55 protein-coding genes and 2 pseudogenes (1 of these 57 only partly in view) are annotated in these 56,781 nt (G+C 58.8%); 46 read left to right on the forward strand and 11 right to left on the reverse strand.

Annotation, left to right across the window (positions count from 1 at the left end):
* The coding region (gene putA / locus ACIPIN_RS23135) for a bifunctional proline dehydrogenase/L-glutamate gamma-semialdehyde dehydrogenase PutA (RefSeq protein ID WP_401122592.1) at positions 1 to 2,705 on the forward strand (2,705 nt) is incomplete at its 5' end.
* Between the two features lie 255 nt (positions 2,706 to 2,960).
* Entirely contained in the window at positions 2,961 to 4,763 is a 1,803-nt protein-coding gene (locus ACIPIN_RS23140; protein WP_401122594.1) for an acyl-CoA dehydrogenase, read from the forward strand.
* A gap of 143 nt (positions 4,764 to 4,906) precedes the next feature.
* On the opposite strand, the gene ACIPIN_RS23145 is transcribed toward ACIPIN_RS23140, so the two are convergent.
* The 4 genes and pseudogenes from ACIPIN_RS23145 to ACIPIN_RS23160 all read right to left on the reverse strand — a co-directional run bounded on the left by ACIPIN_RS23145 (position 4,907) and on the right by ACIPIN_RS23160 (position 7,473).
* Positions 4,907 to 5,752, reverse strand: coding sequence for a methyl-accepting chemotaxis protein (locus ACIPIN_RS23145; RefSeq protein ID WP_401122728.1), 846 nt, complete (start codon positions 5,750 to 5,752; stop codon positions 4,907 to 4,909).
* A 21-nt stretch (positions 5,753 to 5,773) separates the two neighbouring features.
* Positions 5,774 to 6,844 (reverse strand): annotated as a pseudogene (locus ACIPIN_RS23150) (cache domain-containing protein); the annotation flags it as partial.
* A 99-nt stretch (positions 6,845 to 6,943) separates the two neighbouring features.
* On the reverse strand, positions 6,944 to 7,246 hold the full coding sequence (locus ACIPIN_RS23155) for a cell division protein ZapA (protein ID WP_401122597.1): 303 nt from the start codon (positions 7,244 to 7,246) through the stop codon (positions 6,944 to 6,946).
* Complete coding sequence (locus ACIPIN_RS23160) at positions 7,243 to 7,473, reverse strand: hypothetical protein (RefSeq protein ID WP_401122600.1); 231 nt, start codon at positions 7,471 to 7,473, stop codon at positions 7,243 to 7,245. The genes ACIPIN_RS23155 and ACIPIN_RS23160 overlap by 4 nt, the downstream gene beginning before the upstream one ends.
* Positions 7,474 to 7,763: 290 nt before the next feature.
* Between ACIPIN_RS23160 and ACIPIN_RS23165 the strand changes: the two are divergent.
* From ACIPIN_RS23165 to selO, 5 genes and pseudogenes are all read left to right on the forward strand, one after another.
* Positions 7,764 to 8,519, forward strand: a pseudogene (locus tag ACIPIN_RS23165) (MCP four helix bundle domain-containing protein); the annotation flags it as partial.
* On the forward strand, positions 8,511 to 9,374 hold the full coding sequence (locus tag ACIPIN_RS23170; protein ID WP_375538996.1) for a methyl-accepting chemotaxis protein: 864 nt from the start codon (positions 8,511 to 8,513) through the stop codon (positions 9,372 to 9,374). The pseudogene ACIPIN_RS23165 and the gene ACIPIN_RS23170, both read left to right, overlap by 9 nt.
* Positions 9,375 to 9,563: 189 nt before the next feature.
* A complete protein-coding gene (locus tag ACIPIN_RS23175; RefSeq protein WP_401122603.1) occupies positions 9,564 to 11,306 on the forward strand; it encodes a potassium/proton antiporter in 1,743 nt (580 codons plus the stop codon).
* A gap of 34 nt (positions 11,307 to 11,340) precedes the next feature.
* Positions 11,341 to 14,688, forward strand: a complete 3,348-nt coding sequence (gene mscK / locus ACIPIN_RS23180; RefSeq protein ID WP_401122606.1) for a mechanosensitive channel MscK — start codon at positions 11,341 to 11,343, stop codon at positions 14,686 to 14,688.
* 58 nt (positions 14,689 to 14,746) lie between these two features.
* Entirely contained in the window at positions 14,747 to 16,210 is a 1,464-nt protein-coding gene (gene selO, locus ACIPIN_RS23185; protein ID WP_401122609.1) for a protein adenylyltransferase SelO, read from the forward strand.
* A 6-nt stretch (positions 16,211 to 16,216) separates the two neighbouring features.
* Here the strand turns inward: selO and ACIPIN_RS23190 are convergent, their stop codons facing one another.
* A complete protein-coding gene (locus ACIPIN_RS23190; RefSeq protein ID WP_401122612.1) occupies positions 16,217 to 16,618 on the reverse strand; it encodes a type II toxin-antitoxin system HigA family antitoxin in 402 nt (133 codons plus the stop codon).
* Positions 16,615 to 16,911, reverse strand: a complete 297-nt coding sequence (locus tag ACIPIN_RS23195; protein ID WP_401122615.1) for a type II toxin-antitoxin system HigB family toxin — start codon at positions 16,909 to 16,911, stop codon at positions 16,615 to 16,617. The genes ACIPIN_RS23190 and ACIPIN_RS23195 overlap by 4 nt, the downstream gene beginning before the upstream one ends.
* A gap of 514 nt (positions 16,912 to 17,425) precedes the next feature.
* On the opposite strand from ACIPIN_RS23195, the gene ACIPIN_RS23200 reads away from it, so the two are divergent.
* The 12 genes from ACIPIN_RS23200 (at position 17,426) to trxC (ending at position 30,409) form a co-directional block, all read left to right on the forward strand.
* Positions 17,426 to 17,944, forward strand: coding sequence for an Hcp family type VI secretion system effector (locus ACIPIN_RS23200; protein WP_123423869.1), 519 nt, complete (start codon positions 17,426 to 17,428; stop codon positions 17,942 to 17,944).
* Between the two features lie 133 nt (positions 17,945 to 18,077).
* Complete coding sequence (gene tssI / locus ACIPIN_RS23205; protein ID WP_401122618.1) at positions 18,078 to 20,120, forward strand: type VI secretion system tip protein TssI/VgrG; 2,043 nt, start codon at positions 18,078 to 18,080, stop codon at positions 20,118 to 20,120.
* On the forward strand, positions 20,110 to 20,847 hold the full coding sequence (locus ACIPIN_RS23210) for a DUF4123 domain-containing protein (protein WP_401122621.1): 738 nt from the start codon (positions 20,110 to 20,112) through the stop codon (positions 20,845 to 20,847). Before tssI ends, ACIPIN_RS23210 begins: the two co-directional genes overlap by 11 nt.
* On the forward strand, positions 20,847 to 25,544 hold the full coding sequence (locus ACIPIN_RS23215) for an RHS repeat-associated core domain-containing protein (protein WP_401122623.1): 4,698 nt from the start codon (positions 20,847 to 20,849) through the stop codon (positions 25,542 to 25,544). Before ACIPIN_RS23210 ends, ACIPIN_RS23215 begins: the two co-directional genes overlap by 1 nt.
* Entirely contained in the window at positions 25,541 to 25,879 is a 339-nt protein-coding gene (locus ACIPIN_RS23220) for a hypothetical protein (protein ID WP_401122626.1), read from the forward strand. Before ACIPIN_RS23215 ends, ACIPIN_RS23220 begins: the two co-directional genes overlap by 4 nt.
* Before the next feature lie 149 nt (positions 25,880 to 26,028).
* Entirely contained in the window at positions 26,029 to 26,475 is a 447-nt protein-coding gene (locus tag ACIPIN_RS23225; RefSeq protein WP_401122629.1) for an SMI1/KNR4 family protein, read from the forward strand.
* A 459-nt stretch (positions 26,476 to 26,934) separates the two neighbouring features.
* Positions 26,935 to 27,210 carry a hypothetical protein gene (locus ACIPIN_RS23230; protein ID WP_401122632.1) on the forward strand — a complete coding sequence of 92 codons (276 nt, stop codon included), beginning with the start codon at positions 26,935 to 26,937 and terminating at the stop codon, positions 27,208 to 27,210.
* A 192-nt stretch (positions 27,211 to 27,402) separates the two neighbouring features.
* On the forward strand, positions 27,403 to 27,729 hold the full coding sequence (locus tag ACIPIN_RS23235; protein WP_401122634.1) for a DUF6124 family protein: 327 nt from the start codon (positions 27,403 to 27,405) through the stop codon (positions 27,727 to 27,729).
* A 35-nt stretch (positions 27,730 to 27,764) separates the two neighbouring features.
* Positions 27,765 to 28,037: a hypothetical protein gene (locus tag ACIPIN_RS23240; RefSeq protein ID WP_401122637.1), complete on the forward strand. Its 273-nt coding sequence runs from the start codon at positions 27,765 to 27,767 to the stop codon at positions 28,035 to 28,037.
* Positions 28,038 to 28,372: 335 nt separating this feature from the next.
* Positions 28,373 to 28,678: a helix-turn-helix transcriptional regulator gene (locus tag ACIPIN_RS23245; protein WP_123581963.1), complete on the forward strand. Its 306-nt coding sequence runs from the start codon at positions 28,373 to 28,375 to the stop codon at positions 28,676 to 28,678.
* Entirely contained in the window at positions 28,678 to 29,892 is a 1,215-nt protein-coding gene (locus ACIPIN_RS23250; protein WP_401122641.1) for a type II toxin-antitoxin system HipA family toxin, read from the forward strand. The genes ACIPIN_RS23245 and ACIPIN_RS23250 overlap by 1 nt, the downstream gene beginning before the upstream one ends.
* A gap of 82 nt (positions 29,893 to 29,974) precedes the next feature.
* A complete protein-coding gene (gene trxC / locus ACIPIN_RS23255) occupies positions 29,975 to 30,409 on the forward strand; it encodes a thioredoxin TrxC (protein ID WP_401122644.1) in 435 nt (144 codons plus the stop codon).
* Positions 30,410 to 30,552: 143 nt separating this feature from the next.
* Here the strand turns inward: trxC and ACIPIN_RS23260 are convergent, their stop codons facing one another.
* Complete coding sequence (locus ACIPIN_RS23260; RefSeq protein WP_401122647.1) at positions 30,553 to 31,323, reverse strand: ParA family protein; 771 nt, start codon at positions 31,321 to 31,323, stop codon at positions 30,553 to 30,555.
* Between the two features lie 356 nt (positions 31,324 to 31,679).
* Between ACIPIN_RS23260 and ACIPIN_RS23265 the strand changes: the two genes are divergently transcribed.
* The 25 genes from ACIPIN_RS23265 to queC all read left to right on the forward strand — a co-directional run bounded on the left by ACIPIN_RS23265 (position 31,680) and on the right by queC (position 52,653).
* Positions 31,680 to 32,405 carry a beta-ketoacyl synthase chain length factor gene (locus tag ACIPIN_RS23265; protein ID WP_401122731.1) on the forward strand — a complete coding sequence of 242 codons (726 nt, stop codon included), beginning with the start codon at positions 31,680 to 31,682 and terminating at the stop codon, positions 32,403 to 32,405.
* A complete protein-coding gene (locus ACIPIN_RS23270; RefSeq protein ID WP_401122650.1) occupies positions 32,381 to 33,190 on the forward strand; it encodes a lysophospholipid acyltransferase family protein in 810 nt (269 codons plus the stop codon). Before ACIPIN_RS23265 ends, ACIPIN_RS23270 begins: the two co-directional genes overlap by 25 nt.
* Positions 33,171 to 33,431: a phosphopantetheine-binding protein gene (locus tag ACIPIN_RS23275; RefSeq protein WP_401122653.1), complete on the forward strand. Its 261-nt coding sequence runs from the start codon at positions 33,171 to 33,173 to the stop codon at positions 33,429 to 33,431. Before ACIPIN_RS23270 ends, ACIPIN_RS23275 begins: the two co-directional genes overlap by 20 nt.
* A gap of 9 nt (positions 33,432 to 33,440) precedes the next feature.
* A complete protein-coding gene (locus tag ACIPIN_RS23280) occupies positions 33,441 to 33,695 on the forward strand; it encodes an acyl carrier protein (protein WP_216742922.1) in 255 nt (84 codons plus the stop codon).
* Positions 33,692 to 34,237: a hypothetical protein gene (locus ACIPIN_RS23285; RefSeq protein WP_401122656.1), complete on the forward strand. Its 546-nt coding sequence runs from the start codon at positions 33,692 to 33,694 to the stop codon at positions 34,235 to 34,237. The genes ACIPIN_RS23280 and ACIPIN_RS23285 overlap by 4 nt, the downstream gene beginning before the upstream one ends.
* Positions 34,234 to 35,913 (forward strand): AMP-binding protein, encoded by a 1,680-nt coding sequence (locus ACIPIN_RS23290; RefSeq protein ID WP_401122659.1) that lies wholly within the window; start codon positions 34,234 to 34,236, stop codon positions 35,911 to 35,913. The genes ACIPIN_RS23285 and ACIPIN_RS23290 overlap by 4 nt, the downstream gene beginning before the upstream one ends.
* Complete coding sequence (locus ACIPIN_RS23295) at positions 35,906 to 36,640, forward strand: glycosyltransferase family 2 protein (protein WP_401122662.1); 735 nt, start codon at positions 35,906 to 35,908, stop codon at positions 36,638 to 36,640. Before ACIPIN_RS23290 ends, ACIPIN_RS23295 begins: the two co-directional genes overlap by 8 nt.
* On the forward strand, positions 36,637 to 37,584 hold the full coding sequence (locus ACIPIN_RS23300) for a glycosyl transferase (RefSeq protein ID WP_401122665.1): 948 nt from the start codon (positions 36,637 to 36,639) through the stop codon (positions 37,582 to 37,584). Before ACIPIN_RS23295 ends, ACIPIN_RS23300 begins: the two co-directional genes overlap by 4 nt.
* Positions 37,565 to 39,109, forward strand: a complete 1,545-nt coding sequence (hutH, locus tag ACIPIN_RS23305) for a histidine ammonia-lyase (RefSeq protein WP_262112615.1) — start codon at positions 37,565 to 37,567, stop codon at positions 39,107 to 39,109. The genes ACIPIN_RS23300 and hutH overlap by 20 nt, the downstream gene beginning before the upstream one ends.
* Entirely contained in the window at positions 39,102 to 39,527 is a 426-nt protein-coding gene (locus tag ACIPIN_RS23310) for an acyl-CoA thioesterase (RefSeq protein WP_401122668.1), read from the forward strand. The genes hutH and ACIPIN_RS23310 overlap by 8 nt, the downstream gene beginning before the upstream one ends.
* Positions 39,524 to 40,123 (forward strand): outer membrane lipoprotein carrier protein LolA, encoded by a 600-nt coding sequence (locus ACIPIN_RS23315; RefSeq protein ID WP_401122671.1) that lies wholly within the window; start codon positions 39,524 to 39,526, stop codon positions 40,121 to 40,123. The genes ACIPIN_RS23310 and ACIPIN_RS23315 overlap by 4 nt, the downstream gene beginning before the upstream one ends.
* Complete coding sequence (locus ACIPIN_RS23320; RefSeq protein WP_401122674.1) at positions 40,107 to 42,446, forward strand: MMPL family transporter; 2,340 nt, start codon at positions 40,107 to 40,109, stop codon at positions 42,444 to 42,446. Before ACIPIN_RS23315 ends, ACIPIN_RS23320 begins: the two co-directional genes overlap by 17 nt.
* A complete protein-coding gene (locus ACIPIN_RS23325; protein WP_401122677.1) occupies positions 42,443 to 43,603 on the forward strand; it encodes a sodium:proton antiporter in 1,161 nt (386 codons plus the stop codon). The genes ACIPIN_RS23320 and ACIPIN_RS23325 overlap by 4 nt, the downstream gene beginning before the upstream one ends.
* Positions 43,590 to 44,837 (forward strand): NAD(P)/FAD-dependent oxidoreductase, encoded by a 1,248-nt coding sequence (locus ACIPIN_RS23330; protein ID WP_401122680.1) that lies wholly within the window; start codon positions 43,590 to 43,592, stop codon positions 44,835 to 44,837. Before ACIPIN_RS23325 ends, ACIPIN_RS23330 begins: the two co-directional genes overlap by 14 nt.
* Positions 44,834 to 45,574, forward strand: a complete 741-nt coding sequence (locus tag ACIPIN_RS23335) for a class I SAM-dependent methyltransferase (RefSeq protein ID WP_401122683.1) — start codon at positions 44,834 to 44,836, stop codon at positions 45,572 to 45,574. Before ACIPIN_RS23330 ends, ACIPIN_RS23335 begins: the two co-directional genes overlap by 4 nt.
* Positions 45,574 to 46,059 (forward strand): DUF3261 domain-containing protein, encoded by a 486-nt coding sequence (locus ACIPIN_RS23340; RefSeq protein WP_401122685.1) that lies wholly within the window; start codon positions 45,574 to 45,576, stop codon positions 46,057 to 46,059. The genes ACIPIN_RS23335 and ACIPIN_RS23340 overlap by 1 nt, the downstream gene beginning before the upstream one ends.
* Positions 46,056 to 47,252: a beta-ketoacyl-[acyl-carrier-protein] synthase family protein gene (locus ACIPIN_RS23345; RefSeq protein ID WP_401122688.1), complete on the forward strand. Its 1,197-nt coding sequence runs from the start codon at positions 46,056 to 46,058 to the stop codon at positions 47,250 to 47,252. Before ACIPIN_RS23340 ends, ACIPIN_RS23345 begins: the two co-directional genes overlap by 4 nt.
* Complete coding sequence (locus ACIPIN_RS23350) at positions 47,249 to 47,740, forward strand: hotdog family protein (protein ID WP_401122690.1); 492 nt, start codon at positions 47,249 to 47,251, stop codon at positions 47,738 to 47,740. The genes ACIPIN_RS23345 and ACIPIN_RS23350 overlap by 4 nt, the downstream gene beginning before the upstream one ends.
* Positions 47,737 to 48,465 (forward strand): 3-oxoacyl-ACP reductase FabG, encoded by a 729-nt coding sequence (gene fabG / locus ACIPIN_RS23355; RefSeq protein ID WP_401122693.1) that lies wholly within the window; start codon positions 47,737 to 47,739, stop codon positions 48,463 to 48,465. Before ACIPIN_RS23350 ends, fabG begins: the two co-directional genes overlap by 4 nt.
* Entirely contained in the window at positions 48,465 to 49,691 is a 1,227-nt protein-coding gene (locus ACIPIN_RS23360) for a beta-ketoacyl-ACP synthase (RefSeq protein ID WP_401122696.1), read from the forward strand. The genes fabG and ACIPIN_RS23360 overlap by 1 nt, the downstream gene beginning before the upstream one ends.
* 249 nt (positions 49,692 to 49,940) lie before the next feature.
* On the forward strand, positions 49,941 to 50,186 hold the full coding sequence (locus ACIPIN_RS23365) for a hypothetical protein (protein WP_401122699.1): 246 nt from the start codon (positions 49,941 to 49,943) through the stop codon (positions 50,184 to 50,186).
* Positions 50,158 to 51,267 carry an S-type pyocin domain-containing protein gene (locus ACIPIN_RS23370; protein ID WP_401122702.1) on the forward strand — a complete coding sequence of 370 codons (1,110 nt, stop codon included), beginning with the start codon at positions 50,158 to 50,160 and terminating at the stop codon, positions 51,265 to 51,267. Before ACIPIN_RS23365 ends, ACIPIN_RS23370 begins: the two co-directional genes overlap by 29 nt.
* A 7-nt stretch (positions 51,268 to 51,274) precedes the next feature.
* The gene (locus tag ACIPIN_RS23375) at positions 51,275 to 51,550 is read left to right on the forward strand and encodes a bacteriocin immunity protein (RefSeq protein WP_401122705.1); all 276 of its coding nucleotides are present in this window, start codon (positions 51,275 to 51,277) and stop codon (positions 51,548 to 51,550) included.
* The gene (locus ACIPIN_RS23380) at positions 51,547 to 51,711 is read left to right on the forward strand and encodes a hypothetical protein (protein WP_401122736.1); all 165 of its coding nucleotides are present in this window, start codon (positions 51,547 to 51,549) and stop codon (positions 51,709 to 51,711) included. The genes ACIPIN_RS23375 and ACIPIN_RS23380 overlap by 4 nt, the downstream gene beginning before the upstream one ends.
* Positions 51,712 to 51,924: 213 nt before the next feature.
* Positions 51,925 to 52,653 carry a 7-cyano-7-deazaguanine synthase QueC gene (gene queC / locus ACIPIN_RS23385; protein WP_401122707.1) on the forward strand — a complete coding sequence of 243 codons (729 nt, stop codon included), beginning with the start codon at positions 51,925 to 51,927 and terminating at the stop codon, positions 52,651 to 52,653.
* Positions 52,654 to 52,674: 21 nt separating this feature from the next.
* Here the strand turns inward: queC and ACIPIN_RS23390 are convergent, their stop codons facing one another.
* Entirely contained in the window at positions 52,675 to 53,553 is an 879-nt protein-coding gene (locus tag ACIPIN_RS23390) for a queuosine precursor transporter (protein ID WP_401122709.1), read from the reverse strand.
* The gene (locus tag ACIPIN_RS23395; protein WP_401122712.1) at positions 53,543 to 54,142 is read right to left on the reverse strand and encodes a helix-turn-helix domain-containing protein; all 600 of its coding nucleotides are present in this window, start codon (positions 54,140 to 54,142) and stop codon (positions 53,543 to 53,545) included. Before ACIPIN_RS23395 ends, ACIPIN_RS23390 begins: the two co-directional genes overlap by 11 nt.
* A gap of 460 nt (positions 54,143 to 54,602) precedes the next feature.
* On the opposite strand from ACIPIN_RS23395, the gene ACIPIN_RS23400 reads away from it, so the two are divergent.
* The gene (locus ACIPIN_RS23400) at positions 54,603 to 54,986 is read left to right on the forward strand and encodes a DUF6124 family protein (RefSeq protein WP_401122713.1); all 384 of its coding nucleotides are present in this window, start codon (positions 54,603 to 54,605) and stop codon (positions 54,984 to 54,986) included.
* A 34-nt stretch (positions 54,987 to 55,020) separates the two neighbouring features.
* Positions 55,021 to 55,275 (forward strand): hypothetical protein, encoded by a 255-nt coding sequence (locus ACIPIN_RS23405; protein WP_019691391.1) that lies wholly within the window; start codon positions 55,021 to 55,023, stop codon positions 55,273 to 55,275.
* Positions 55,276 to 55,513: 238 nt separating this feature from the next.
* Here the strand turns inward: ACIPIN_RS23405 and ACIPIN_RS23410 are convergent, their stop codons facing one another.
* On the reverse strand, positions 55,514 to 55,897 hold the full coding sequence (locus ACIPIN_RS23410) for a type II toxin-antitoxin system PemK/MazF family toxin (RefSeq protein ID WP_401122715.1): 384 nt from the start codon (positions 55,895 to 55,897) through the stop codon (positions 55,514 to 55,516).
* Between the two features lie 137 nt (positions 55,898 to 56,034).
* A protein-coding gene (locus ACIPIN_RS23415) for a LysR family transcriptional regulator (protein ID WP_019691388.1) crosses the window boundary here: on the reverse strand, positions 56,035 to 56,781 show its 3' portion. 150 nt of this gene lie beyond the right edge of the window; 747 of the gene's 897 nt are visible here — the last part of the coding sequence; its start codon lies beyond the right edge, outside the window — the gene reads right to left on this strand; the stop codon is at positions 56,035 to 56,037.

Genomic DNA, 56,781 nt, shown 5'->3' on the forward strand with positions numbered 1-56,781 from the left:
CCCACGCTCGCCGCCGCCGACCGCGCCTGATGATCCGTCTGGTGAAAGGCGCTTACTGGGACAGCGAAATCAAGCGCGCCCAGGTTGAAGGCCTGGAAGGCTACCCGGTCTACACCCGCAAGGTGTACACCGACGTTTCCTACATTGCCTGCGCGCGCAAACTGCTCTCGGTACCGGAAGTCATCTACCCGCAGTTCGCCACGCACAACGCCCACACCTTGTCGGCGATTTACCATATCGCAGGGCAAAACTACTACCCGGGCCAGTACGAGTTCCAATGCCTGCACGGCATGGGTGAACCACTGTACGAACAGGTTGTAGGCAAGGTTTCCGAAGGCAAGTTGAACCGTCCGTGCCGCGTGTACGCACCGGTCGGCACTCACGAAACCCTGCTGGCCTACCTCGTGCGCCGTTTGCTGGAAAACGGCGCTAACACCTCGTTCGTCAACCGCATCGCCGATCAGTCGATCTCGATCCAGGAGCTGGTAGCCGATCCGGTGAGCAGCATCGAGCAGATGGCGACGCTGGAAGGCGGCTTCGGTCTGCCGCACCCGCGTATCCCGCTGCCGCGTGACCTTTATGGCAGCGAGCGCGCCAACTCCAGCGGCATCGACCTGGCCAACGAACATCGTCTGGCGTCGTTGTCCTGCGCCCTGTTGGCTACCGCTCACAATCAATGGAAAGCCGCGCCGATGCTGGGTTGCGCCGCAAGCGCTGAAGCTCCGGCACCAGTGTTGAACCCGGCGGACCTGCGTGACGTGGTCGGTCATGTGCAAGAAGCCACCGTCACCGATGTCGACAACGCCATCCAGTGCGCACTCAACGCCGCTCCGATCTGGCAGGCCACCCCGCCCGCCGAACGCGCCGCAATCCTGGAACGTGCCGCCGACTTGATGGAAGGCGAGATCCAGCCGCTGATGGGCCTGTTGGCTCGCGAAGCCGGCAAGACCTTCGCCAATGCCATCGCCGAAGTGCGTGAAGCCGTGGACTTCCTGCGTTACTACGCGGTGCAGGCACGCAACGATTTCACCAACGACGCCCACCGCCCATTGGGTCCGGTGGTGTGCATCAGCCCGTGGAACTTCCCGCTGGCGATCTTCAGTGGTCAAGTCGCCGCTGCACTGGCCGCCGGTAACCCAGTACTGGCCAAACCGGCTGAGCAGACACCGCTGGTGGCCGCTCAAGCCGTGCGCTTGCTGCTCGAAGCCGGGATTCCCGAAGGCGTGCTGCAACTGCTGCCGGGCCGTGGCGAAACTGTCGGAGCCCGTCTGGTTGGCGATGATCGGGTCAAAGGCGTGATGTTCACTGGCTCCACCGAAGTCGCGCGGTTGCTGCAACGCAATGTCGCCGGGCGTCTGGATAGCCAGGGCCGTCCGATCCCGCTGATCGCCGAAACCGGCGGCCAGAACGCAATGATCGTCGACTCCTCGGCACTGACCGAACAGGTGGTGATCGACGTGGTGTCCTCGGCCTTCGACAGCGCCGGCCAGCGCTGCTCAGCTCTGCGCGTGCTGTGCTTGCAGGAAGATTCCGCAGACCGCGTGATCGAAATGCTCAAAGGTGCCATGGCGCAATGCCGCCTCGGTAATCCAGAGCGCCTGTCCGTGGACATCGGCCCGGTGATCGACGCCGAAGCCAAGGCTGGCATCGAGAAGCACATCCAGGGCATGCGTGAAAAAGGTCGCAACGTCTACCAGGTCGCCATCGCGGACATGGAAGAATGCAAACGCGGCACTTTCGTCATGCCAACCCTGATCGAACTGGAAAGCTTCGACGAGCTGCAGCGGGAGATCTTCGGCCCGGTGCTGCACGTGGTGCGCTACAAGCGCAAAGACATCGATCAACTGATCGAGCAGATCAACGCTTCCGGCTACGGTCTGACGCTGGGCGTGCATACGCGCATCGACGAGACCATCGCCAAGGTGATCGACAACGTCAACGCCGGTAACGTCTACGTCAACCGCAACATCGTCGGTGCTGTGGTCGGTGTGCAACCGTTCGGTGGCGAAGGCCTGTCGGGGACCGGCCCGAAAGCCGGTGGTCCGCTGTACCTGTACCGCCTGCTGGCGACTCGGCCTACCGATGCAATCGAACAATCCTTTGCTCGCGGCGATGCCCTGAGCGCACCGGATGTTCGTCTGCGTGATGCCATGCGCAAACCGCTGACCGCCCTGCAAACCTGGGCCGACAGCCTCAAGCTGGCCGAGTTGAGCGCGTTGTGTGTGCAGTTCGCGACGCAATCGCAAAGCGGCATCACCCGCACACTGAACGGCCCGACGGGTGAGCGCAACAGCTACGCCATCCTGCCGCGTGAACACGTGCTGTGCCTGACGGAGGTCGAAGCTGACCTGCTGACCCAACTGGCGGCGGTACTGGCCGTGGGTGGCTCGGCGGTGTGGCCGGAAGGTGAGCTGAGTAAGGCACTGTTGGCTCGTCTGCCGAAAGAAGTGCAGGCACGCATCACGTTGGTGGCTGACTGGAGCAAGGACGAAGTGGTCTTCGATGCGGTCCTGCATCACGGCCACTCCGACCAGTTGCGTGCGGTCTGCCAGCAAGTGGCCAAACGTGCCGGTGCTATCGTCGGAGTTCACGGCCTGTCGCAAGGCGAAACCGGCATTGCGCTGGAACGCCTGGTGATCGAACGCGCGCTGAGCGTTAACACCGCGGCGGCGGGTGGTAATGCGAGCTTGATGACGATCGGCTAAACCGCAATAAACCCGGGTGCCCGCAATGGGCGCCCGGTATGCAAATCCCTGTGGGAGCGAGCTTGCTCGCGATTGCGTACTGACAGTCAACATCTTTGCCGAATGTTAGATCGCCATCGCGAGCAAGCTCGCTCCCACTAGGTTCTGCGTCAGGCTTCTTACTTGTTCTGCCCTTCTATCACCGTCATCAATCATCCTGTTCAGCCCGCCCTCCTCGCGCCTAGACTCGGTCCATTCCAATCAAGGTAGGCCGCCATGTCCGAGACGTTGCTCAGTTCCCGCAATCTGGCTTTCGAGCTGTACGAAGTCCTCGATGCCGAGGGCCTGACCCAGCGCGAGCGTTTCGCCGAGCACAACCGCGAAACCTTCGACGCCGCCATTGGTACTGCACGCAGCATTGCCGAGAAGTTCTTTGCCCCGCACAACCGCAAGGGCGACGAGAACGAACCGCGCTACGAAGACGGCAAGGCGATCCTGATTCCGGAAGTGAAACCGGCAGTGGACGCGTTCCTGGAAGCGGGTTTTCTGAACGCCGCACGCAGTTTCGAGGCCGGCGGCATGCAACTGCCAACGCTGCTGTCACAAGCCTGCTTTGCGCACTTTCAGTCAGCCAACGCCGCGACGACGTCCTACCCGTTCCTGACCATGGGCGCGGCCAACCTGATCGAAAGCTTCGGCACCGATGAGCAGAAGCGGCGCTTCCTGCAACCGATGATCGACGGCCGCTTCTTCGGCACCATGGCCCTGACCGAACCTCACGCCGGCTCCTCGCTGTCGGACATCCGCACCCGTGCCGAACCGGCCGCCGATGGCACGCATCGACTCAAGGGCAACAAGATCTTCATCTCCGGCGGCGACCATCCGCTCTCGGAAAACATCGTGCACATGGTGCTGGCCAAGCTGCCGGATGCACCTGCGGGGGTGAAAGGCATTTCGCTGTTTATCGTGCCTAAATTCCTGGTCAATGATGACGGCAGCCTGGGCAAGCGCAACGACGTGCTGCTGGCCGGCCTGTTTCACAAGATGGGCTGGCGCGGCACCACCTCCACCGCGCTGAATTTCGGCGACAACGGTGAGTGTGTCGGCTACCTGGTGGGCAAGCCGCATCAAGGTCTGAGCTGCATGTTCCAGATGATGAACGAAGCGCGAATCGGTGTCGGCATGGGCGCGGTAATGCTCGGTTACGCCGGTTACCTGTACTCGCTGGAATACGCCCGCGAACGCCCGCAAGGTCGCTTGCCGGACAGCAAGGACCCGAACACCGCACCGGTGTCGATCATTCAGCACGCCGACGTCAAACGCATGTTGCTGACCCAGAAGGCTTACGTTGAAGGCGCATTCGACCTCGGTTTGTATGCGGCGCGACTGTTCGATGACACCACTACGCTGGCGTCCGAAGCCGAGCGCAAGCAGGCTCACGAGTTGCTCGATTTGCTGACGCCGATCGTCAAATCCTGGCCCTCTGAGTTCTGCCTGAAGGCCAACGAACTGGCGATCCAGATCCTCGGCGGTCATGGCTACACCCGCGAGTACCCGGTGGAACAGTACTACCGCGACAACCGTCTGAACCCGATTCACGAAGGCACCCATGGCATTCAGTCACTGGACCTGCTGGGGCGCAAACTGACGCAGAACGGTGGCGCCGGGCTCAAGCAATTGATTCGCCTGATCGCCAACACCGCCGAGCGCGCCCATGCGTACGAATCGTTAACGCCACTACGTGAGCCGCTGGAAAAATTGGTGGCGCGCCTGCAAACCGTGACCATCGGCCTGCTGACGGATCTGGGCCAAGGCAAGGTCAACAGCAGCCTGGCGAACTCGGCGCTGTATCTGAAAGTGTTTGGCCATACGGTGATTGGCTGGCGCTGGCTGGAACAGGCGATCCGTGCTGAAGAAGGGTTGGCCAAGGGCAATGCGGCGGATGTCAACTTCTATAAAGGCAAGCTGCAAGCAGCGCGCTACTTCCTGACATGGGAAGTGCCGGGTTGTCATCATGACCTGGCGATTCTTGAGGCGCGGGATGATACGTGTCTGACCATGCAGGATGAGTGGTTCTGATCAGAGCTTTGTAGTGCGGCTGAAATTCGCGAGCAAGCCCGCTCCCACATTCGATCACGGGTGCTCACAAAAAATGTGCTCACTGCAGAACTAGTGTGGGAGCGGGCTTGCTCGCGAAAGCGCCCGCGCAAACAACGCACTTTTTAGCTCAGACGAAATCCACCCATCTGCCGCGCCAGATCGTCGGCCAATCGCTGCAACGTCTGGCAATCCTCACGACACGCCCTCACCTCACCCGCCGTGGCCCGAGCCAGATCAGAAATCCCCTGCACATTCCGGTTGATCTCTTCGGTCACCGCCGACTGCTCTTCGGTGGCCGTCGCCACTTGATGGTTCATGTCGCTGATGCGTTCGACCTGCCCGGTAATCGCGGTCAACGACGCCCCGGTGCGCTGGCTCGACTCGACGCCTGTACCGGTCGCCGCTTGCCCTGAGTGCATCGACGACACGGCATTCTCTGCGCCCTGCTTGAGGCTGCCGATCATCTGCTGGATTTCATCGGTCGATGATTGCGTACGGCGCGCCAGTGTCCGCACTTCATCAGCCACCACTGCAAAGCCCCGGCCCATGTCTCCGGCCCGCGCCGCTTCAATCGCTGCGTTCAACGCCAGCAAGTTGGTCTGCTCGGAGATCCCGCGAATCACCGCCAGCACCTGATCGATGGACGCTACCTGCGTCGCCAGTTCGCCGACGGCACTGGCAGCAATACCGATTTCGTCGGACATGCTTTCGATATGCCGAATTGAACCGCCGACCACTTCACGCGCCTGCAACGCTTCATCGCGAGCGGTTTGCGAGGCGACTGCCGCGTTGCCGGCGTTCTGCGCGATTTCCTGCACGGTTAGGCCCATCTCGTGCACGGCGGTGGCGACCATGTCGGTCATTTCCTGCTGTCGACCGGAACGCTCGGCGGTGTTCTCCACCACCCGCGCGACCTGTCCGACTGCGGTGCGCAAACGCTCGCTGGTGGCCAGAACTTCGCCGATCATGTTGCGTTGATTTTCAAGGAAACGATTGAAGCCTCGGGCCAGGTCACCCAGCTCATCAGCACGACTGGAATCTAACCTGTGGGTCAAATCGCCACCACCGCTACCAATCGCTACCAGTGCTGCTGTTACCTGCCGGATCGGCCGAACCAGCCCGCGAGCCAGCAACACCACCAATAACAGGCACACCAGCGCAACACCCAATCCGATCGCGCTGGTCAGCCACATCGCGTGTCGGGCCTCGGCGTAAATTTGCGATTGCGGCACTTCGGCCACCAAGGTCCAGCCCAGATCGCGCAATGGCAGGCTCAGGGCCAGGTAGTCTTCGCCATCGCGTACAAAACCGCTGCTGATCAGGCCTTGATGGCCCATCACCGCTTGCGCCGCGGGGCCGCCTATCTGCTCGGCCAACTGACGTTTGTTGCTGAACTCGGCCTCGGGATGCACCTGGATCAAACCGTCGGAACGCACTAGATAGACCTTGCCGCGCGCACCGAAGCTGAAGTTGTGAATCAGCTCCGAAAGCTCCTTCATGCTCAGGCCCAGCCCCGCAACGCCCACGACTTTACCGCCCTGCGAGACCTTGAGGTCGATGAACAGGGCTAACTCGCCAGTGGCAGTGTCTTTGTCGATATTGAGGGTGCGCGGCTGGTTGCTGTCGAGGAAGGCGTAGAACCAGGCATCGCTCGGATTGGATCGGCTGAGGGTCCGATCAAGACCTTTTTCGGTGTAGTAGTGGCCCGACTCCGTGCCTGCGATCAGCGCGGTAAAGGCTTTGTGCTCGGCGCGAATGCCTTCCAGATAGCTGACGAAGTCGTTGGCCCGGGCAGTGTTTTCACCCTCGGCCAACCACTGGCGCACCATGCTGTTGCTGGCGATATCCTTGGCCGCGGTAAGCGGCTGGACCAGAATCCGTTCGATGTCGTTGCGCATCGCTTCGATGCTCGACGGCAGTGCTTGCTCGACCAGATAGCTCTGGGCGAGGCGGTTGACCACCAGGGTATAAATGCCGACCACGATCAGAATACTGACCAGCAGGGCGGTGCCCATACTCAGGATCAACTGCCATTGAATACTGCGTCGCCAGAACTGCATGAAGCACCCCCAAAGAGTAAGAGGCAAATCTACTGCAACAGCCGTGCCGATTGTATACAACTCAATCGACAACTTACTCTTTGGTTGTGCGCAAACTGATCAGACCTGATTGATCGTCTTCGAAATCACTTCAACCGTGGCGCTGACTTGCTCTTGGTAACGGTCGAGTTCCTGCTGGTGACGTTTCTGCATTGCAAGCTGCTGCGAACACAGGTTCATTGCCGTCAGCACCAACAGTTTGTCCCCGATCAGGGTCGGGTATTTCTTTTTGGTCTCAGCCAGCACCGCTTTCAACATCAATGCGGCGTCCAGCAGGGTCTGCTCTTCCCCGGCCGGCGCCTTGATCGAATAGTCTTCCCCGAGAATCGAGACGACTTTTATCCCGTCGGCACCGTGTCTCATGCGTTCACAGGACCTGCGCTCACACGCTCAACCAGCGCTTGAATGCGCGCGACAGTGGCGCCCTGCTTCTCTTCCTGCTCCATCAGGCTCAGCTGCAGGCTTTCGTTTTCATCCTTGGCCTGGGCCAGTTCTGCACTCAGTGTTGCGTTCGCGCCGAGCAGTTCCTGGTTGTGTTGCACCAGGTCGCTGACCAGTTGTTCCAATTGGCTTAGGGATGCTTCCAACATTTTGATTTTCCGAGCATTTTCAAAGGGCGCGTACGATAAAGAAAAGTCACCACGGATGCCAGGGTTATCCGGGCGCAGAGCCTTGATTTTCCTGGCGGCGACCTTGCTTGCGAGTTTTAAAGACTGCGATTGTCCGATCTGGTTCCTGACAGCTCGTCAGTGCGACCTGTCTGCGGCAAAAGCGCACAGCGGCTCAAGACTTTAGTCGTATGACCGATAAGTCATGCATACCCCGTCTCAGACCTCGTGCCAATGCGCGCTTTTCGGTGACCACCATGTCTCTTCGTAATATGAATATCGCGCCTCGGGCGTTCGCAGGCTTCACCCTGATTGGCGCACTGATGTTGATTCTGGGTGTGTTCGCCTTGAGTCAGATGAGCAAGATTCGCGGTGCCGGTGAAGAAATCGTTCAGAACAGCGTGCCGAGCATCAAGGCCCTGGACGAGTTCACCCAGCTCACCCTGCGCCAGCGGGTGCTGTCGTACCGTTTGCTGACCAACCGCGAACCGGATGTGCAGCAAAAGACCGTCGAGCTGTTCGAACTGCGCAGCCAGCAGACCCGTGCAGCCCAGGCCAACTACGAAAAACTCATCTCCAGCCCGCAGGAGCGCGCGGCCTACGATCAATACGTGCAGTTGCTGGGTCAGTACCGCCAACTTGAAGATCGCATGAAGAGCCTGTCGCGCAACAACCAGGTCGATGAATTGCGCACGCTGCTCAACACCGAACTGCTGACCAACTCCGAAGCCGTCAACACCGTGCTCAACCGGCTGGTGCAGATCAACAACAATCAGGCCGCCGACTTCAACCAGAAAGCCGCCGACCAATATTCCTCTGCCTTCAATCTGGTGGTGACCCTGCTGGTGATCGCTACGGGTCTGACCCTTCTGTTTGCCTGGCTGCTGACCAACAGCATCACCCAGCCAATCGCCAAGGCACTGAGCGCTGCTGAAGAAATCGCCGAAGGTAACCTGACCCACCCGATCACCGTCGACGGCACTGACGAAGCCGGTCGCCTGTTGCTGGCCATGTCGAAGATGCAGGAAAAACTGCGCGACACCCTGCAACGCATCTCGGGTTCGGCGACTCAACTGGCCTCCGCCGCTGAAGAGCTGAACAGTGTCACCGACGAGAGCGCCCGTGGCCTGACTCAGCAAAACAACGAAATCGAACAGGCCGCGACTGCTGTCAACGAAATGACCAGCGCCGTGGAAGAAGTCGCGCGCAATGCGGTCAGCACTTCTGAAGCCTCGAAAAACGCCACCACCTCTGCCGGTGACGGCCGTGACCTGGTGCAGGAAACCGTCAGCGCTATCGAACGCATGAGCGCTGATGTGCAGAGCACTGCCACCCTGATCGGCGACCTGGCCAACGAGTCGCGAGATATCGGCAAGGTGCTGGACGTGATTCGCGGCTTGGCCGATCAGACCAACCTGCTGGCACTGAACGCCGCCATCGAGGCCGCTCGTGCCGGTGAAGCCGGTCGTGGTTTTGCGGTGGTCGCCGACGAAGTTCGCGCCCTGGCTCATCGCACGCAGCAATCGACCAGCGAAATCGAACGCATGATCGGCAGCATCCAGAGCGGCACCGAGCACGCCGTCGACTCAATGCGCAACAGCACTGAACGCGCTGAATCGACCCTGAACATCGCCCGTGGTGCCGGCATGTCGCTGGACACCATCAACAGCGCCATCGTCGAAATCAACGAGCGCAACCTGGTGATCGCCAGCGCCGCCGAAGAACAGGCCCAAGTGGCCCGTGAAGTCGACCGCAACCTGGTGAACATCCGCGACCTGTCGGTGCAATCGGCCACTGGCGCCAACCAGACCAGCGCCGCCAGCAACGAACTGTCGCGCCTGGCGCTGGACCTGAACAATATGGTTGGGCGGTTTAGCCTTTAAGTAAGCAACGATCGCAGCCTGCGGCAGCTCCTACGGGATTGCGCGGTTGGTGCAGGAGCTGCCGCAGGCTGCGATCTTTTGATCTTCAAAAGCTTTTTGACAGCATCACATTTCAACAGGTTAGAATCGCTGGCACGCAGACTGCATGGTCAGTGTGCGCCCGCCTTTCAGCTTTCCGGAGTACTGCCATTGAATGCGACGACCATCAACAGCCTGTTCTTGATCGGCGCGTTGCTGGTAGGTGCGAGCATTCTGGTGAGCTCGCTTTCGTCCCGCCTGGGGATCCCGATTCTGGTGATCATTCTGGCCGTGGGCATGACCGCCGGCGTCGACGGCGCCGGCATCATCTTCGATAACTACCCAACGGCTTATCTGGTCGGCAACCTCGCGCTGGCCGTGATCCTGCTCGACGGCGGATTGCGCACCCGGGTCGCGAGTTTCCGCGTGGCGTTATGGCCGGCACTGTCGCTGGCCACGGTCGGGGTGCTGATCACCACCGGGCTGACCGGCATGGCCGCCGCCTGGTTGTTCAATCTGAACCTGATCCAGGGCCTGCTGATCGGTGCCATCGTCGGCTCCACCGACGCCGCGGCGGTGTTCTCGCTGCTGGGCGGCAAAGGCCTGAACGAACGGGTGACCGCCAGCCTGGAAATCGAATCCGGCAGCAACGACCCGATGGCGGTGTTTCTCACCGTCACCCTGATCGACATGCTCGCCAGCGGCCAGACCGACCTGCAGTGGGGCCTGCTCGGGCACCTGATCCGCGAGTTCGGTATTGGCGCGATCATTGGGCTGGGCGGTGGCTGGCTGATGCTGCAACTGGTCAACCGGATCAACCTGGCCACCGGCCTGTACCCGATTCTGGTGATCGCTGGCGGTCTGGTGGTGTTCGCCCTGACCAACGCCTTGCACGGCAGCGGCTTCCTTGCGGTCTACCTGTGCGGCCTGGTGATTGGCAACCGCCCGGTGCGCAGCCGCCACGGCATCCTGCACATGCTCGACGGCATGGCCTGGCTGGCGCAGATCGGTATGTTCCTGGTGCTGGGGCTGCTGGTGACACCCCACGATTTGCTACCCATCGCCCTGCCCGCCCTCGGTCTGGCGCTGTGGATGATTCTGTTTGCGCGGCCACTGTCGGTGATGATTGGCCTGCTGCCGTTCAAGGCTTTCCATGGGCGCGAAAAAGCCTTTATCTCTTGGGTGGGTTTGCGTGGTGCGGTCCCGATCATTCTGGCGGTGTTCCCGTTGATGGCCGGCCTGCCAAACGCCCAGCTGTACTTCAATCTCGCGTTCTTCATTGTGCTTGTATCGCTGCTAGTGCAAGGCACCAGCCTGCCGTGGGTCGCCAAACTGTTGAAGGTGACGGTTCCACCAGAACCCGCGCCGATCTCTCGGGCCGCCCTCGAAGTGCACGTCACCAGTGAGTGGGAACTGTTCGTATACCGTCTTGGCGCAGAGAAATGGTGCATCGGCGCCGCCCTTCGCGAGCTGAAAATGCCCGAAGGCACGCGTATCGCGGCGCTGTTTCGCGGTCAGCAACTGCTCCATCCGTCGGGTAGTACGGTGCTCGAAGTCGGCGATTTGCTCTGCGTTATCGGCCATGAACACAACCTGCCGGCGCTCGGAAAACTTTTTAGTCAGGCACCGCAACGCGGCCTCGATTTGCGCTTCTTCGGCGACTTCGTTCTGGAAGGCGACGCCCAGCTGGGCGCGGTTTCAGCACTGTACGGGCTGCAACTCGAAGGAGTCGATCCGGACATGCCGCTCGGTCGCTTCATTACCCAGAAAGTCGGTGGCGCTCCGGTGGTCGGTGACCAGGTGGAATGGAACAACACCATTTGGACAGTCGCGGTCATGGATGGGAACAAGATTGCCAAAGTGGGCGTCAGATTCCCCGAAGGAAGTCGCCCAGGCCCCGGGTTGTTCCTCTAAACTCCTTTTTTCGTTACGTTTTCGATCGGTCTCTATGCAAACCTTGCGCACATTTTTAGCTATTGCCCTGCTGGGGCTGAGTCTCTCCGTCGGCACCCTTCAAGCGGCCGAACCGCCGTCCGCCGAGACCGTCCAGAAAAGCCTGGACAAGATCGCCGAGCGCAAGCTGCCCGAGGCCGATCAAAAAGCCCTGCAACTAGTGCTTCAACAGACGCTGACTCAATTGTCCAACCGGGACGATTACGAAAAGCGCCTGAACGACCTCAAGCAGCAACTGGGCACTGCGCCCAAGCAGAACATCGAAAACCAGCGCGAGCTGGAGCGCCTCAAGGCCAGCAAAATCGTACCGATCGAGCAACGTTACGCCAACCTGTCGGTGCCACAACTCGAGCAGATGCTCACTGAGCGCGGCACCCAGCAAAGCGATCTGCAAAAAGCCCTGGCCGATGCCAACAGCCTGATCATCACCGCTCAGACCCGCCCCGAGCGCGCCCAGGCCGAGATCAGCGCCAGCCAGACACGCATCCTGCAAATCAACGGCACTCTCAAGCTGGGCAGAGACAACGGCAAAGCCCTGACGAACGAGCAACGCGACACACTCAACGCCGAACTGGCAGCGTTGAACGCGCTGATCCCGCTGCGCCGTCAGGAACTGGCCGGCAACAGTCAACTGCAGGACCTGGGCAGCAGCCAGCACGACTTGCTGATGGAAAAAACCGCACGCATGGAGCGGGAGATCCAGGACCTGCAAACCCTGATCAACCAGAAGCGCCTGGCCCAGTCTCAACAGACGGTGACTCAGCAATCGATCGAAGCGCAAAAGGTCGGCGGCAGCAATCTGCTGGCCACGGAAAGCGCTGCCAACCTGAAGCTCTCCGACTACCTGCTCAAAAGCACTGACCGCCTCAACGAACTGACCCAGCAGAACCTGCAAACCAAGCAGCAACTCGACAGCGTGACCCAAAGCGATGCCGCGCTGGACGAGCAGATCAGCGTGCTCAAGGGCAGCCTGTTGCTGTCCAAGATCCTCTACAAGCAAAAGCAGGCCTTGCCACGGCTCACGCTTGATCGGAACCTGGCCAACGACATCGCCGACATTCGCCTGTACCAGTTCGAGGTCAATCAACAACGCGAACTGATCAGCACGCCCGGCGCCTATGTGGATAACTTGCTGGCGAGCCAGCCACCTGATCAGGTCACCCCGCAACTGCGCAAAAACCTGCTGGATCTGGCCGTCACTCGCGCCGACCTGCTGGAGCGCCTGAGCCGCGAGCTGAGTGCCCTGCTCAACGAATCCATCACCCTGCAACTGAACCAGAAGCAACTGCTCACCACCGCCCAGAACCTGCGCGCGACCCTCGACGAACAGATGTTCTGGATCCCCAGCAACAAGCCGCTGGACTTCGAGTGGATGCGCGGGGTGCCGGACCGCCTGGTGAAACAGGTCACCACCCTGCCGTGGGCTTCAAGCCTGAGCGAGCTGGGCGACGGCCTGACCCAGCGGCCACTGCTGTTTCTGCCGCTGGTGCTGCTGATCGGTTTCCTGGTCTGGCGGCGTAAATACCTCTATGCGCGACTGAACAAGGTGCACAAGGACATCGGTCACTTCAAACGTGACAGCCAGCTGCACACACCGCAGGCGATTCTGATCAACGTGCTGCTGGCGATGCCGGTGTCACTGGCTCTGGCCCTGTGCGGCTTCGCCTTGCAGATCGACGCCCGCGGGCAAAACGCCAACCTTGGCGCTGCCCTGCTGCAAATCGCCCAGGCGTGGCTGGTGTTCTACACCGCGTACCGGATCCTTGCGCCGGGCGGCGTGGCGGAACTGCACTTTCGCTGGGAAAAACCTCAGGTGGAATTCCTCCGCGGCTGGATCCGTCGTCTGGGAATGGTCGTACTGGCGCTGGTGGCCGTGGTAGCGGTTGCCGAATTGCAACCGGCAGCCCTGGCGGACGACGTGCTCGGCATCGCCGTGGTGCTGACCTGCTACGCCTTGATGGCCTGGTTGCTCAGCCGCCTGCTGATCAACAGCCCGACACATAACAGCGCCTCACTGTTTCGCAAAGCTGTCGGCATTCTATTCACTGTGCTGCCGATCGCCTTGTTTCTCGCCGTGTGCTTTGGCTACTTCTACACCGCACTGAAACTCAGCGACCGGTTGATCAACACCCTGTACCTGCTGATGTTCTGGCTGATTATTGAAGCCACTTTTGTGCGCGGTCTGGCCGTCGCGGCGCGGCGTCTGGCCTACCAGCGCGCCCTGACCAAACGTCAGGCCGCCAAGGAAGCCGGTGATGGTGAAGCGGTTGTCGAAGAGCCAACACTGGACATCGAGAAAGTCAACGAACAGTCCCTGCGCCTGATCCGCCTGGCCTTGCTCGGCGGCTTCATCGCTGCGCTGTATTGGGTCTGGAAAGACCTGATCACGGTGTTCTCGTACCTGGACAACATCACGCTGTACGAATACACCAGCGGCGTCGGTGCCAACATGAGTATGGTGCCAATCAGCATCGGCGACATTCTCGGTGCGCTGATCATCATCGGTATTACCGTAGCCCTGGCGCGAAACCTGCCAGGATTGCTTGAAGTGCTGGTGCTGTCCAAGCTCGACCTGGCCCAGGGCAGCGCTTACGCCACGACCACCCTGCTGACCTATGCGATTGCCGGTGTGGGTTTTGTCTCCACGCTGTCGACCCTCGGCGTGAGCTGGGACAAACTGCAATGGCTGGTGGCCGCGCTCTCGGTCGGTCTGGGTTTCGGCATGCAGGAGATCTTCGCTAACTTCATCTCCGGGATCATGATCCTGTTCGAACGCCCGGTACGAATCGGCGACACGATCACCATCGGCACCCTATCGGGCACAGTGAGCAAGATCCGTATCCGCGCCACCACCATCACCGACTTCGACCGCAAGGACATCATTGTCCCGAACAAGACGTTCATCACCGGGCAACTGATCAACTGGTCGCTGACCGACACCGTGACCCGGGTGACCCTCAAGCTGGGCGTCGGCTACGATTCGGACCTGGAGATGGTGCGAACCCTGCTGCTCAGGGCCGCCATGGAAAACCCGCGCGTGCTTAAAGACCCTCTGCCCTCGGTGTTCTTCCTGAACTTCGGTGAAAGCACCCTGGAACACGAGCTGCGCATTCATGTCCGTGACCTCGGCGACCGTAACCCGGCACTCGATGAAATCAACCGGTTCATCAACAGCGAGTTCAAAAAGCACAACATCAGCATCGCTTTCCGTCAGGTGGATGTGCACCTGAAAAACCTGACAGGTCAGGAACAGCTGGTGCTGGCCACCGATGCGGTCAAACCCGCCACGCCTCCCGATACAGGCAAGACCCCACCCGAGCCACCATCAACGCGTCTCGACTGACTGGACGCCACGCGCCAATCCCCAGCAGAATGATCGGACATTCTGCTGGAGATGGCCGTTGAAAGCCCTCGACGAACTGACCTTCGACAACCGCTTCGCCCGCCTGGGCGACGCGCTCTCAACTCATGTGCTGCCCGAGCCCATCGGCGAACCACGACTGGTGGTTGCCAGCCCTGCCGCCATGGCCCTGCTTGACCTCGACCCAAGCGTTGCCGAGACGCCGGTGTTCGCCGAACTGTTCGGCGGTCACAAGCTATGGGCAGAAGCCGAGCCGCGGGCGATGGTCTATTCCGGGCACCAGTTCGGCTCCTACAACCCGCAATTGGGCGACGGTCGCGGGCTGCTGCTGGGCGAGGTCTACAACGAAGCCGGCGAACACTGGGATTTGCATCTCAAGGGCGCCGGGCAAACGCCGTACTCGCGCATGGGCGATGGCCGCGCGGTACTGCGTTCGTCGATTCGTGAGTTTCTGGCATCTGAAGCGTTGCACGCGCTGGGCATCCCGACCACCCGCGCACTCTGCGTGATCGGTTCCAACACCCCGGTCTGGCGCGAGAAACAGGAACGAGCGGCAATGGTCCTGCGCCTGGCACAGAGCCATGTGCGCTTCGGGCACTTCGAATACTTCTACTACACCAAACGGCCCGAGCAGCAGAAAGCTCTCGGTGAGCATACATTGGCGATGCATTTTCCCGAGTGCCTGGAACAGCCGGAACCGTACCTGGCGATGTTTCGCGAAGTCGTCGAGCGCAACGCCGAGCTGATTGCCAAATGGCAGGCCTATGGTTTCTGCCACGGGGTGATGAACACCGACAACATGTCGATCCTGGGCATTACCTTCGACTTCGGCCCGTTCGCCTTCCTCGATGACTTTGACGCCAATTTCATCTGCAACCATTCCGATGACCAGGGCCGTTATTCGTTCAGCAATCAGGTGCCCATCGGCCAATGGAACCTCAGCGCGCTGGCCCAGGCCCTGACACCGTTCATCAACGTCGACGCTCTACGCGAAACCCTTGGTTTGTACTTGCCGCTGTATCAGGCCCACTATCTGGACCTGATGCGACGCCGCCTCGGACTGACCATCGCCGAAGACGATGATCAGAAACTGGTCGAAAAACTGCTGCAACTGATGCAAAACAGTGGCGTCGACTACAGCCTGTTTTTCCGCCGTTTGGGTGATGAAGCCGCCGAGCTCGCCGTCGCCCGCTTGCGTGACGACTTCGTCGACATCAAAGGTTTCGATACCTGGGCCGAGCTCTACTGCGCACGCGTCGCACGCGACGGCAACAGCGATCAAGCACAGCGCCGCACCCGTATGCACGCGGTCAATCCGCTCTACATCCTGCGCAACTACCTGGCGCAAAAAGCCATCGACGCGGCAGAAAGTGGTGACTATGCAGAAGTCCGCCGCCTGCACGCGGTACTGAGCAAACCGTTCGAAGAACAGCCTGGTATGGACAGCTATGCAGAACGCCCACCTGAATGGGGCAAGCATCTGGAGATCAGCTGTTCGTCGTGAGGACGGTCAGATGAAGGTTTCCACTGACACGTCGAAGCGTTCGGCCAACCAGCGGATCTGCCGCAGGTTGAGCTGGCGCTTGCCGCTCAGGATTTCCGATACCACCGATTGCGCGCCCACACCCGGCAGGTCGCTCTGACTCAAGCCGTGTTCGCGCATCATGTAACGCAGCACATCAACTCCACTGGCCACAGGCATTGGCCGGTGTTGCTGGTCGTAGGCCTCGATCCAGTCACTGAGGATCTCCACCAGACTCATGAGCGGGCTCGATTCATCGTCGCCGACGAGGTCCAGCAACTCATCGAGCGCCTTTACCAGCACATCGTAATCAGCCTCGTTTTTCGGTTTTCGCAGCAGCGGCGACACAAAATGCCAATGCTCAGCGGCTTGCTTGATCAGAACGCTCATCGACGCCCCTCCTTCCATTTGCCCTTGTCATATTCACGATGGTCCAGCACCTGTTTGATATACAGCCGTTGCGCCATGTAGTGCACAACAGCGATCAGGCGAAGCTTATTCCCACCGATATCAAACACATGCAATGCCCCCACCTTATCGGTTGCAGGAAACATCGCCTTCATCGCCGCAAAGTCGCCCGGGCTATTCCTCTTTACCTGTCGATACCATTGATCCAGCGCATTGGCTGAATGCGGCCATTGCTCCTTGGCCTCCCATATTCGTTTTTCGGTGATCACACGCATGCAACATCCTTATCGCATCTTGCTATGGAGGTTAAGCCCTGACTCTTCATATCGCAACTTGCTATACACGCAGGCAGACCAGCGGTGCACAGTTCGATGCGTTCTATCAGCCTAGATACGCGGTCCCCTTTGGCATTGGCGAAAATGTGAGCATTCTTTTCCAGCATGTCGCCCACGACTGATCTGAAGCCATGCCCGACAAGCAGTCACATGGCCATGATGCGCAAGAAGTTGCGCACTCACCGTCCAAAAAGCACTACCTTATCCTGCTCCAGCCCACGTCACACAAGGCCTGCAGCCAAGTGCGCAAGAAGTTGCGCAGCACTGTGCAACTTCTTGCGCACCTTTTCCTTGAGTCCTCCCTGAATACCCCTTTGCCTTACCTCGAAAAATAGCCAACCCACTGATTTTAAAGGGCCTGATACAACCTGGCACGCTCCTTGATAACAGTCAGGCACCCACCGGGCGATCTCGCCTCCCGGGCACCCTCATTTATTTAGCAAGGAGAGCATCCATGGCTACACCAGCGTATATGTCCATCACTGGCACCAAACAAGGTCTGATCACCGCCGGTGCATTCACCGCTGATTCGGTTGGCAACACCTACCAGGAAGGTCACGAAGACCAGGTCATGGTTCAGGGCTTCAGCCACGAAGTGATCATCCCGCGTGACCCGCAGTCCGGCCAACCAACCGGCCAGCGCGTTCACAAGCCAGTGAAAATCACCAAGGTGTTCGACAAGTCCTCGCCACTGCTGCTGGCGGCCCTGACTTCCGGCGAGCGCCTGACCGAAATCACCATCCAGTGGTACCGCACCTCCGCTGCCGGCACCCAGGAACACTACTTCACCACCAAGCTTGAAGACGCGATCATCGTCGACATCAAAGACTACATGCACAACTGCCAAGACCCGTCGAACTCGCACTTCACTCACCTGGAAGACGTAGAGTTCACCTACCGCAAAATCACCTGGACTCACGAAGTATCCGGTACTTCGGGTTCCGATGACTGGCGTTCCCCGGTCGCTGGCTAAGTCTGGCCGACCGTTACAAAACATCGGCCAGCTCTGCTGGTCGATGTTGTTTGCGCCACCCAAGAATTCTTGCCTTCGTTGATCGCCCGCTCAGGGCTTGATGGATGCTGCTGCACTGCACGAGGAACAACGGATGTTCGCGCCGGCCAATCAGACTCACTTCGCCCTGACCGTAGAAGGTCTGGCGAACGATCTCCAGGTACTCGCCCTCACCGGTCGGGAAGCCATCAGTCAGCCATTTCAGTTCGACGTCGAACTGGTCAGCGAAAACCCGTCCCTGGACCTCGAAAGCCTGTTACACAAACCGGCTTTTTTGCAGCTCGCGCAAAATGGCACGGGCATTCACGGGCAGATCTATCGCGTGGCCCAAGGCGATGCCGGTAAACGCCTGACCCGCTACTCGGTGACCCTGCGCCCGCAGCTGTCTTACCTGGCGCACCGCATCAACCAACGCATCTTCCAGAACCTCAGCGTGCCGAAAATCATCGGCCAGGTCCTCGAAGAGCACGGCATCCAAAGCAATGCCTACGAATTCAAAGTCGGGGCGATTTATCCCGAACGCGGGTATTGCGTTCAGTACGATGAATCGGACCTGCATTTCATCCAGCGCCTGTGCGAGGAAGAAGGTATCCACTACCACTTCCAGCACAGCGCCACCGCTCACAAACTGGTGTTCGGCGATGACCAGACGGTGTTCCCGAAACTCGCGCCCGTGGCCTACCAGCAAGACTCCGGCATGGTCGCCAACGACCCGGTGATCAAGCGCTTCGACCTGCGCCTGGAAACCCGCACCAGCCGCACCACGCGCCGCGACTACGATTTCGAAAAACCGCGCATCACCCTCGAAAGCGAGGCCCGTGGCGACACCAAACCGGACCTCGAAGATTACGACTACCCGGGGCGCTTCATCGACCGTGAACGCGGCAAGCACCTGGCCAAGCGCTCCCTTGAACGGCACCGCAGCGACTACCAGTTGGCCGAAGGCAAAAGCGATCAGCCGCTGTTGGTCAGCGGTCACTTCCTGGCCCTCAGCCAACATCCGAAAGCCAAGTGGAACGACCTCTGGCTGCTGACCGAAATTCTTCACGAAGGCAAGCAGCCGCAAGTGCTGGAAGAGTCGGTGACCAGCGACACCACCGACCTGAAGGACGACTTCCACCAGGGCTACCGCAACCGCTTTCAGGCAACGCCGTGGGACGTGCCGAACCGCCCGCCGCTGGTGCACCCGAAGCCGCGGATCCTCGGCAGCCAGAGCGCGGTAGTCACCGGGCCGAAAGGTGAAGAGATCCACTGCGACCAATACGGCCGGGTGAAGGTGCAATTTCACTGGGACCGCGAAGGCCAGGCCGACGACAAGACCAGCTGCTGGCTGCGCGTCTCGTCCGCCTGGGCCGGCGCTCACTACGGCGGCATCGCCATCCCACGGATCGGCATGGAAGTGCTGGTGACCTTCCTCGAAGGCGACCCCGACCAACCGCTGATCAGCGGCTGCCTGTACCACAAGGAAAACGTCGTCCCGTACGACCTGCCGGCGAACAAGACCCGCAGCACCTTCAAGAGCCTCAGCTCGCCCGGTGGCGGTGGCTACAACGAGTTGCGCATCGAAGACAAGCAAGGCCAGGAACAGATCTTCCTGCACGCCCAGCGTGACTGGGATGAAAACATCGAGCACGACCAGAAAATCCGCGTCGGCAACGAACGCCACGACACCGTCGAGGCCAACAGCTACAGCGAGTTCAAGGCCGAAGAACACCACACCGTCTACGCCGACCGCAAAGTCGAAACCCGCGCCAACGACCACCTGACCGTGGGCGTGAACCAGCACATCAAAATCGGCACCGGCCAGTTCATCGAAGCCGGCCAGGAAATCCACCTGAGCAGCGGCCTGAAGGTCGTGCTCGAAGCCGGCAGCGAACTGACCCTCAAGGGTGGCGGCAGTTTTATCAAGATCGACGCCGGCGGCGTGACCCTCAGCGGCCCGGCGATCAACATGAACAGCGGCGGTAGCCCCGGCAGCGGAACCGGAGCCGCGCCGTTGATGCCCGGCATCCTCAAGCAAGCCGACGCCGACCAGGCCGGCGCCGTGCTGACTCCGGCGCAGATCAACACCCTCAAGCGCAACGCGCCGTTCTGTGAAGAGTGCGAAAAGTGCAAGGCAGGTGCCTGTGCCCTCTGATCGCCTGACTCCCCGCAACTGGCTCGCCAGCCGCCCGCTGCAAACCGGCGAGCGTTTGTACCTGATCATCAGCAACGCCAGCGATGCGGCCCCGCTCAACGCGTTTTACCAGCAAGAAGCGACCACCGAACTGATCCCGCTCTGGGGCGGTACACCCTACGCCGACTGGCAGCCGGTGATGCCCTACCTCGCCGAGCTGAAACCCGGTTCGGCGTTCCTTGAATGGATTGCCGAAACCGACGCCGAAGACTGGGGCTGGCTGGCGGTTTCCAGCAGCCCAGCGGACGTGGTGTTCGAACACCTGCGCAGCCTGACCCAGGTCCGCATGCCCGACGGGACCGAGGTGTTTTTCCGCTTCTGGGACGGCCGGCATATCTACCCGATCCTTGAAGGTCTCGGCGCCGGGGCCGGTGAAGTTCTGCCGGTGTTCGAGCGCTACCTGATCAATGGCCAAAGCCTGGAAGTCGGCGCCCGAGGCGTGCCGCCGGCCAAGGCGTGGCCGTGGTGGGAGGTGCCACAGGCGTTGCTTGATCGCCTCGCGACCAAAGACACGACGACCCTGATCGACAACCTGATGCAATGGCTGAGCGAGGAACGCCCAGACATTTACGCCGCTTATCCCGAGAGCAACCTGAGGCACAAAGTCGCCCGTTTCGTGCGCCGCCCCGATGCTCCGAACCCTCTTAACGAAGCACTGCTAAACCACCTGATTCTGGAGCAAGGCTGATGGATCGCGTTGCCTACGTCGACAACCAACTGAGTACCTTCAAGGACAGCCTGACGCTGTACCGCGAGCAAACCCAAACCTGGTACGCCCAAGCGGCCGACAAAGTCAGCCGGGCGACCGACATGCCCTCGTTGCTGGGCATGGACCGGGTGATCAAGGTCGGCGACACCAGCAAATCGGTCACCATGACCGACGGTGATTTCTCGTCGAACGTGGCTCAGTGCCCGCTCAAGGGACCGCTGCTGATCGAAAGTAAATTCGAATCGGTCTATGACATTCCGCTGGGTGACATCGAAGTCGAAATCGTTGCGGTGGAAGGCGGCGCGGTCAGCAAAGTCAAACTCGATGCCAAGGGCAAAGCCAGCTGGACGGGTGGTGTGCCGGGCAAGTTCTACAAGATCCGTGTTCACAATGAAGTGACACCGGCTCAGATCGATACCTTGTTCAAATCCTATGACGGCCTGACCGGTCAACTGGAAGGTTTCCTGCGCAAGGAATGGGCAGGTTTCAGACCCCAATGGGCGACGCAATCCGCTTCGTCTGCCGCCATGGCCGTCGGCAACGGCATCCTGGAGGGCGGTTGGGAAGCGATCAAAGGTGTCTGGGACGGCATCAGCCTGGTTCTCAAAATCCTGCAGAACCCCGAAGATTTCAAGAAAGAACTCGGAGCGGGCTTCGAAAAGCTGGAGAACCTGGCCAAGGACGCACCCGACGTCATGAAAAAGGCCATGTTGCTCGCCAGCGACGAGGCCGCCCTGTTCCTGATGGTACGCAGCGCCCTCATCTGGCTGGCCGGCTTGCCGCCGACACAGATGGCTGGCAAAGCCGCGAAAGTGGCCACGGCAGCCGTCGTCGGGATCGCGATCGATATTGTGATTTCGATAGTGCTGACCATTGCAGCGGAAGGTACCGGTGTCATTTACCTTGCAGCACGGCTGAAAAAATACGGCGAAATCGTCATCAAGGCCGTGACCGGTTTTGTCGAGTCCGTGTTCAAGATCATCAAAGGCTTCATGGAATACGTCGAGAAGTACACCGCTGTTGCAGCGCGTGGTGTAACCACTCAGATGAAGAAAGGTTTGGCGCAGCTGCGTTTTGACGGCAAGCGAAACTCGAAACTGGAGAAAGCTGAAAAGTCCCACCACGACGCCTCCAAACAGTCGAAAAACCCCGACGAAAAAAGCGCGACGTGCGCCAAGAAAACCTGCACCAATGGTTGCCCGGTATCGATGGTCACCGGTGAAGAACTGCTGACCCTGACCGATGGTCAGCTAAACGGTCTGCTGCCCTTCGAGTGGACTCGTCTCTACCGCACCAGCGCAGCGGAAATCGACTGTGGCCTCGGCTACGGCTGGAGTCACGCGCTGGCGCAACGGGTCGATATCACCGGCGACGACGTGGTCTGGACCGACCATGAAAACCGCGTCACCACGTTCCCATTGCCGAGCGTACAACGCCCGGCGATCACCAACAGCCTGTCGGAAGCGGCAATTTTCCTCGGTGACGATCCGTCCGAATTGATCCTCACCCAGGCCGGTGAGCGCACCCGGTTCTATCACTTCCGCTACAACAGCAAGGGCGCGACGCTGATCGCCATCAGCGACGATTACGGCAACCGCCTGCACATCACCCGCGACATTCACGGGCGCATCAAACGGGTCGATAACGGTGCCGGCCGCGCCCTGCTGCTGCGCTATGACCGCAAGCACATCATTGCCGTCGACTATCAGCAATTCAGCCCGGCGGACAACCTGGAAGAGGCCTGGAGCACCGTTCAGACTGTCGCCACCTATGGCTACGACGCCCGGCAGCGCCTGATCGAGGCGAAGAACGCCGCCGGCGAAGCCGAGCGCTACGCCTACAACGATCAAAACGTGATTCTTGAGCGGCAACTGGCTGGCGGCGCGAGTTTCTTCTGGGAATGGGAAAAGCAAGGCAAGTCAGCGCGCTGCATCCATCACTGGGCCAGTTTCTCGCAAATGGACGCGCATTACGTTTGGGATGACAAGGGCAGCGTCACCGTCACCAACGCCGATGGCAGTGAAGAAATCTACACCCACGACGATCAGGCGCGGCTGGTCAGCAAAGTCGATCCAGACGGCGCCGAACACCTCAAGGCCTATGACGACAAGGGTCGCTTGATCGCCGAAAAAGACCCGTTGGGGGCGGTGACCGAGTACCACTACAACGAAGCCGGCCGCATGACCGCCGTCGTTCCGCCGGAAGACGAACCGACATCCTACGAGTACAGCGACGGCTTCGTGAGTGAAGTCCATCGTGGCAAGGCGAGCTGGAAATACCAGCGCAACAATCAGGGTGACATCACCCAACAGATCGACCCGGACGGCAACGCTACTTCCTACAGCTACGACCGCCAGGGCCGTCTGCTGGAAATCCGTCACCCGGACGGCAGCCGCCATCAACTGGGCTGGAACAACCTCGGCCAACTGCTCGAAGAGCACCTGCCAGACGGCGGCCAGCGCAAATACCGCTACGACGCATTGGGGCGGCAGATCACTCGCCAGGAAGAAAGCGGCACCATCACCCAGTACCAATGGGATACCGCCAACCGCCTCGCGCAGATCACCCTGCCCGGTGGCGCCACCCGTGCCTTCAGCTACAACCCTTATGGCCGCGTCACCGCCGAACGCGATGAACTGGGCCGCGTCACCCGCTACGAATACGCCGATGGCCTGCATCTGGTCAGCCGCCGCATCAACCCGGACGGCAGCCAGCTGCGTTATCGCTACGACAACTCGCGGCTGTTGCTCAGCGAGATCGAAAACGAACGTGGCGAGCACTACCACCTCGATTACTACCCGAACGGCCTGATCCAGCAGGAAACCGGCTTCGACGGGCGGCGCACCGCTTACGAATATGACCTCAACGGCCAACTGCTGAAGAAAACCGAATTCGGTGACGACGGCAGCGAACTGGTCACCGAGTACCAGCGCGACGCGGCTGGCCGCTTGCTGGTGAAAACCCTGGCCGACGGTGAAGCCATTCACTACCGCTACGACGCCCTCGGTCGGTTGGTGAACGTCGACGACGGTCATTGGCCGCTCGCCTACGAGTACGATCTGCAAGACCGCCTGATCACCGAGCATCAAGGCTGGGGCACGCTGCGTTATGAGTACGACAAGCTTGGCCAACTGAGCCACTGCCGCCTTCCCGACGGCAGCACGCTCGACTATCGCCACCAAACCGGCGGCCGTCTGAGCAGCATCGACCTCAACGGCTCGCGCCTGACCACGCACCAGTTCAGCGCCGGTCGCGAACAGCAACGCCAGCAAGGCCTGCTGCTCAGCCAATACCAGTACGACGAACAAGGCCGGTTGCAAGCGCACAGCGTCAGCCAGCAGGAACGCAACCTGTTCCAGCGCCGCTACGCCTACGACGCCAACGGTAACCTCGCGGGCATCGACGACAGCCGCAAGGGCAATCGCAGCTACCATTACGACCCGCTCGACCGCCTGATCAACGTGCGCGGCAGCACCCCGGAAACCTTCGCCCACGACCCGGCCGGCAACCTGCTGGGTCAAGGCGACCAGCCCGCCGCCAACCTGGCCAACGTCAAAGGCAACCGCCTGTTGATGCAGGGCGACCGCCATTACGACTACGACGCCTATGGCAACCTGACCCGCGAACGTCGCGGCACCGGGCAAAAACTCGTCACAGAGTACCGCTACGACTGCCAGCACCGCCTGATCGGCGTCAGCCTGCCCGGCGGCGGCACCGCCACTTACCAATACGACGCCTTCGGTCGCCGTATCGCCAAGACCGTCGACGGCCACACCACCGAGTTCCTCTGGCAAGGTGAACGATTGATCGCCGAAAGTGCCGACAACCGCTACCGCAGCTACATTTACGAACCTGGCACCTTCCGTCCCTTGGCCATGCTCGACGGCGAAGGCCCGCTCAAGGCCGAGCCGTTCTACTACCAACTCGACCACCTCGGCACCCCGCAGGAGCTCACCGACTACAGCGGCGAGATCATGTGGTCCGCCAAGTACCGCGCCTACGGCAACCTCGCCACTCTGGACGTCGCCGAAATAGACAACCCGCTGCGCTTCCAGGGTCAGTACTTCGATGCTGAGACGGGCTTACACTACAACCGGCATCGCTACTACAATCCAGGCACTGGACGGTTTTTGACGCCGGATCCGATCAAGCTGGCTGGGGGGTTGAACAACTACCAGTACGTGCCTAACCCTACGGGGTGGGTGGATCCGTTGGGGTTGGATACTTGTCCGGGTGGGGATGGGTGTAAGGTCCCTACGACAATAGAAAACCCTGCGACTAATGCGACAGTAAATGAGGGTGAACCGGGCCTTCCTGTAGTAAGCGGAAGCTACAAAGAGCTAACCGACGCGAAGGCAAAAGATGCACACCACATCATCCAAGATGCGGCCGTACGTGACTTACCTGGGTATGACCGAAAAGCAGCTCCTGCGGTGCAACTTCCGGGCCCTTCGACACAGAAAGGCACTCCCCATTACGAGGCAACCCAAGCTCAGCGCCGTGCTGGCGGAGGTAGTTATAGACTTGAACGTAAGATTGGTTACAGAGCCTTGCGCAAAGCCGGAATTAAGAAAGATGATGCAAAAGCCTTGATCAGAAATGCTGACGAGCACTTCAAGGCTATTGATGTTCAGTCGGAGACTCCGACTCGCATACCAGGGAACAGACGAAAATGAAGATTGATAAGAGTCTCGAACTAGAAATAATTGATCTGATTGAGGCACTAGTTAATGGCGACTTCGATAAAATCTCTGCCAAAAACTGGTATGGCAGACTCAACAAACCGGATATTGAGGCAAGAATCTCTGAGTACGGTAATACATTGGTATTACCTCCAGCCTCTTTCGTAGAGAAGATAGATACTTATGAGTACAAGGATGGCTCTGGCGTAGCGCTCGACGTTCCACTGTGGACAGAGGAAGAAGGAATGAGCGACCTGACCCTTTCCCTTGAGTTGATATATGAAGAAGCCAAAGCAAAGCTTCAAATGACTGACCTTCGTGTTCTATGAAAACCTGCGGCGCGTTCTCTCAAGTAAAAAGGGACAGATTTATTTTCTGCGGACTCAGTGAAAATAAATCCGCCGCTCTCTTTCCTCCGGCATAAAAAGTTCAGGAAAGCTTCTTGGAAAAAAATCAAAGACTTTAAGCCAGGTGAATCATGCAGAGTTATCAACACCTGATAAACAAACTAGATACATCTAGCGAGGAAACATTCTGGTTCGGCGCTTCCAGCAAAGACCAAATAGCCAAGCTTGAAAAAATTCTAGAGCTAAAATTTCCTCAAGACTTTATCGAATTTTTGGAAACCTGCGGTGGCGGAGGTGTAGTTGAATCAGAGATCTGCGGCATTGAAAACAATGACGCTAGCCTAGAGCCAGGAGCAACGGTTAACTACAGCACTACGTATTGCAGAACAAACTATGAATTACCAAACAATTTAGCAGTAATTTACCTCAAGGATGATGAGGTCTGTTGGGTCATTGACTGCAGCGCTACTGGGAATGGAAAAGTGCTGAGCTATGACCTTTTCAAAAATAATACCTCTAAAGTCATCGCAGAAAATTTCTATTCTTTTTTTGACGAGTACGTCGAACTCAGATCATAGCACCAGCCAAAAATACGCCCTTTTTCTGAATAGTTGGAGCAGTGATATAAAACACAATCAAATCATCAAGCTAGTCAACCTAATCGAAATTCTGAAAACGCAGAAAAAAAGCCTCATCTATTGCGTCTACGGGAAGGGCTCATCGGACAAGGCTACTCTGGAAACCGTCTGTGCCATTGATGAGTATTCATAAATTACCGATAACGACGAAGAAATCTTTCCGGAGAGTATCACTCAGAACAATCTCGAGTTTTGGTTTGCCGATGAACTTTTGGAAGATGTGACATTTAACACACTAAAGCAAAAGCCGTCTGCTACAAACGAGGAAATACTAAAATCCATAAAGTATTATAATGAGCGCGATGCCTTTATGACGTTATAAAACTGACAAAAAGTGGACGAATGTATTTTCAAAAAAGCTCAACCTACCATAAAACTTTCATCAGGATTTTCGCGCGAATGAAGCAAGATAGACTGTATGAGACAGCCAAACGTTGCAGCTTTACCGTAATACTATTTACCGACCACCCAAGCTTCTTTTCCTCCTGGTCGATCACTGTCAAAAAGAATGAAAATAGCTACATGCTCGAACACGAAGGAAGAGATAGCTGGTTAATATTTTATCGTGAAATGGCGCCAAACAAGCTCGAAGAGATCGACAAGAAGAGCTCTCATGCAATGACTGACGATGAAAAAGTTGATCAATGCGAGATATGGCTGTCAGCCATTGCATAAACCGTCCAAGTCCAAGTCCAAGTCCTAGGACATTTCCCGCACGCTGTAGCGCCTTGGGTGAACTTGTTCCAAATCGACCACGCGGATAGTCTTCACAAGTCGCCACATAATCAGCGACCAGTTTTGACAGACTGAACAGTATCAAGGCATGTAAATGCCGCTATGCGGCTCCATAGCTCAGGGAGCTTCACCATGAAAAAGATCACCCTCAAACCACCCAGCCTCACCGCCGCCGATCCCCTCGACACCCCAAACCCGACCCAACGTCCGAGCCCCATCTTCACCGTTACCCCCAACATCGACACTGAAACCCTGCTGGTCCACGCCAGCGAAACCCTGGCCTCGCTCAATGCGATGACCACCGACCTGGCCTTTGAGCTTGAAGGTTCGCACCGCAACGTTGCGCTGGGTATTCAGCAGATGATCGTGTTGGGCGAGCTGCTGGTGAACAGAGCATTGGAGAACCTCGACCGGCCCGATTCTGCGGGCAACAGACTCGTTCCGTCCGCCGTCCATTGACGGGCCGCGCTGTTTTATCGAATGGAGTGTTCCCCATGTCTCGATACATGCCCATCACCGGCCTGGACTGCAACGTCCCTTCCCTGCTGATCGACACCGAAGCCCCGCTCGACGTGCTGCATGAAACAGCGGCCTTCCGCATCCGCAGTGCCACCCAACTGCTGGAGACCTTCGCCCTGCGCGAGGACATCCAGGGTGACGCCAGCGTCCTGCACGAGGTTGCGCAGGCGCTGGTCATTTCGCTGCGCGACGGCTGCGACTTGCTGGACGTCATCGGGCGGCGCTTGCGGGCGCAGGTTTCGGCGTAATGAAAATGGGCGACCTTGGGGTCGCCCATTTTTTGTGGTCTCCAATGATAAGCGCATCACAGGCACCCACGAGGCGTCACTGGCAGCACTCACAGAGTAAGGCCTCATAAATAAGGATCGTCATATTGATTCTTATCAGACTTAAGACTCTGTATAGATGATCTTAACTACAAGCAAAAAATCCTGAAAAGAGCTCTCTTCTCCCATGGGTGCCGGACTTTGTCCCGCTACAAGCGACGACACACTGATCTGAGCAACCCTATCCTTCCTTGCGCATTATTAAGACCTTCTATACTGTTGCTTAATCTACTTAAAGATCACTTTGGCAAAGCCTAATGAGCACTTTTTTTCCACTCGACTGCGCTGAAAGCCTTATAAAAATAGGCCTCCTGGCCAAAAAACGACGCCAGGAACGCGGCCTGAGGCAGAAAGACCTCGCCAAGCTGGTGGGCGTAGCCGCAGGCACGTTGGGCAAGATCGAGGCCGGCGACCCCGTCGTTGAACTGCGTACCTTCATGCTGGTGTTATGGCATCTGGGCCTGCTTTCAGAAGTATTCAATGACGAGCCGATCAGCAAAAAAGCCCCTGAGCTGAAGAGCCAGCGAGTGCGCATCAAGCGCGTGACCGAAGAGAGTTTCTGATGAACATCCCTGCGGCATACATTTACATGGAGCATCCACTCACCGCCGAGACGGTTACCTTGGGACGGTTGAGCATGGGCCGCAGCGGAAGCGGTGAGTTCGTTTACTCGCCCGCCTACCTTGCGCAAAACGATTGGGTGCCAGATCCGATTCGTTATCCGCCTAGCGATCAGGTGTTTCGGGTAACGACCAACAATGGCATTCCGGGGTTCATACGCGATTGCATGCCCGACTCATGGGGCGAACAGTTGCTCAAGTCTTTGCATGGTCAAGCAATCACGCCTATCGAGATGCTGCTCAGATCACCTAACAACGACCGCGCCGGTAACCTGATGGCCGGTACAGCAAGAACGGCTCCTCCGGGAATTGGGGGTGAGCCGGTCCCGTCACTGCGAGGGTTAGGGGAATTCATCGATACCGCCGACATCATTCAAAGCCATCAGCTTATCGACCCTGACCGACAGAAAATCCTGTTGGTCCGTCAGCGTTCTTCCCTTGGTGGTGCCCGACCAAAACGCACACTGCGCGATGGCAATACATTGGTGCTGGCCAAAGCTCGGGATCGCTTCGATACCGTCGACATCCCAGCGATTGAACACGCGTGCATGACGTTTGCGGCGTCAAAAGGTATCCACACCGCAAGAACGCGGCTGATCACAGATAAACGCTCTACGTTGTTGGTGGATCGCTTTGATCGAGTTGAAGTCGACGGCCGCATGCACAGGGTCCCCATGCTCAGTGCGCTGACCTTGCTGGATGCTGACTGGTCCTCGACTGATCACAGCCGCTGGCGCTATGCCGGTGTTGCCGATGAAATGCGCAGACGCGGTGTCCCCTTGGAAGATCTGGAGCAGTTCTACGTTCAAATGTGCTTCCACGTTCTGGTTGGCAATGACGATGCACACGCCAAGAACCTGGCCATTATCCGGCGTGACGGTTCCTGGCGCCTTTCGCCGATGTACGACGTGGTCCCATCGCCACATGAGTCACCTGCCACGATGTCCATGGCACTGGGTAACGAAGGGACGCTGATAAGCAGGCAAAACATCCTCAGCCACCATGAACATTTCGGACTTGATTTACAGGGTGCCGAAACCATCCTTGATCGGGTACTGAGCTGGGAAAGCGAGCTCCGTGAGCACTACATGGCACAACTCAGCGGTGTGGACTATGAAGCGGCTATTGGCGCCATCAGCAGCGCCAGAGTGGTTTAGCGTAAGGGGGCCATTGAGCTTGATATCTGCGCCGCCAGCCTCCAACTACTAAATCTCTGCCTCGCCACTACGGAGCTCTCCGATGTCCGATCCACTGCTCATCCCCTGCCCCCACTGCAACGGCCTCAACCGCATTCCCGCCGAGCGCATGGGCGATCACCCCAAATGCGGTCGCTGCAAAGCCGAAGTCCTGCTGAGCAAACCCTTCGAGCTGAAGCAAGGCGATTACGCCAGTCAGATCAAGGGCGATCTGCCGTTGCTGGTGGATGTGTGGGCGGACTGGTGTGGGCCGTGCAAGTCGTTTGCGCCGGTGTTCGAGCAGGCGGCGGGGCAGTTGGCGGGCAAGTGTCGGTTGGCCAAGCTCGACAGTGAGGCGAATCAGCAGTTGTCGGCGCAATTGGGGATTCGCTCGATTCCGAGTTTGATTCTGTTCAAGAACGGTCGGGAAGTGGCGCGTCAGAGCGGGGCGTTTCCGTTGCCGCAGTTGATGAGCTGGTTGCGCAGTCAGGGGATTTGACGACGATTTCAAAGCCACCCTGAACCCAATGTGGGAGCGGGCTTGCTCGCGATGAGGGCGTGACATTGAACGTAGATGTTGGCTGTCAGGCCGCTATCGCGAGCAGGCTCGCTCCCACATTGGTTCTGTGTTGTCTGTAGGAATCAGGCATTTTCCAGCAGGTTGTGCAGTTCGACGAACTGTTGGGTCAGTTTGTGCCGGGGGTCGAGGTGGATCAGCGGCATGTTGGCCTGGTGGGATTCGCGCATGCGCACCGAGCTGCCGAGGTACACCGGCAGCACCGGCAGGCCTTCGGCGATCAGTTCGTCGAGCATCTGCTGCGGCAGGCTCGCGCGGGCCTGGAACTGGTTGACCACGATGCCTTCGACTTGCAGGTCTTCGTTGTGGTCTTCCTTCAACTCTTCGATTTCTGCCAGCAGACCGTACAGTGCCTGACGGGAGAAGCTGTCGCAGTCGAAGGGAATCAGCACGCGATCGGCGGCGATCAAGGCGGATACCGCGTAGAAGTTCAACGCTGGCGGGGTGTCGAGGTAGATTCGGTCGTAATCTTCGGCCAGTTCGTCGAGCAGTTTGCGCAGCTTGTTGATCTTGTGTTTGGCCTCAAGCTTGGGCTGCAGGTCGGCCAGCTCGGCCGTGGCGGTGACCAAGTGCAGGTTGTCGAACGGGGTTTCGTAGATGTCTACCTGGCTTTTCTTCGAAAACGGCCCCGACGACAGGGTCTGCTTGAAGAAGTCGGCGATGCCCATCGGGATGTCATTGCCGGTCAGGCCCGTCAGGTACTGAGTGGAGTTGGCCTGGGCATCGAGATCCACCAGCAGGGTGCGATAGCCCTCGCTGGCGCTGACCGCCGCCAGATTGCAGGCAATACTGGATTTGCCCACGCCACCTTTCTGATTGAACACCACGCGCCGCATGTCAAAACCTCCGTGTATCAAAGAATGACCGAGTGTAGTAGCCGACACCGCTGCTTAGCTACCTCGTTGTTGGCAATCGGACTACGCAGTCAGCCGCAATCTCTGCAAAAAACCGACCTGTTTCGCTCATAGATCAATGAGCCATCTGGCAGACACGGCTGTAAGAAACTGAATAATGGCCAAACGACAGCTTTTTTTGCCGATCAACGACATGGCGCACTGAATAAAATGGAGCCAGTATTTGCTACAAGCCCGCCGCATCGCGATAATGCGCGCCACTCGGCCGTAGCGCCATGTCGGGTCAGTCGCCGGTCAATCGACTCACCGCGTCAAGGAAGCCCGCAGGGGCGGGATGAATTTCAGTGATCAAATTCAACATCGCCCAATGGCGCGCCTGGGCCCCTGGGCTCGAAAGCGTGGACGACTGGCTAGCCTGGAGCCGACAACCGGTCGTGCTCGAGAGCAACGATGCCGCCCCCGACGTGTCGTTTCTGCCGGCCATGCAGCGCCGACGACTCAGCCGTCTGGCGCGGATGGCCTTTAGTGTCGGCTGGCCGTTGGCCGAGGGTCGCGAACAGCTACCGTTGGTCTTTATTTCTCGTCACGGCGAAACCCCGCGTACTTTCGAGATTCTCAACGATCTGGCAGCCGATCAGCCGCTGTCGCCGACCCAGTTCAGCCTGTCGGTGCACAACGCTGTCATCGGTCTGTGGTCGATCATGCGTGGCGAAACCAGCGAAATGACCGCCCTCGCCGCAGCCGGCGACGGGCTTGAACACGGCATGCTAGAGGCCGCCGCGCTGCTTGAGGAAGGCGCGCCTGCGGTACTGCTGGTGGTCACCGAAGAGCAACCGCCCGAAGCCTATGCCGCCTGGATCGACGATGTACCGTTTCCGTACGCGGTCGGCCTGTTGATCACACCCGGAAATCAGTGGCAGCTATCCTTGAACAGCACCTCGCAAGCGTTGTCCAAACCCCACTGGCCTCATGCACTGAATCTGTTACGTACGCTGCTCGGCCAGCAGACCACCTGCCAACATGCCTGGAAAAATCGTGTATGGACCTGGCAACGCAACCTGTAACCGATAAAAACCGCGACGCCTACTACTGGCGCCTGCTGGCCACCGCCGCGAGTTTCACCCTCTTCGGGTTGGGCGCGCTGTGCCTGCGTTTGGTAGTTTTACCGCTATTGAGTTGCCTGCCGGGCGATGCCCAGACCCATCGGCAACGGGCACGGCATACCGTCAGCCGGATATTCTGGTTTTTTGTCCGATTCATGGCCCGCACAGGCGTGCTGACCTACGACATCCAGGGCGCGGAAAAACTCGGTCGCCCAGGACAGATGATCATCGCCAATCATCCATCGTTGATCGATGTCGTGTTCCTGATCGGTTTGGTGCCCCACGCCAACTGCGTGGTCAAGAAAAGCCTCTGGGAGAATCCCTTCACTCGCGGTCCGCTACGCCGTACCGAATACATCAGCAACGATGGCAGCATGGAGATGCTCGACGCCGCTGCCGACGCGCTGAAAAACGACCAGCCCCTGATAATCTTTCCCGAAGGCACCCGCACCCAACCCGGCCAACCGCCGGCCTTTCATCGGGGCGCTGCGGCAATTGCCCTGCGCGGTGCGAGAATTGTCACCCCGGTGATCATCAAGGTCAGCCCGACTACCCTGACCAAGGCCGAGCCTTGGTATCGGATCCCCAAACGCCGCGTGCACTTCAGTTTCCGTGTAGGGGCCGATATAGACCCACAAGCCTTTGCAGCGTTAGGTCCTGCACCTCAGGCCTCGCGCAAGCTCAACGATTATTTTCACTCTTACTTTATTAAGGAGCTCGCCGAAGATGAGCGATTTGCACCGTGAAATAAAACTACTGATCATCGACGCCCTGGGCCTCGAAGACATCAGCGTGGACGACATCGGCGACGAGCAGACGCTGTTCGGCGAAGGCCTGGGCCTGGACTCGGTCGACGCTCTGGAGCTCGGCCTGGCCATTCAGAAAAAATACGGCATCAAGATCGACGCCGATGCCAATGACACCCGCGGTCACTTCACCAACGTGGCGAGCCTTGCGGCGTTCGTCACTGCAAAACAGGCAGCTTGAGACCGGACCATGCAAACTCGTGACGACATTTTCAACACCCTGCGTGATGCCCTGGTCGAACTCTTTGAGCTGGAACCCGAACGCGTGACCCTGGACGCCAATCTGTATCAGGACCTGGAAATCGACAGCATTGATGCAGTCGATCTGATCGATCACATCAAACGCCAGACCGGCAAGAAAATCGCCGCCGAAGAGTTCAAGTCGGTGCGTACCGTCAGCGACGTGGTCGAGGCGGTCTACCGTCTGGTTCAACCGGCCGCATGAGCCGACTGATCGGCCTCGGCCTGCTGCTCGCGGGCCTGCTGTACCCCTTTGCGGTGTATTTCGGCATGGAGCACTTCGCCCCGTGGCAGTTCGGTCTGTTGCTGGGCGGATTGTGGCTGGCTCGCGCACTCCTGGGCGAGCGGCGTCCGGGCAGCGTCTGGATGGCAGTGGTTGCCATTGCTTTTTGCCTGCTGCTGGCGCTGTTCGACAGCCCGTTGTTGCTGCGCTGGTACCCGGTGCTGATGAGCGGTTTCATGCTGGCGCTGTTTGGCCTGAGCCTGAAGTTCGGGCAACCGATGATCGAGCGGCTGGCGCGTTTGCGCGAACCGCATCTACCGGACAAGGCAATTGTTTATACCCGCCAGGTGACGATCGCCTGGAGTGTGTTTTTCCTCTGTAACGGTTTGCTCGCGGCCGCCCTGACCCTCTGGGCGCCGCTGAGTTGGTGGATGTTGTACACCGGCCTGATCTCCTACGGGTTGATGGGTTTGCTGTTTGCCATTGAATGGCTCATACGACAACGGGTACGAGGCCACCCATGAATTGGATAAAGCTTGAGCAGTTGTTGCTCAAGGCAATACCTGCGCGCGCCGTCACAGCCGGTCCGGCGCTCAATCACGCCGACCTGTGTGAACAGGCGCTGCGCCTCGCCGCCGGCCTGCAAGCGCAAGGTGTAACGCGCATCGCCGTGCACCTGGAAGACGCTACTGAACTGGCCATTGCCTTGCTCGGTGCCTGGCGTGCCGGGGTCAGCGTGCTGCTGCCCGCCGACTTGCAACCCCAGACCCGTCTGCGCTGGTCGACGGCAGTCGATCTGTGGCTGACTGATATGGCAGACGACGCACATCTGACTGACTTCCAGCAGACGCCGCTGGCCGCCGCCGAACTGGATCTCGATCACTGCCATCTGAGCCTGTGCACCTCCGGCTCCAGCGGCGAACCCAAGCGCATCGAGAAAACCCTGCGGCAACTGGCCAATGAAGTTCAGGCGCTGGAGCACTTGTGGGGCGCGGACCTGGGCAACGCCTGCATCATCGGCAGCGTCGGCACCCAGCACATCTACGGATTGCTCTTCCGGGTGCTGTGGCCGCTGTGTGCCGGGCGTCCGTTCGTACTCCGGCAACTGGCCTTCCCGGAAGACTTGCAGCGCACCAGCCGCGAACACCCGGCCTTCGCCTGGGTCGCCAGCCCGGCGTTGCTCAAACGCATGGGCGACAACCTCGACTGGCCAGCCTTGAGCGCAGTCCGCCGGGTGTTTTCCTCCGGCGGTGCCTTGCCGGCCGAGGCTGCGCAACGCTTGCACGAGCGCCTGCAACAATGGCCGACAGAAATTCTCGGTAGCTCGGAAACCGGTGGCATTGCCTGGCGTCAGGGTCAGGATCTCTGGCAACCGTTCGCCGATGTCGTGCTGAGCCAGGACAGCGACGGAGCCCTGCTCATCGCCTCGCCGTACTTGCCGGTCGGCCACGTCGAACACACCGCCGATGCCGCACGCATCGCCGCCGACGGCCGTTTCGAGCTGCTGGGACGGCTGGACCGGATCGTCAAACTGGAAGAAAAACGTATCTCGCTGCCCATGCTGGAACAGGCGCTGATGGCCCACGACTGGGTTGCCGAAGCGCGCCTTGGCGTGGTTCAGGAAAACCGTGCGTCGCTGGGCGCCTTGCTGGTGCTGAGCGAACAAGGTCTGCATGCGCTGCGCAATCAGGGGCGGCGTACGCTGACCCAGGAACTGCGCCAGCACTTGAGCCAACATTGCGAAACCCTGGCCCTGCCGCGCCGCTGGCGGTTGCTGCGACAACTGCCGCTGAACGCCCAGGGCAAACTGCCACAAGCCGAGGTTGAAGCCTTGCTGCTGGAGCCCCGCCCAAAGGCGCCGCAGGTGTTGGAACAGGTCGAAGTCGAGGGCGAGTGGAGCCTGCAACTGACGGTGCCGCCGGACCTCGCCTACTTCAGCGGCCACTTCCCACAAACCCCCGTATTACCAGGGGTGGTGCAAGTCGAGTGGGCACTGAATCTGGGCCAGCAGTTGATGGATCTGCCGGCAAAATTCGCCGGTATGGAAGTGCTGAAATTCCAGCAACTGGTGCGCCCCGGCGATGAAGTCCAACTGCACTTGCGCTTCGACCCGCAACGTAGCAAGTTGTATTTCGCCTATCGCAATGAGACGGCCACCTGCTCCAGTGGGCGGATTTTGCTGGAGACTGTGCATGCATAACCCCTGCGCCGTGGTCCCGGTCTACAACCACGAAACCGCCATCACCACCGTGGTCGATGCGCTGCTCGCCAACCACCTGCCGTGCATTTTGGTGGATGACGCCAGCAGCCCGGCCTGTGCGGCGGTGCTTGAGCAATTAGCCCAGCGCGACAAGGTTTTCCTGATCAAGCTCGCCATCAATCAGGGCAAGGGCGGTGCCGTCATGACCGGGTTTCGCGAAGCCTCGCGCCTGGGCTTCAGCCATGCCTTGCAGGTGGACGCCGACGGCCAGCATGACCTGGGCGACGTCGAGGCCTTTGTCGAGCAGTCGCGCAACCATCCCGACGCGCTGATCTGCGGCTACCCGCTCTACGACGCCAGCGTGCCGAAGGGCCGTTTGTACGCCCGCTATCTGACTCACGTCATGGTCTGGATCAACACCCTTTCGTTGCAGATTCGCGACTCCATGTGTGGTTTTCGCCTCTATCCATTGCCGCCGACGCTAGCGCTCATCAACTCGGTGAAGATCGGCAATCGCATGGACTTCGACACCGACATCATTGTGCGCCTGGCCTGGCGCAATCTGCCGATGCGCTGGCTGCACACCAAGGTTCACTACCCTCTGGACGGTGTCTCGCATTTTCGCCTGTTCCGCGACAACGTGCTGATTTCGAGCATGCACACCCGCATGTTCTTCGGCATGCTGCTGCGGGCACCGGTAATCCTCTGGCGACGGTGGCGAGCATGAGCATCAACGCAGACAAAGAGCACTGGGCCGATCACAAGGAGCGCGGCAGTTTCTGGCTGATGAAATTCACCGCATTCTGCGCAAAAGTGCTGGGGCGTCGGCTGTTGAGCCCGCTGCTGTATGGCATTGTCTTGTATTTCTTCCTGTTCGGTCGCAGCGCCCGCCAAAGCGCCTGGCACTATCAGCAACGCCTCGCCGACTGGAGCGGCCGCAACGAATTGCGCCCGACCCATTGGCGAGTGTTTGGCCAGTTCATGGCCTTCGCCGATTCCATGCTCGACAAGCTCGACGTGTGGAACGGCAAGCTGAGCATCGAACAGATCGAAATCATCGACCCGGCGCTGTTGCGCAATCAATTGCGCGGCCAACGCGGGCAGATGCTGGTGGGTGCCCATCTGGGCAACCTCGAAGTCTGCCGAGCCCTCGCCGAACTCGGTGAAAGGGTCACCATGAACGTGCTGGTGCACACCAAGCACGCCGAACGTTTCAATCGACTGCTGGGCGAAGCGGGCGCCACCAATCTGCGGCTGATCCAGGTCAGCGAACTGGACCCGGTGATCATGCTGCAACTGAGCCAGCGCCTGGAGCGTGGCGAGTGGCTGGCGATTGCCGGCGACCGCGTACCGCTGCACGGCGGGCGCAGCGTGACGGTGGACTTCCTCGGTCATCCGGCCGCGTTTCCCCAAGGCCCGTGGCTGCTGGCCGGTCTGTTGAAGTGTCCGGTCAATTTTCTGCTGTGCCTGAAGAAACAAACGGGCGACTATCGACTGATCATCGAGCCCTTTACCGACGCGGTGGTGTGGAAGCGCAGCGACCGTGAGCAAGTGATTCATCAATGGGCCACGCGCTACGCCGAACGCCTCGGCCAGTGCTGCCTCGAAGCGCCCCAACAATGGTTCAATTTTTACCCATTCTGGAAGACCGATGACGACGCATCTGCTTGAGCCGGTAACCTTCGGCGAACTCCCTTTGCGCATCGAAGACGTGCTGGCCCTGGCCAACCGTCAAGCGCCCGTGCAACTGCAAAGCGACAGTGAATACCGTGAGCGTATCGCCAAGGGCGCACGGTTTCTCGATTCGTTGCTGGACAAGGAAGGCGTGATCTACGGCGTGACCACCGGCTACGGCGATTCCTGCGTGGTCGCGGTGCCGTTGCACCACGTCGAAGCGCTGCCGCGTCATCTGTATACCTTCCACGGCTGCGGCTTGGGCAAACTGCTCGACGCTCAGGCCACCCGCGCGGTCCTCGCGGCGCGTTTGCAGTCGCTGTGCCACGGCGTATCCGGGGTTCGTGTGGAGCTGCTGGAACGGCTGCACGCCTTCCTCGAACACGACATTCTGCCGCTGATCCCGGAAGAGGGCTCGGTGGGCGCCAGTGGTGATCTGACGCCGCTGTCTTACGTGGCCGCGACCTTGTCCGGCGAGCGCGAAGTGCTGTTCAAGGGCGAACGCCGACAGGCCGCCGACGTACACCGCGAACTCGGCTGGGAGCCGCTGGTGCTGCGGCCCAAGGAAGCCCTGGCGCTAATGAACGGCACTGCGGTGATGACCGGCCTCGCCTGCCTGGCCTTCGCCCGCGCCGACTACCTGCTGCAACTGGCGACGCGCATTACCGCGCTGAACGTGGTCGCCCTGCAAGGCAACCCGGAGCACTTCGACGAGCGCCTGTTCGCCACCAAGCCGCATCCGGGCCAAATGCAGGTTGCCGCGTGGTTGCGCAAGGATCTGGCGATCGACGCGCCGACCGCACCGCTGCATCGCCTGCAAGACCGCTATTCGCTGCGCTGTGCACCGCATGTGCTCGGCGTGTTGGCCGACAGCCTGAACTGGCTGCGTTCGTTCATCGAGATCGAACTCAACAGCGCCAACGACAACCCGATCATCGACGCCGAAGCCGAGCGTGTGCTGCACGGCGGGCATTTCTATGGCGGGCATATCGCCTTCGCCATGGACAGCCTGAAAAACCTCGTGGCCAACGTCGCCGACCTGCTTGACCGTCAACTCGCGCTGCTGGTGGATGAACGCTACAACCACGGTTTGCCGAGCAACCTGTCGGGCGCCAGCGCCGAGCGAGCGATGCTTAACCACGGCTTTAAAGCGGTGCAGATCGGCACCAGTGCCTGGACCGCCGAAGCGCTGAAGAACACCATGCCGGCCAGCGTGTTCTCGCGTTCCACCGAATGCCACAACCAGGACAAAGTCAGCATGGGCACCATCGCCGCCCGCGATGCGATCCGCGTGCTGGAGCTGACCGAACAAGTCGCCGCCGCGACCCTGCTGGCGGCCAATCAAGGTGTCTGGCTGCGCAGCCAGGCAGAAGACGCCCGGCCGTTGCCGCCAGCGCTGGCGGCGATGCACGAAGAGCTCGCCAAGGACTTCGCGCCGGTCATCGAAGACCGCGCCCTGGAAGGTGAATTACGTCTGTGTCTGCAGCGCATTGCCGAACAACACTGGAGGCTGCATGCGTAGCAAGGGAGTGCTTCACGCCGATACGCAAATCCTCGTGCCGTTCTTTGACGTCGACTCCATGAACGTGGTCTGGCACGGCCATTACGTGAAGTACCTGGAAGTTGCCCGCTGCGCCCTGCTCGACAAGCTCGGCCACAACTACACCGCCATGCTGGAGTCCGGCTACGCATGGCCGGTGATCGACCTGCAACTGCGTTACGTGCGCGGCGCGGTGTTCGGCCAGACGCTCAACGTACGCGCCAGCCTGGTGGAATGGGAGAACCGTCTGAAAATCAGCTACCTGATCAGCGACCTCACCACCGGTGAACGCCTGACTCGCGCAAGCTCGGTGCAGGTCGCCGTGCATGTCACCAACCGCGAGATGCAGCTGGCGTCGCCAAAAGTGTTTGTCGATGCGGTCGAGAGGATGTTGCCATGAGGTTGTTCAAACCTTTCGGCCTGCTGGTGTTGATTGGCTTTTCAACGCTGGCAAACGCCTTCGACCTGCAACAACTGAGCGATCAACTGGCCAAGCCGAGCGTGATCCACGGCAGCTTCATTCAGGAAAAACACCTGCGTGCCCTGCCGCAACCGCTGACCAGCAAAGGCGCTTTCGTGCTGGCCAAGGATCACGGTTTGCTCTGGCTGCTCAAGACTCCGCTGCAACAGGATTACCGCATCAGCACCAAGGGCATCGCGCGGCGTGACGGCAGCGGCTGGCAAATGCTCCCGGGCAAAAGCGCCGGTGCCGAGCAGAACCGCATATTCCTCGCGGTGCTGCAAGGCGACAGCAGCGGGCTGCAACGGGATTTCGAGTTGTCGCTGAGCGGCGAAGCGCAGAGCTGGAAGCTCACGCTGACCCCGCGTTCGATGCTGCTCAAGCAGGTGTTCAATCAGATCAACATCGACGGCGGCGAACTGGTGCAGCGCATCGAGCTGCTCGAAACCCAGGGCGACAGCACCGTTTTGCGCATGCAGGACACCACCAGCGCCAACCCGTTGAGCGATGCGGAGCAACATGACTTTGCCGAGTGAACGGATGCTCCCACGGCTATTTTTGACCCTGCTGGTGGCGGTGTTGGCACTCGCCGGCTGGCAATGGCACGACGGCGCACCGCTGTCGGCCAACCTGATGGACCTGGTACCGGGCACCGCGCCGGATGCGCTGGAGCTCAAGGCCGAACAGCGCATGCAAGAACCGCTGAACCGCGAAATGCTGGTGCTGGTCGGCCACGCCGATCGCCAGCAAGCCATCGCCATGACGCAGAAACTCGGCGAACAGTGGCTGGCCAGCGGCGTATTCGAGAAGGTCCAATGGAACCTGCAAGCCGACCTGCCTGCGCTGCGCACGCAGCTGTTGCAGGGTCGGCTGGCAATGCTCTCGGCGGCGGATCGGCAACAGCTGATCGAGCAGCCGCAAGCTTTCATCCAACAGCGCGTTCAAGCATTGTTCGATCCCTTTACCGGCTTCAGCCTGGTGCCGAGTCAGGATGACTGGCTGGGCCTGACCGGACGCATTCAGAACAGCCAGCCGCAACACGGTTCAGTGCAACTGGACATTGGCAGCGGCGCATTGGTCGCCGACGCCGACGGCAAAAGCTGGGTGTTGCTACGAGCCCGCACCAGCGGCAACGCCTTCGACATGCACCTGCCCGTGAAAGTCGCCGAGCTGCTCAAGCACAGCCGCGAAGAAGCGGCGCAGGCCGATGTGCAATTGCTGGCCGCCAGTGGCCTGCTGTACGCCGCCAACGGCCAACAGCAAGCAACCCGCGAGATTACCTGGGTCGGCGGTGGTGCAACCTTCGGCATCCTGTTGCTGCTGTTGTTGGCGTTCCGCAGGCTTCGGGTGTTGCTGGCCTTCGTTCCCGTTTTGGTCGGCATGCTGTTTGGCTCGGTGGCCTGCGTCGCGCTGTTTGGCCATATGCACGTGATGACCCTGGTGCTGGGGTCGAGCCTGATCGGCGTCGCAGTCGATTACCCGCTGCATTACCTGTCCAAGAGCTGGAGCCTGAAACCCTGGCACAGCTGGCCCGCACTGCGCCTGACCTTGCCGGGATTGACCCTGAGCCTGGCCACCAGTTGCATCGGTTATCTGGCACTGGCCTGGACACCGTTCCCGGCGCTGACCCAGATTGCCGTGTTCTCCGCTGCCGGTTTGCTCGGCGCTTACCTGTCGGCGGTTTGTTTGTTGCCAGCGCTGCTCAAGGGTACGGATCTGCGGCCAGCGCAATGGCCGTTGCGGGTTGCCGAGTTTTTAGTGAGCGTGCGTGAAGCGCTGCTCAAGCGCGTACGCAGTTCGGTCCTGTTGGTGTTGGTCCTGGCCTTTTGTGCCGGCGGCCTGTGGCACCTGACCACGAAAAACGACATCCGTCAGTGGGTCAGTGCGCCGCCGCAGTTGATGAACGAAGCGCAGACCATTGCACGGATCACCGGCTATCAACCTACCAGCCAGTTTTTCCTGGTCCGCGCGGCCAATCAGCAGCAACTGTTCGAACGCCAAAAAGCCCTCAGTGAACGGCTGGATCAGTTGGTCAATCTGGACAAGCTCAAAGGCTATCTGGCGCTGAGTCAGCTGGTCAGTCTGCCTTCCGAGCAGCAACAGATTCGCGACGCCCTGAATAAACTCCCGGCATTCTGGCAACCGCTGCTCGACCTCGGTATCCCGGTCACCGCGCTGCAAGCCGAACTGACGCAGTTGCAGGCATTGCCGGTCGAAGACATCGACGCGGCGCTGGTCGGCCCCTTGGCCGAACCGTGGCGCCCACTATGGCTGGGCGCCTCGGATGACGGTGTGGCGGCGATGGTCAGCCTGCAAGGCTTGAATGATACCGCGTTGCTGCGGGTGCAAGCGCTGGACCTGCCGGGTGTGCAGTTGGTGGACCGCCTGGATGACTTGAACCATGTCTTCGCCGCCACCCAGATCAGCGCTGCTGAACTGAAACTGCTGTCCTGCGTATTGATCGTGTTGCTGCTGATTCTGCCCTTCGGTTTTGGCGGCGCCCTGCGGCTCGTCGCACTGCCGTTACTGGCGGCATTGTGCAGCCTGGCCAGCCTCGGTTGGCTGGGGCAGCCGCTGACGCTGTTCAGCGTGTTCGGGCTGCTGCTGGTGACAGCGATCAGTGTCGATTACGCGATCCTCATGCGCGAGCAGATCGGCGGTGCCGCCGTGAGCCTGCTGGGCACGCTGCTGGCAGCAGCGACTACGTGGCTGTCGTTTGGTCTGCTGGCGATTTCCAGCACGCCAGCGGTGAGCAACTTCGGCCTTGCGGTGAGCCTCGGGCTGGCCTTCAGTTTCATCCTCGCACCGTGGGCCAAACCTCAGGTGCACACAGATCCTGTCACGGAGCCTGCAGCATGATGATCGTGCTGTTCTGGCTTCTGGCCTTGGCGCTGTTCGCCGTGGCGACTCGCGTTGGGCGTCATTTTGGGTTGATCCCGATTGTCAGCCAGTTGCTGCTGGCAACCTTCGGTCTGCCGCTGTTGATGTATTTCTGGATTGAACCGTACTGGCAGTTGAGCGGCACCGAGCTGGTCTCGCCGGGCTGGCTGAAAAACCTCTACAGCCTGGGTTTCGCTCTGTTGCTGGGGCATATCCTCAGTGACGTGATCGACCTGAAACTGGATCGCCAGAGCCTGAAAATCGCCTTTCCGAGCTTCGGCATTCCGTTCGCCTGTGGTCTGGCAACCGCGGTGTGGTTGCTGCCGGATCAGCCATGGTTGAGTTCGCTGGCGGTAGGCCTGTTGTTCGCAATTACGGCGATTCCGGTGTTGTATCTGTATTTGCGGCACATCAACTATCCACCGGCCGCAACCCGCCGACTGGTGCAGACCGCGATTCTCATCGACCTGACCTGCTGGAGCCTGTTCGCCTTCGCCCAGGGCAGTCTGCACCTGAGCAGCCTGTTGCTGCCGCTGGCCGGCGCCTGCCTGCCGTTGCTGCTGCGTGTGCTCGGGTTGCGCCAACCGCTGCTGCACAGCCTGGGCTTCTTCGCGCTGCTGGTGGTGGCGGAACACTACAAGCTCAATGCGCTGATTTTCGGCATCGGTTATCTGTTGTGCATGGCCGCCCTCAAGCTGCCGCTGGTGCTACCGTTACAGGCGGCCTGGATGAGTCGCTTGCAGAACGGCATCGCGATACCGCTGATCCTGACCTTCGGCATTGTGCAGATCAACGTGCACAGCGCCATGGACAGCCTCAGCTGGGCGCAGCTCGGTGCGCTGCTGGTGTTTCCCATCGCCAGCAAACTGCTGGGTAACTGGCTCGGCCTCGGTTGGGCCGGCGCATCGTTTGTCGGCGCCAGCCGCTGGCGCGAAAGCCTGTTGCTGAACATTCGCGGCTTGAGCGAGATTGTCTTTCTCAACCTGCTGCTGCAACAACAGCTGATCAGCCCGGCGCTGTACTTCGCGCTGATGCTGATGGGTTTGATCGCAACACTGCTGCCGGCACTCGCCGGTGTGCACCGAATTTCCTCACAGGTCGCCGTCCCGGCAAGGAGCTCCAGTGCCAACAGTTGATACGGAACGTCGCCAGGTTATCGTTATTGGTGCCGGCCCATCAGGCGCCATCGCCGCCGCATTGCTCAAGCGTAACGGCCATGATGTGCTGATTATCGAGCGCCAGCACTTTCCGCGGTTTTCCATCGGTGAAAGCCTGCTCTCGCACTGCCTGGATTTCGTCGAAGAAGCCGGCATGCTCGAAGCGGTACAAGCCGCCGGTTTTCAGCTGAAAAATGGCGCGGCATTCGCCTGGGGCGAGCACTACAGCACGTTCGATTTCGGCGACACCTTCAGCAATGGCAAGCCGACCACCTTTCAGGTCCAGCGCGCTGATTTCGACAAACTGCTGGCCGATCAGGCAGCTCTGCAAGGGGTGGAAATCCGCTACGGCGAGACGATCACCAGTGCCAACTTCGAGTTGGCGAAACCCCAACTCGGCGCTCGCCGCGAAGACGGCAGCGAATACCGTATCGAAGCCGATTTCGTGCTTGATGCCAGCGGCTACGGCCGTGTGTTACCGCGCCTGCTCGACCTCGAAGCACCGTCGAATTTCCCGCTGCGCCAGGCAGTGTTCACCCACATCGAAGACCACATCGACAACCCGCACTTCGACCGTGAAAAGATCCTCATCACCACCCACCCGACCCACCGCGACATCTGGTTCTGGACCATCCCGTTCAGCAAGGGTCGCTGCTCGGTGGGCGTGGTTGCCGCAGCCGAACACTTTGCAGGCCGCGGCGACGATCTCGACGCGTGCCTGCGCGGCTTCATCGCTGAAACGCCAAGCCTTGCCAAGGTGCTGACAAACGCCAAATGGGACACGCCTGCGCGGACCATCGGCGGCTACTCGGCCAACGTCAAAACCTTGCACGGTCCGGGCTTCGCCTTGCTCGGCAACGCCGCAGAATTCCTTGACCCGGTATTTTCCTCCGGGGTGACCATCGCCATGCGTTCGGCGAGCATGGCCGCCAATGTTCTGCATCGCCAACTGCAAGGCGAAAGCGTGGACTGGCAGCGCGAATTTGCCGAGCCACTGAAGCGTGGTGTCGACACTTTCCGGTGTTACGTCGAAGGCTGGTACGCCGGGACCTTCCAGGATGTGATCTACCACCAGGGTGGCGCACCGGAAATCCGTCGGATGATCAGCGCGATCCTCGCCGGCTACGCCTGGGACGAACGCAACCCGTTCGTCAGCGAGCCCAAGCGCCGGTTGCGCATGCTGTCGGAGATTTGCGCGAGTGATGCAACGTGAGCGGCACCGAACAACAGTACCTCAGTGACAGTTACGTCGAAGAAACCCGCTTCGGTTTCTGGTTCCTGCGCAGTCACACCTGGCAACACCATGTGTTGCGGGTGGCGATTAACGACCTGCGCAGCTTGTTCAGCGAAGCGCTGCCGAGCCATCCGGTGCTGCTGGACGCCGGCTGCGGTCAGGGCAAGTCGTTCCAGTACCTACGCCAGGTGTTTGCCCCGCAGCGCCTGATCGGTCTGGACGCCGACCCGCACAGCCTCACGCTCAGCGGCGAAGAGGCGCAGCGCCAGAGCATCAACGTCGAGCTGATCGGCAGCGACTGCGCGACTCTCGCAGTGCCCGACGCCAGCGTCGACTTGCTGTTCTGCCACCAGACCTTCCACCACCTGGTGGAACAGGAGCAAGCCCTCGCCGAGTTCTATCGGGTGCTCAAGCCGGGCGGCTATTTGATGTTTGCCGAGTCCACTGAAGCCTATATCGATACCTGGGTGATTCGCTGGTTGTTCCGCCACCCGATGCACGTGCAAAAGAGTGCCAACGGTTATTTGCAGATGATTCGTGAGCAGGGTTTTGAATTCGGCCCGCAAAACGTGTCCTACCCTTATCTATGGTGGAGTCGCGCGAAGGATTTCGGTCTGCTCGAACGCCTCGGACTGCGTCGCCCAAAACCGGTTGGCCAACGGGAAGAAACCCTGGTCAACGTGGTTGCCCGTAAACCGCTCGAAGGTAAATGCTGATGATTCGCCTCCTGCTCGTGTGCTGTGCCCTGCTGCTGAGCGCTTGCGCCAGCCAGCCGCCGCTGCCCGAGCGCAACCCGACGCTGGCCTTGCCGCTGCAATTGCATGTCGAGCGGCAACGGGCCGATCAGCGCCAGGACTGGTTACTGGTGATACAGCGCGAAGGTGCCGGCATTCGCTGGTCGCTGATGGATCCATTGGGCATTCCTGTGGCTCGCCAGCGTCTGGTCGACAATCAGTGGCAGGCCGACGGCTTGCTGCCGCCCAACGCAGAAGCACGCCAATTGTTTGCGGCGTTGCTGTTTGCCCTGACACCTGAGGCCGAGTTGCTCAATAATTATCCTGCCGCCCGACGCCACGCCGCTTTACGCTCGCTGACGCCGCATTGGCAGGTGCTGTATCGAACCCCGTCGGACTTCGTACTGACGCTGCCCGAACAGTTGAACTATCACGTCACCCCGCTGACCGCCGAGACTGCGCCATGACGGCCTACCTGAACGCCCTCGGGCTGATCTGCAGCCTGGGCCGCAACAAACACGAAGTCGCCCGCAACCTGTTTGCCGGCGACTGCTCGAGGATTCGTGTCGAAGCCGGCTGGGTGCCTGAGCGTTCCCTGCCGGTCGCGGCGGTACACGGTGAGTTGGCCGCGATCCCGGCTGCACTGAACCAGCACAACACCCGCAACAATCAGTTGCTGCTGGAAGCCGCGCTGCAAATCCGCGAAGACATCGAGCAAGCGATTCAAACCTGTGGCCGTGGACGCATCGGCATTGTCCTGGGCACCAGTACCTCGGGCATCGACGAAGCCAGTCGCGGGATTGCCCAGTACATCCGCGACGGTCAGTTCCCGCCTGGCTACGACTACCAACAACAGGAACTCGGCGCCCCGGCAAACTTCCTCGCAGACTGGCTGCAGCTGAGCGGTCCGGCCTACGTGATTTCCACTGCCTGCACCTCCAGTGCCCGCGCATTGCTGAGTGCTCAGCGATTGCTCGACCTGGGCGTGTGTGATGTCGTGCTGTGCGGCGGCGTCGACAGTTTGTGCAAACTGACCCTCAACGGTTTTTCGGCGCTGGATGCGGTTTCCGAGCAGCGTTGCAATCCGTTTTCGATCAATCGCAACGGAATCAACATAGGCGAAGCGGCGGTACTTTTCTTGATGAGTAAAAACCTCGGCAGCAGCCAGCCGATTGCCCTGCTGGGCGGTGGTGCCAGCTCCGATGCGCACCATATTTCCGCCCCGGAACCCACCGGACGCGGCGCCCTGCAAGCAATGAACAAGGCCCTGCGCAGCGCCGGTGTACCGCCTGAACGGATCAACTACCTGAACCTGCACGGCACCGCCACCCAACACAACGACGCCATGGAAAGCCTGGCGGTCAACACGCTGTTCCCGGAAGGCGTGCCCTGCTCGTCGACCAAACCCATGACCGGCCACACCCTCGGCGCGGCCGGGGCACTGGAAGCGGCGTTCTGCTGGTTGAGCCTGAGCAACGAAAATACCGAACACGCGCTGCCACCCCAAGTCTGGGACGGCCAGCCCGACCCGCAGTTGCCAGCACTGAATTTTGTGACTGCCGCAGATCGCCTGGAACAGAGCGCTACACGTTGCCTGATGAGTAACTCCTTTGCCTTTGGTGGCAACAATGTCAGCCTGATTATCGGAGACGCCCAATGATTGATTGGCCTCTCGCCGAACTGCTGCCCCACGCGGGTGACATGATCCTTATCGATCAAGTGCTGTCGTTCGACGAAGAACAGATTCACACCCGCCTCACCGTCAAGCCCGGCGGCCTGTTCAACCAGCCCGATGGCAGTTTACCGGCCTGGGTCGGCATCGAGCTGATGGCACAAAGCGTGGCCGCGTATGCCGGCTGTCGCGCACGCGAGCAAGGCAATGCGGTCGAGCTTGGATTCCTGCTCGGTACGCGCAAATTTGAATGTAATGTGGAACACTTCCCGGTCGGCAGCGAACTGACGATTCACGCCCTGCGTTCGCTCGAAGACGACAACGGCATGGGCGTCTTCGAGTGCCACCTGACAGCCCCCGGCATTCATGCCATGGCCCGGTTGAATGTGTTCTGCCCGCCTCAGGCGGCTCACTATCTTCACGAACCCCAATCATCAAGCACTCAATTTTCAAAAGCCTCTGGAGCCCAGTCATGACTGAATCCGTACTGGTCACCGGTTCCAGCCGTGGTATCGGCCGCGCCATCGCACTGCGTCTGGCCCAGGCCGGCTTTGATCTGGTGCTGCATTGCCGCAGTGGCCGTAGCGACGCCGAAGCGGTGCAGGCCGAAATCGAAGCCTTGGGGCGGCGTGCACGCATCCTGCAATTCGACGTGTCTGATCGCGCGACATGCAAAGCGATTCTCGAGGATGACGTGGAGACCCACGGCGCCTATTACGGCGTGGTACTCAACGCCGGTCTGACGCGCGACGGCGCCTTCCCGGCCCTGAGCGAGGACGATTGGGATGTGGTGATGCGCACCAACCTCGACGGTTTTTATAACGTGTTGCACCCGGTCATGATGCCGATGATTCGTCGGCGCGCCGCCGGGCGGATCGTTTGCATCACCTCGGTTTCCGGGCTGATCGGCAACCGTGGGCAGGTCAACTATAGCGCGTCCAAAGCCGGGTTGATTGGTGCCGCCAAGGCCCTGGCCATCGAACTGGGCAAACGCAAAATCACCGTCAACTGCGTCGCTCCGGGTCTGATCGACACCGCGATGCTTGACGAAAACGTACCCGTGGAAGAACTGCTGAAAATGATCCCCGCTCAACGCATGGGCACCCCTGAAGAGGTGGCCAGCGCCGTGAATTTCCTGATGTCCTTCGAGGCGGGCTATATCACCCGGCAGGTTCTGGCCGTCAATGGAGGCCTGTGTTGATGAAGCGCGTCGTCGTCACCGGCATGGCCGGCATCACCTCGTTAGGCAGCGACTGGGAGACCATCTGCGCTAACTTCAAGGCCAATCGCAGTGGCATCCGACGCATGGATGAGTGGGATCGCTTCACTGAGCTGAACACACGTCTGGCAGGTCCCATCGATGACTTCACGGTTCCGAGCCACTGGACCCGCAAGCAGTTGCGTAGCATGGGCCGGGTTTCACGGCTGGCGGTCGGCGCGGCAGAACAGGCGCTGGCCGATGCCGGCCTGCTCGGTGACGAGTCGGTCAAGGACGGGCGCATGGGCGTATCCTGCGGCTCATCCACCGGCAGCACCGACGAAATCAAAGCCTTTGGCAAGATGCTGCTCAATTCGGTGGCTGAAGGGCTGAACGCCAACTCCTACGTGCGAATGATGCCGCACACCACGGCGGCCAACATCAGCATTTTCTTTGGCCTCACCGGGCGCCTGATCCCGACCTCCAGTGCCTGCACCAGTGGCAGTCAGGGCATCGGTTATGCCTACGAGGCGATCAAGTTCGGCCGCCTACCGCTGATGCTCGCCGGCGGCGCCGAAGAGCTGTGCCCGACCGAAGCCATGGTGTTCGACGCGCTCTACGCGACCAGCCTGCAAAACGATGCACCGCACACCAGCCCACGGCCTTACGACAGTGCTCGCGACGGCTTGGTGATCGGTGAAGGCGGCGGCATGCTGGTGCTTGAAGAACTCGAACACGCGCTGGCTCGTGGTGCGCGCATTCACGCTGAAATCGTTGGTTTTGGCAGTAACGCCGACGGCCAGCACGCCACCCGCCCTGAGCACACCACCATGCGTCGGGCCATGGAGCTGGCGCTGGAAGACGCCGGCCTTGAGCCTTCGGCCATCGGCTACGTGAACGGTCACGGTACCGCCACCGAGCAGGGCGACATTGCGGAAACCCTGGCCACCAACAGCCTGTTCGGCAGCCACATGCCGATCAGCTCGCAGAAGAGCTTTCTCGGTCACACCCTGGGTGCCTGCGGAGCACTGGAATCCTGGTTCAGCATCGAAATGATGAACAGCGACCAGTACGCGCACACCTTGAACCTCGACAACATCGACCCACACTGCGGCGAACTGGATTACCTGCGCGGCGAGTTCCGCCAGATGAGCTGCCAGTACGTGATGAATAACAACTTCGCTTTTGGTGGGGTTAATACTTCGCTCATCTTCCGCCGCTGGTCGTAAGAGCCACATCAAGATCAAAAGATCGCAGCCTGCGGCAGCTCCTACATGGGTCGTGTGTACGATGCCAACCCTGTAGGAGCTGCCGCAGGCTGCGATCTTTTCATGCCCCCCCAGCAAAGAAATGACACAAACGGAAAACGGAGCACGGCATTTCGGAAACGTCCCACAGCCACAGCTTGAGCTTCTCGGTAGGGTCAATGCTGCCCCAGCCTAAGGCCGGGATTGCCCAAGGACGAACAAGAAGCGCTAATGAAAAAACTCGGTTTCCCGGAAACCCCGGACTTTCTGCCCGCCACAAGGCGACTCCCCACCCAGGAAGAGACCCAGGCCTTCCAGGAGGCCGGTGCAGCGGCATTCGCCAAAAACGAAAAAAACGAGCTGGACGCCAACACCCGCTGGGAGGCGCATCAAAAAAAAACAGCAGGATGCGCCCGAAACAAGGCCCGATTCACAACTCAAGGGCTGCGTGTTCGCCAAGAGCTGCAACCTCCCTGACGGCGTCATCAATCACAACAACCCCTCCGGGTTTGTCCCCCTTGAGAAACTGGCTAGCTACGGCTTGTGGGCGGTGCTTGGCACCGGGACAGCCATCACCGCCGAAGGGATCCCCCTGAAACTGATCGGTGGTTCGGCAACGAGCAGCGCCATTGCCCAACGTCTCGGCGGCTCTCTCGCACTCGCTCTACTGACAGACTCAGCAGTTGTTGCGACGGGCGCAGCAGTTGGCACCGTTGCGCTACTGATGCCGAACACCAGCCTTTCGCCCGACAGTGCCTTCTACAAAAACGAACAGTACGCAGTGCTGGATACGGGCCGAACCCGTGTTCGCATCAACGTGAAGACATTGCCGGACGGTTCCGTCAGCGCTTACGGCTTCTACACGGGCGGAAAGAAAGACTGGGAATTTGTCCCGATCATCAAGGCCAACCAGGAAGGCGAGAAGTTTGTTGCCGACATCGGCAACGGGATTGGCCTTACCTGGACCTCAGCGACGAATCCCGACGACGTACTCGGCATTCCCGCACTGGAAGGTGCCCCGCAATTGCCGACTGTGTGGGTGTATCCGCCCACTGAGCAGGCCAACAAAGTGTTGGTGAACCCGCAGCATCCGCCTGAGTATCAAGATGCGATTATCTGGTTTCCTGCGGACGCTGGGCTTGCGCCGATTTACATCGTGCTTAGCACCCGGTATGAGCCGGGTGGCGTTACGGGGGTGGGTGAGGATGTGTCGGGGGTTTGGCTCATTGGTGCGAGGTCGGGAGTGGGCGCTCCCATCCCTACAGAAGTGGCTGATGCACTGAGAGGACGTATTTTCAAAAGTTTCGATAAATTCAGGTCAGCACTTTGGGAAGCGGTCTCAAAATCGGCGGTTGCTGATCAGTTCATCGAGCAGAATGTAAGCCGGATGCGCACGGGCAGGGCTCCACGGGTAAGAAAAGCCGACAGGGTTGGGGGTAGGCTGTCCTATGAACTGCACCACCTCGACAAAGTGTCGGAGGGTGGTGACGTGTATGACGTTGATAACCTGCGAGTAAACACCCCAAGAAACCACATTGACCTTCACCGGAACGAATAGATCAGCCATGACAGACACACTCCTGAAAAAAAGCTTTTCTGAGTACACCGAGGCCGAGTTTATCGAGTTGCTAGAAGAACTCGCCAAGGAAGATCAAGAGGCAGAATCGGATGATCGTGCCGACTTGCTTCTGTTGCACTTCGAGAAAATCAGCCAGCATCCAGCGGGGTCAGACTTGATCTACTACCCGGAAGACGGTGTAGATAACTCCCCCGAGGGCGTTACACAGACAGTGAAGAAATGGCGTGCTGCTCAGGGCTTGCCGGGATTCAAAGACGAGTGATCCCAAGAGCTGCAACCTCCCTGACGGCGCAATCAATCACGACAACCCGCCAGATTTATCTGCGCGGCGAGTTCCGCCAGATGAGCTGCCAGTACGTGATGAACAGCAACTACGCTTTCGGTGGCGTCAACACGTCGCTGATCTTTCGGCGCTGGTCGTAAGCGCCACATCAAAATCAAAAGATCGTGTGTACGACGCGAACCCTGTAGGAGCTGCCGCAGGCTGCGATCTTTTCATGTACCCCCAGCAAAGAAATGACACAAACGGAAAACGGAGCACGTCATTTCGGAATCGTCCCACAGCCAGAATTTTAGCTTCCCGGTAGGGTCAATGCCCCGCAGCTAAATGCCGGCATACCCCAAGGATGAAAAAACATGAACAACAAGGCAGTCGTCGTTTTTAGTGGTGGACAAGACTCCACAACCTGCTTGATCCATGCGTTGCCGCTTTACGATGAAATCCACTGTATTACGTTTGACTATGGTCAGCGCCATCGTGCGGAAATTGAAGTGGCGCAACACCTCTCGAAAAAGCTTGGCGTGACGGTACATAAAGTACTGGATGCTTCGTTATTGAATGAGCTGGCCATCAGCAGTTTGACCCGCGACAACATTCCAGTCCCAAGTACAAATAGTTCCGGGGAAGGTGTGCCAAACACTTTCGTCCCTGGCAGGAATGTTCTGTTTTTAACCCTGGCCTCTATTTACGCCTATCAAGTGGGCGCTGAAACTGTAATCACAGGTATTTGTGAAACAGAGAGCTCCGGCTACCCTGATTGTGGCGATGAATTTGCTAAAGTCTTGAATTACGCCATCGAATTGGGTATGGACTATAAGTTGCGCATTGAAACTCCGCTTATGTGGTTGAGTAAGGCAGAGATCTGGGCTTTGGCCGATTACCACAACAAGCTGGATTTTATTCGTCACCACACACTGTCCTGCTACAACGGACTACAGGGAAGTGGGTGCGCCGACTGTGACGCCTGTAATCTTCGCTCAAAAGGGTTGAATGAGTTTCTGAAGAACAAAATAGAGATCATGAACAGCCTAAAAAACAAGCTAAAATTGAAACAGCCAACCTATTGCATGAAAATGAAATGTTAACAGCCAATCTATTCCACTTTTTTATGCAGCTTGGGCTCCAGATATATACCTTTTAAATAATAACCTCGCTCCGTAGGCAGGAAAAACGTTAAAAACAGCGAAACACATTTTTATAGCTATCTGGAGATAAACCATATTAAGTATATCGCTACTTTGCATAGCACCATAAAACGCAATATAGCAAAAAATAAAGCTATCTATTACCACCGCAAAACAAGTACTAAAAAATATTCGCAGAAATAAAAACCTGGAGCTTGTGAGCTCTTTTATTTTACACAGCAGATACGAATTGATATATTCAGAAAAAAGAAACGAAACAGAAGATGCTACTAATACAGACGAGACATGATTAATAACCTCGCCATAGGGCACATCAAGTTTCCAGCCAGGCAATCCTGGAAGATAGGTCGAACTACCAAGCAAAACAACAATAAGTGCACTACTTGAAAAAACAAATAATATGGCTCTCTTTGCAAGTCTAAGACCATAAAATTCGTTCAACAAATCAACTATCAAAAAAGTTAACGGATAAAGGAAGACACCTAAAGTAACAACAACATCAAACTGACTTAAATAAATAGGCTTTGCCGCAGCAACATTTGTAAAGATATACAATGCAAACAACAGCAGATTTAGCACAACATAAATCATCCACGACCGTTCATGACGATCATTTACTTCATATGCCGTCACCGCAGCCCCACGAGAATAAAACTTCCTATACACATCCTTTATTTCCGCCTTATTTAAATTATCCAGTATTTCACTTCTCAACAATTCACTTAGCTTTACTTTAACAATCCTCCCTGTAGAGATAACCATAATTACAGCAAGGCCTTTACTATTTTCAAACCCTAACAACCTGTATTTGCTATTTTCAGCCTCACTACTACCGACCATTAAATCGCTCCTCCACTATTTCCCCCACAACAAAAACAACATCAGAATCAAAAACAGACTTATTGGTTATAAATAGTTTTTTTGTTATCTTGTCGTACGCCAGCTTTTCTTTATCACTAGACGATAATCCCTTTTTTACTATCAATAAGTCTCCCGGCTCATTCACTTCGCCAATTTCATTTTCTAGAAGCACACCGATTAAATTACAGGCTGCACCAAAATAATATGTCAGGGGGTGAGTTGTGGCTAACTCACCGATTCTTTTATCCAGGCTCTGAATCAACAACCTTTCTTTAATTACAGGAACCGCCGCTGGATTCATATTTCCTTGCGGGGAAACACTACTCTCTATTATTTCTTTTTCTTCAAAATCAACAGTCTCTATTTCCTTATAAGACACACCAAAAAAATCAGATATTTTACGAATTGTAGACTGCTGTACGTTTACTACCTTGCCTTCTAAAATGTTATATATCGTAGTCCTGATCAAACCAATGGAGCTGCACAAAGAAAGCTGCGTTTCCCCGCGACTCCTTATCAAATACTTAATATTGTTTTTCAAATTCTCTGTTTTTTCTTTCTTGTACATTGCATATTTACCATTTGCCTGCCATTACAAGAAACTGCATGCCCGAGCTGAGCACTCTGGCGGCGCTTTTTTGTGTTACCAGCATCCTACATGTATAGATCACGTACAAAAAATAATATCAAAAACACACCGAATAACCGTTAGATAATGTTTCACAACCCGGAATACCTCCGGACCAGAGAAATTTCTTACAGAAACAAGGAAGCACACATGAGTTCATGGACACCACAGTCTCGGTAGCTAACATAGCCTGTTTATTGTAGGTGGCGTATTGCGCGAAAAAACCTAACGGCCAGTTACGTATTAATCATTTAATTACTCAAATGTTCACTTATTTGATTAACCTTATTATTTTTCTACAAATAACTTTACCGCTTCCCCAACCCGCGTACAGTGGTCAACCAAGTTCCGGCTGACCACCTGAAACTTACACTTCTTAAAACTTGCAAGGAGCTCCGTCATGAAAAAGACCACATCCAACTCCCCGCAATCGCCAGACCTTTCACCCGCAGACACCGCCGATTTATCCAAACTCACCGAAGTCGCCGAACGCAGCGTCAGCGCCCGCCTTCGCAACCCAGGCCGTCCCGACCCGGTCAGCCACGTTTTCACGATCATCCCGAATGTCGACACCGAATCCCTGCTCTGTCACGCCTGTGAAACCCTGGCCTCGCTCAACGTCATGACCACCGACTTCGCCTCCGAACTTGAAGGCTCGCGTCGCAATATGGCGTTGGCGATTCAACAGTTGGCCTTGCTGGGCGAGTTGTTGGTAAACCGGGCGCTGGACAACCTGGACCCGCCCGAGGGGTTATCTGAAGTTCCGTCCAACAGCGCCCACTGAGTGGTCGCGCTCTTTTACCGAGTGGAGGTTTGTCATGGATCGATATATGCCTATCACCGGCATCGACTGCACCATCCCATCATTGCTGATCGACACCGAAGCACCGCTGGACGTGTTGCACGACACCGCGGCCTACCGCATCCGCACCGCGACCCAACTGCTGGAGTGTTTCGCGTTCAGCGAGGGCATTCATAGTGAGCTGGCGCGGGTGCTGGTGACTTCATTGCGCGATGGATGCGATTTGTTGGATGTCGTCGGGCGACGATTACAGGCACAGATTTCGGCCTAAAAAAAACAGGCGATCCCGGTGGGATCGCCTGTTTTTTATACGACAAAGGGCGCCTTACGGCGCCCTTTCACAAACAGGTCGGCTTGTCATCGCCCTGTACCTGCCTGGCTCTGCGATGGCTGGTTGCCCAGGATCCTCAGAGTCTCACAAGCCCCTTTCGGGAACGTCGGCAGTATTGCCCGGAATCGGGTAAGCGGCAACCGCCGGCAAATCGCCAGCTGCACCAGACTCACAACCATCAGAGCCCAAGAGCGCTGCGTACGGCCGTTTTGATTGCCCTGAACTCCTCGTCTGAAAGTTGTGAGATTTCGTAAACACGCTTCCCTTGGCGATCTTTTCGCTTGATTCGGTCAAGCCGCAGAAGGCTGACCGTGGCGAGCATGTCGCATTTCGCCCAACACGTCGGGCTCCCTCCCTGGAGATGGCTTTCTAACTGCAGGTGATGCTGGAGCACCGAATCCGGTGCCGTGGTACTCAACGGTACAACGGTAACCAGTAGTCGATTGCTTCGGTGCTTACGTACAACGACAACAGGTCTGACTTTGACCATCTCCGGCACTTCATAGCCCCTGAAATCACAAATCAGTACGCTGCCTTCTCTTGGTTGATACTGAAGTGGCATCCATGTCACCCGTCAAAAAGAATCAATTCTGCGCACAGAAGGAGCGATTCCCTAGACGTGATCCATTACTTGAAATGTCCATCGATGCCGCACCGGCATCATTCAGCGAACGCCCAATCGAGCACCTGCGAGCCCCACTACGTCACCTCAACCTTACGCGTCAGCAACTCGACAAACGCCTTGGCCATCGGCGATTTCTGATCCTTGCGCTGTACCAGCCACACGGCCGACATCGCCAGCGGGTCGAGCAAGGGCCGATAGACCACCCCGTCGATGCGCATTCGCTGATAGGACGCCGGCAACACCGACACCCCGAGCCCTGCCGCCACCAGGCCGATGATGGTCATGGCCTCGCCGGCTTCCTGGGTGAAGTGGGGGCTGAACCCTGCGTCGCGCGCCAGGCTCAGCAGTTGCGCGTACAGACCACTGCCGTAGCTGCGTGGGAAGAACACGAAGGGCTCGTGGGCCAGCGCTGACAGAAACAGCCCGTCCTCGCTGCCGACCACCAGCGGATCCTTGGAGCTGAGCACGGCCACCAACGGCTCACGCGTCAACTCGACCACCTCGAGCGAATCCGGCAGCGGCAAGGGCCGCATGATCCCGACCTGAATCGACTCATCTACCAGCGCCTCGGCGACCTGGGTGCTGCTCATCTCCCGCAGGTTCAAGTGCACGGCCGGGAAGCGCTGACGGAACGAGAAGATCGCCTGCGGGATCGTCGAGTTGAACGGCGCCGATGAGGTGAAGCCGATCTTCAGCTCTCCCAGCTCGCCGAGTTGGGCTCGACGGGCGACGTCGGCGGCCTTGTCGACCTGGGCCAGCACCAGCCGAGCTTCTTCAAGAAACAGCCGACCCGCCTCACTGAGCTCGACCCGACGATTGGT

It is taken from the genome of Pseudomonas sp. NPDC087697, from assembly GCF_044743155.1.
Lineage (GTDB): Bacteria > Pseudomonadota > Gammaproteobacteria > Pseudomonadales > Pseudomonadaceae > Aquipseudomonas.

Bases quoted from the DNA above. Each gene is read 5' to 3' on its own strand.
- ACIPIN_RS23215 (WP_401122623.1), top strand. From the start codon at position 20,847: ATGGATCGCGTTGCCTACGTCGACAACCAACTGAGTACCTTCAAGGAC.
- ACIPIN_RS23410 (WP_401122715.1), bottom strand. From the start codon at position 55,897: ATGCCACTTCAGTATCAACCAAGAGAAGGCAGCGTACTGATTTGTGAT.
- ACIPIN_RS23225 (WP_401122629.1), top strand. From the start codon at position 26,029: ATGCAGAGTTATCAACACCTGATAAACAAACTAGATACATCTAGCGAG.
- ACIPIN_RS23400 (WP_401122713.1), top strand. From the start codon at position 54,603: ATGAAAAAGACCACATCCAACTCCCCGCAATCGCCAGACCTTTCACCC.
- ACIPIN_RS23145 (WP_401122728.1), bottom strand. From the start codon at position 5,752: ATGATCGGCGAAGTTCTGGCCACCAGCGAGCGTTTGCGCACCGCAGTC.
- ACIPIN_RS23320 (WP_401122674.1), top strand. From the start codon at position 40,107: ATGACTTTGCCGAGTGAACGGATGCTCCCACGGCTATTTTTGACCCTG.
- ACIPIN_RS23195 (WP_401122615.1), bottom strand. From the start codon at position 16,911: ATGCGTGTGATCACCGAAAAACGAATATGGGAGGCCAAGGAGCAATGG.
- ACIPIN_RS23365 (WP_401122699.1), top strand. From the start codon at position 49,941: ATGAAAAAACTCGGTTTCCCGGAAACCCCGGACTTTCTGCCCGCCACA.
- hutH (WP_262112615.1), top strand. From the start codon at position 37,565: ATGACGACGCATCTGCTTGAGCCGGTAACCTTCGGCGAACTCCCTTTG.
- ACIPIN_RS23350 (WP_401122690.1), top strand. From the start codon at position 47,249: ATGATTGATTGGCCTCTCGCCGAACTGCTGCCCCACGCGGGTGACATG.
- tssI (WP_401122618.1), top strand. From the start codon at position 18,078: ATGTTCGCGCCGGCCAATCAGACTCACTTCGCCCTGACCGTAGAAGGT.
- ACIPIN_RS23285 (WP_401122656.1), top strand. From the start codon at position 33,692: ATGAGCCGACTGATCGGCCTCGGCCTGCTGCTCGCGGGCCTGCTGTAC.
- ACIPIN_RS23390 (WP_401122709.1), bottom strand. From the start codon at position 53,553: ATGGTCGGTAGTAGTGAGGCTGAAAATAGCAAATACAGGTTGTTAGGG.
- ACIPIN_RS23160 (WP_401122600.1), bottom strand. From the start codon at position 7,473: ATGTTGGAAGCATCCCTAAGCCAATTGGAACAACTGGTCAGCGACCTG.
- ACIPIN_RS23280 (WP_216742922.1), top strand. From the start codon at position 33,441: ATGCAAACTCGTGACGACATTTTCAACACCCTGCGTGATGCCCTGGTC.
- queC (WP_401122707.1), top strand. From the start codon at position 51,925: ATGAACAACAAGGCAGTCGTCGTTTTTAGTGGTGGACAAGACTCCACA.
- ACIPIN_RS23200 (WP_123423869.1), top strand. From the start codon at position 17,426: ATGGCTACACCAGCGTATATGTCCATCACTGGCACCAAACAAGGTCTG.
- ACIPIN_RS23170 (WP_375538996.1), top strand. From the start codon at position 8,511: ATGCAGGAAAAACTGCGCGACACCCTGCAACGCATCTCGGGTTCGGCG.
- ACIPIN_RS23260 (WP_401122647.1), bottom strand. From the start codon at position 31,323: ATGCGGCGCGTGGTGTTCAATCAGAAAGGTGGCGTGGGCAAATCCAGT.
- ACIPIN_RS23340 (WP_401122685.1), top strand. From the start codon at position 45,574: ATGATTCGCCTCCTGCTCGTGTGCTGTGCCCTGCTGCTGAGCGCTTGC.
- ACIPIN_RS23250 (WP_401122641.1), top strand. From the start codon at position 28,678: ATGAACATCCCTGCGGCATACATTTACATGGAGCATCCACTCACCGCC.
- ACIPIN_RS23375 (WP_401122705.1), top strand. From the start codon at position 51,275: ATGACAGACACACTCCTGAAAAAAAGCTTTTCTGAGTACACCGAGGCC.
- ACIPIN_RS23230 (WP_401122632.1), top strand. From the start codon at position 26,935: ATGAAGCAAGATAGACTGTATGAGACAGCCAAACGTTGCAGCTTTACC.
- ACIPIN_RS23300 (WP_401122665.1), top strand. From the start codon at position 36,637: ATGAGCATCAACGCAGACAAAGAGCACTGGGCCGATCACAAGGAGCGC.
- ACIPIN_RS23405 (WP_019691391.1), top strand. From the start codon at position 55,021: ATGGATCGATATATGCCTATCACCGGCATCGACTGCACCATCCCATCA.
- ACIPIN_RS23155 (WP_401122597.1), bottom strand. From the start codon at position 7,246: ATGAGACACGGTGCCGACGGGATAAAAGTCGTCTCGATTCTCGGGGAA.
- ACIPIN_RS23190 (WP_401122612.1), bottom strand. From the start codon at position 16,618: ATGAGCGTTCTGATCAAGCAAGCCGCTGAGCATTGGCATTTTGTGTCG.
- fabG (WP_401122693.1), top strand. From the start codon at position 47,737: ATGACTGAATCCGTACTGGTCACCGGTTCCAGCCGTGGTATCGGCCGC.
- ACIPIN_RS23315 (WP_401122671.1), top strand. From the start codon at position 39,524: ATGAGGTTGTTCAAACCTTTCGGCCTGCTGGTGTTGATTGGCTTTTCA.
- mscK (WP_401122606.1), top strand. From the start codon at position 11,341: ATGCAAACCTTGCGCACATTTTTAGCTATTGCCCTGCTGGGGCTGAGT.
- ACIPIN_RS23345 (WP_401122688.1), top strand. From the start codon at position 46,056: ATGACGGCCTACCTGAACGCCCTCGGGCTGATCTGCAGCCTGGGCCGC.
- ACIPIN_RS23245 (WP_123581963.1), top strand. From the start codon at position 28,373: ATGAGCACTTTTTTTCCACTCGACTGCGCTGAAAGCCTTATAAAAATA.
- ACIPIN_RS23395 (WP_401122712.1), bottom strand. From the start codon at position 54,142: ATGTACAAGAAAGAAAAAACAGAGAATTTGAAAAACAATATTAAGTAT.
- ACIPIN_RS23220 (WP_401122626.1), top strand. From the start codon at position 25,541: ATGAAGATTGATAAGAGTCTCGAACTAGAAATAATTGATCTGATTGAG.
- ACIPIN_RS23240 (WP_401122637.1), top strand. From the start codon at position 27,765: ATGTCTCGATACATGCCCATCACCGGCCTGGACTGCAACGTCCCTTCC.
- ACIPIN_RS23290 (WP_401122659.1), top strand. From the start codon at position 34,234: ATGAATTGGATAAAGCTTGAGCAGTTGTTGCTCAAGGCAATACCTGCG.
- ACIPIN_RS23140 (WP_401122594.1), top strand. From the start codon at position 2,961: ATGTCCGAGACGTTGCTCAGTTCCCGCAATCTGGCTTTCGAGCTGTAC.
- trxC (WP_401122644.1), top strand. From the start codon at position 29,975: ATGTCCGATCCACTGCTCATCCCCTGCCCCCACTGCAACGGCCTCAAC.
- ACIPIN_RS23360 (WP_401122696.1), top strand. From the start codon at position 48,465: ATGAAGCGCGTCGTCGTCACCGGCATGGCCGGCATCACCTCGTTAGGC.
- ACIPIN_RS23325 (WP_401122677.1), top strand. From the start codon at position 42,443: ATGATGATCGTGCTGTTCTGGCTTCTGGCCTTGGCGCTGTTCGCCGTG.
- ACIPIN_RS23270 (WP_401122650.1), top strand. From the start codon at position 32,381: ATGGACCTGGCAACGCAACCTGTAACCGATAAAAACCGCGACGCCTAC.
- ACIPIN_RS23235 (WP_401122634.1), top strand. From the start codon at position 27,403: ATGAAAAAGATCACCCTCAAACCACCCAGCCTCACCGCCGCCGATCCC.
- ACIPIN_RS23295 (WP_401122662.1), top strand. From the start codon at position 35,906: ATGCATAACCCCTGCGCCGTGGTCCCGGTCTACAACCACGAAACCGCC.
- ACIPIN_RS23310 (WP_401122668.1), top strand. From the start codon at position 39,102: ATGCGTAGCAAGGGAGTGCTTCACGCCGATACGCAAATCCTCGTGCCG.
- ACIPIN_RS23275 (WP_401122653.1), top strand. From the start codon at position 33,171: ATGAGCGATTTGCACCGTGAAATAAAACTACTGATCATCGACGCCCTG.